The 57,671-nt window shown below is 53.3% G+C and carries 44 protein-coding genes and 2 pseudogenes (1 of these 46 running past the window's edge); 45 read left to right on the plus strand and 1 reads right to left on the minus strand.

All coding sequences use genetic code 11. The annotated features are described in order from the left end of the window. Positions 1–269 precede the first annotated feature (269 nt). Positions 270–965, plus strand: coding sequence for a hypothetical protein (locus tag H567_RS0113900; protein WP_028321867.1), 696 nt, complete (start codon positions 270–272; stop codon positions 963–965). 2 nt (positions 966–967) lie between these two features. On the opposite strand, the gene H567_RS0113905 is transcribed toward H567_RS0113900, so the two are convergent. Further along, positions 968–1,180 carry a hypothetical protein gene (locus H567_RS0113905; protein WP_028321868.1) on the minus strand — a complete coding sequence of 71 codons (213 nt, stop codon included), beginning with the start codon at positions 1,178–1,180 and terminating at the stop codon, positions 968–970. Positions 1,181–1,983: 803 nt separating this feature from the next. On the opposite strand from H567_RS0113905, the gene H567_RS24975 reads away from it, so the two are divergent. The 44 genes and pseudogenes from H567_RS24975 to H567_RS27325 form a co-directional block, all read left to right on the plus strand. Continuing rightward, complete coding sequence (locus H567_RS24975; RefSeq protein WP_035254523.1) at positions 1,984–2,235, plus strand: flagellar FlbD family protein; 252 nt, start codon at positions 1,984–1,986, stop codon at positions 2,233–2,235. A 311-nt stretch (positions 2,236–2,546) separates the two neighbouring features. Continuing rightward, positions 2,547–3,311 carry a WecB/TagA/CpsF family glycosyltransferase gene (locus H567_RS0113915; RefSeq protein WP_028321869.1) on the plus strand — a complete coding sequence of 255 codons (765 nt, stop codon included), beginning with the start codon at positions 2,547–2,549 and terminating at the stop codon, positions 3,309–3,311. A 27-nt stretch (positions 3,312–3,338) separates the two neighbouring features. Further along, a complete protein-coding gene (locus tag H567_RS24980; RefSeq protein ID WP_084517318.1) occupies positions 3,339–5,018 on the plus strand; it encodes a glycosyltransferase family 4 protein in 1,680 nt (559 codons plus the stop codon). Between the two features lie 33 nt (positions 5,019–5,051). After that, positions 5,052–7,631 carry a glycoside hydrolase family protein gene (locus tag H567_RS24985; RefSeq protein ID WP_035254524.1) on the plus strand — a complete coding sequence of 860 codons (2,580 nt, stop codon included), beginning with the start codon at positions 5,052–5,054 and terminating at the stop codon, positions 7,629–7,631. Between the two features lie 5 nt (positions 7,632–7,636). Continuing rightward, positions 7,637–9,844: an O-antigen ligase family protein gene (locus H567_RS0113940; RefSeq protein ID WP_028321872.1), complete on the plus strand. Its 2,208-nt coding sequence runs from the start codon at positions 7,637–7,639 to the stop codon at positions 9,842–9,844. Between the two features lie 230 nt (positions 9,845–10,074). Next, on the plus strand, positions 10,075–10,719 hold the full coding sequence (locus tag H567_RS0113945) for a hypothetical protein (RefSeq protein WP_028321873.1): 645 nt from the start codon (positions 10,075–10,077) through the stop codon (positions 10,717–10,719). Between the two features lie 116 nt (positions 10,720–10,835). Further along, positions 10,836–11,153 carry a dockerin type I domain-containing protein gene (locus H567_RS0113950; RefSeq protein WP_028321874.1) on the plus strand — a complete coding sequence of 106 codons (318 nt, stop codon included), beginning with the start codon at positions 10,836–10,838 and terminating at the stop codon, positions 11,151–11,153. 79 nt (positions 11,154–11,232) lie between these two features. Then, positions 11,233–11,529 carry a dockerin type I domain-containing protein gene (locus H567_RS0113955; RefSeq protein ID WP_035254525.1) on the plus strand — a complete coding sequence of 99 codons (297 nt, stop codon included), beginning with the start codon at positions 11,233–11,235 and terminating at the stop codon, positions 11,527–11,529. A 350-nt stretch (positions 11,530–11,879) separates the two neighbouring features. Next, positions 11,880–13,196 carry an outer membrane beta-barrel protein gene (locus H567_RS0113960; RefSeq protein WP_161626626.1) on the plus strand — a complete coding sequence of 439 codons (1,317 nt, stop codon included), beginning with the start codon at positions 11,880–11,882 and terminating at the stop codon, positions 13,194–13,196. 161 nt (positions 13,197–13,357) lie between these two features. Then, on the plus strand, positions 13,358–14,476 hold the full coding sequence (locus H567_RS0113965; protein WP_028321877.1) for a polysaccharide biosynthesis/export family protein: 1,119 nt from the start codon (positions 13,358–13,360) through the stop codon (positions 14,474–14,476). A gap of 35 nt (positions 14,477–14,511) precedes the next feature. Next, on the plus strand, positions 14,512–16,791 hold the full coding sequence (locus H567_RS0113970; RefSeq protein WP_028321878.1) for a GumC family protein: 2,280 nt from the start codon (positions 14,512–14,514) through the stop codon (positions 16,789–16,791). 76 nt (positions 16,792–16,867) lie between these two features. After that, the gene (locus H567_RS24990; RefSeq protein ID WP_035254526.1) at positions 16,868–17,647 is read left to right on the plus strand and encodes a tyrosine-protein phosphatase; all 780 of its coding nucleotides are present in this window, start codon (positions 16,868–16,870) and stop codon (positions 17,645–17,647) included. A 5-nt stretch (positions 17,648–17,652) separates the two neighbouring features. Then, positions 17,653–18,750 (plus strand): DegT/DnrJ/EryC1/StrS family aminotransferase, encoded by a 1,098-nt coding sequence (locus H567_RS0113980; RefSeq protein WP_028321879.1) that lies wholly within the window; start codon positions 17,653–17,655, stop codon positions 18,748–18,750. Between the two features lie 104 nt (positions 18,751–18,854). Then, a pseudogene (locus H567_RS29875) lies at positions 18,855–19,784 on the plus strand (N-acetyltransferase); the annotation flags it as partial. Between the two features lie 39 nt (positions 19,785–19,823). Further along, positions 19,824–20,039, plus strand: a pseudogene (locus tag H567_RS30305) (acyltransferase); the annotation flags it as partial. 31 nt (positions 20,040–20,070) lie between these two features. Further along, complete coding sequence (locus H567_RS0113995) at positions 20,071–20,514, plus strand: sugar 3,4-ketoisomerase (protein ID WP_035254527.1); 444 nt, start codon at positions 20,071–20,073, stop codon at positions 20,512–20,514. Positions 20,515–20,550: 36 nt separating this feature from the next. After that, positions 20,551–20,970, plus strand: coding sequence for a sugar 3,4-ketoisomerase (locus H567_RS0114000; RefSeq protein WP_028321881.1), 420 nt, complete (start codon positions 20,551–20,553; stop codon positions 20,968–20,970). Positions 20,971–22,072: 1,102 nt separating this feature from the next. Next, positions 22,073–23,188 (plus strand): hypothetical protein, encoded by a 1,116-nt coding sequence (locus H567_RS0114005; RefSeq protein ID WP_153306198.1) that lies wholly within the window; start codon positions 22,073–22,075, stop codon positions 23,186–23,188. A 267-nt stretch (positions 23,189–23,455) separates the two neighbouring features. Next, complete coding sequence (locus H567_RS25000) at positions 23,456–24,988, plus strand: O-antigen translocase (protein ID WP_051184877.1); 1,533 nt, start codon at positions 23,456–23,458, stop codon at positions 24,986–24,988. 85 nt (positions 24,989–25,073) lie between these two features. Continuing rightward, complete coding sequence (locus H567_RS0114015; RefSeq protein WP_161626627.1) at positions 25,074–26,114, plus strand: glycosyltransferase family 2 protein; 1,041 nt, start codon at positions 25,074–25,076, stop codon at positions 26,112–26,114. A 431-nt stretch (positions 26,115–26,545) separates the two neighbouring features. Further along, positions 26,546–27,370 (plus strand): FkbM family methyltransferase, encoded by an 825-nt coding sequence (locus H567_RS27940; protein ID WP_084517322.1) that lies wholly within the window; start codon positions 26,546–26,548, stop codon positions 27,368–27,370. A gap of 22 nt (positions 27,371–27,392) precedes the next feature. Next, positions 27,393–28,496 (plus strand): glycosyltransferase family 4 protein, encoded by a 1,104-nt coding sequence (locus tag H567_RS0114025; RefSeq protein ID WP_035254528.1) that lies wholly within the window; start codon positions 27,393–27,395, stop codon positions 28,494–28,496. A 172-nt stretch (positions 28,497–28,668) separates the two neighbouring features. Continuing rightward, the gene (locus tag H567_RS0114030) at positions 28,669–29,415 is read left to right on the plus strand and encodes a glycosyltransferase family 2 protein (protein ID WP_028321886.1); all 747 of its coding nucleotides are present in this window, start codon (positions 28,669–28,671) and stop codon (positions 29,413–29,415) included. Next, complete coding sequence (locus H567_RS0114035) at positions 29,399–29,974, plus strand: HAD family hydrolase (protein WP_035254529.1); 576 nt, start codon at positions 29,399–29,401, stop codon at positions 29,972–29,974. Before H567_RS0114030 ends, H567_RS0114035 begins: the two co-directional genes overlap by 17 nt. Beyond that, positions 29,964–30,833 carry a phosphotransferase gene (locus tag H567_RS0114040; RefSeq protein ID WP_028321888.1) on the plus strand — a complete coding sequence of 290 codons (870 nt, stop codon included), beginning with the start codon at positions 29,964–29,966 and terminating at the stop codon, positions 30,831–30,833. Before H567_RS0114035 ends, H567_RS0114040 begins: the two co-directional genes overlap by 11 nt. After that, on the plus strand, positions 30,823–31,791 hold the full coding sequence (locus H567_RS25005; RefSeq protein WP_051184880.1) for a glycosyltransferase family protein: 969 nt from the start codon (positions 30,823–30,825) through the stop codon (positions 31,789–31,791). The genes H567_RS0114040 and H567_RS25005 overlap by 11 nt, the downstream gene beginning before the upstream one ends. Positions 31,792–31,815: 24 nt before the next feature. Next, entirely contained in the window at positions 31,816–32,919 is a 1,104-nt protein-coding gene (locus H567_RS25010; RefSeq protein WP_084517326.1) for a glycosyltransferase family 4 protein, read from the plus strand. Between the two features lie 763 nt (positions 32,920–33,682). Continuing rightward, entirely contained in the window at positions 33,683–34,726 is a 1,044-nt protein-coding gene (locus H567_RS27300) for a glycosyltransferase family 2 protein (RefSeq protein WP_153306199.1), read from the plus strand. Position 34,727: 1 nt separating this feature from the next. Next, positions 34,728–35,897 carry a glycosyltransferase gene (locus H567_RS27305; protein ID WP_028321889.1) on the plus strand — a complete coding sequence of 390 codons (1,170 nt, stop codon included), beginning with the start codon at positions 34,728–34,730 and terminating at the stop codon, positions 35,895–35,897. Positions 35,898–35,900: 3 nt separating this feature from the next. Next, entirely contained in the window at positions 35,901–37,217 is a 1,317-nt protein-coding gene (locus H567_RS28610) for a phenylacetate--CoA ligase family protein (protein WP_153306200.1), read from the plus strand. Positions 37,218–37,284: 67 nt separating this feature from the next. Next, positions 37,285–38,550, plus strand: a complete 1,266-nt coding sequence (locus H567_RS0114065; protein ID WP_035254530.1) for an O-antigen ligase family protein — start codon at positions 37,285–37,287, stop codon at positions 38,548–38,550. 26 nt (positions 38,551–38,576) lie between these two features. Next, positions 38,577–40,169 (plus strand): hypothetical protein, encoded by a 1,593-nt coding sequence (locus H567_RS0114070; protein ID WP_153306201.1) that lies wholly within the window; start codon positions 38,577–38,579, stop codon positions 40,167–40,169. A gap of 325 nt (positions 40,170–40,494) precedes the next feature. Next, positions 40,495–41,454 (plus strand): GDP-L-fucose synthase family protein, encoded by a 960-nt coding sequence (locus H567_RS25025; RefSeq protein WP_035254531.1) that lies wholly within the window; start codon positions 40,495–40,497, stop codon positions 41,452–41,454. Between the two features lie 31 nt (positions 41,455–41,485). After that, positions 41,486–42,244: a glycosyltransferase family 2 protein gene (locus tag H567_RS25030; RefSeq protein ID WP_051184886.1), complete on the plus strand. Its 759-nt coding sequence runs from the start codon at positions 41,486–41,488 to the stop codon at positions 42,242–42,244. Between the two features lie 8 nt (positions 42,245–42,252). Further along, on the plus strand, positions 42,253–43,431 hold the full coding sequence (locus H567_RS0114085) for a glycosyltransferase family 4 protein (protein WP_084517328.1): 1,179 nt from the start codon (positions 42,253–42,255) through the stop codon (positions 43,429–43,431). Beyond that, positions 43,424–44,398 carry an acyltransferase family protein gene (locus H567_RS0114090; protein WP_279614994.1) on the plus strand — a complete coding sequence of 325 codons (975 nt, stop codon included), beginning with the start codon at positions 43,424–43,426 and terminating at the stop codon, positions 44,396–44,398. Before H567_RS0114085 ends, H567_RS0114090 begins: the two co-directional genes overlap by 8 nt. 558 nt (positions 44,399–44,956) lie before the next feature. Then, on the plus strand, positions 44,957–45,718 hold the full coding sequence (locus tag H567_RS27310; protein ID WP_084517332.1) for an MBOAT family O-acyltransferase: 762 nt from the start codon (positions 44,957–44,959) through the stop codon (positions 45,716–45,718). Between the two features lie 78 nt (positions 45,719–45,796). Next, the gene (locus H567_RS27315) at positions 45,797–46,156 is read left to right on the plus strand and encodes an MBOAT family O-acyltransferase (RefSeq protein WP_051184889.1); all 360 of its coding nucleotides are present in this window, start codon (positions 45,797–45,799) and stop codon (positions 46,154–46,156) included. A 244-nt stretch (positions 46,157–46,400) separates the two neighbouring features. Next, a complete protein-coding gene (locus H567_RS0114100) occupies positions 46,401–47,315 on the plus strand; it encodes a hypothetical protein (RefSeq protein WP_028321894.1) in 915 nt (304 codons plus the stop codon). A gap of 455 nt (positions 47,316–47,770) precedes the next feature. Further along, positions 47,771–48,877, plus strand: coding sequence for an SGNH/GDSL hydrolase family protein (locus tag H567_RS0114105; RefSeq protein WP_153306203.1), 1,107 nt, complete (start codon positions 47,771–47,773; stop codon positions 48,875–48,877). After that, positions 48,867–50,279 carry an MBOAT family O-acyltransferase gene (locus tag H567_RS0114110; protein WP_028321896.1) on the plus strand — a complete coding sequence of 471 codons (1,413 nt, stop codon included), beginning with the start codon at positions 48,867–48,869 and terminating at the stop codon, positions 50,277–50,279. Before H567_RS0114105 ends, H567_RS0114110 begins: the two co-directional genes overlap by 11 nt. A 374-nt stretch (positions 50,280–50,653) precedes the next feature. After that, entirely contained in the window at positions 50,654–51,451 is a 798-nt protein-coding gene (locus tag H567_RS0114115; RefSeq protein WP_028321897.1) for a PAS domain-containing protein, read from the plus strand. 67 nt (positions 51,452–51,518) lie between these two features. Then, positions 51,519–55,028, plus strand: a complete 3,510-nt coding sequence (locus tag H567_RS27320; RefSeq protein WP_051184891.1) for a PAS domain S-box protein — start codon at positions 51,519–51,521, stop codon at positions 55,026–55,028. 23 nt (positions 55,029–55,051) lie between these two features. Next, positions 55,052–57,671, plus strand: partial view of a PAS domain S-box protein gene (locus H567_RS27325; RefSeq protein WP_051184892.1) — the 5' portion only. The gene runs 233 nt beyond the window's last position; 2,620 of the gene's 2,853 nt are visible here — the first part of the coding sequence; its start codon is at positions 55,052–55,054; its stop codon lies beyond the right edge, outside the window.

The following is a 57,671-nucleotide window of genomic DNA, read 5'->3' on the forward strand; positions in this document are numbered from 1 at the left end:
CACGCTGCCACTGGCGCTTCCGGGCACGCTGGCATTCCTTCCGGGCGCAGTAGCGTTGGGTCTTGATGCGCGGATTGCGCTCGAAAACAGATCCGCAATGGAGGCATCGAATAGTCTCGTTCATGGTCGTCCTCCCCGTGGATGACAACCATAACACTTGTGAGCCTAATCTTTCGAGATTACACAAAAAGACGAAATAAAGAAGAGAAAGAAGCAGATCCAGGAAGAAAAGACAGGTTTTACATACAGGAAAGAAGGAAGAACCTGCAATGCCGGTTTTTCAGCCGCTCATTTTGGCCAGTTTTCTACCGGCTATGTCTGTCCATTTTTTGACCGGCGTTAATAGTGGACTGGATCTGCATAACCGGCTCGATCTCGTCTTCGATCAGATGATCGGACAGCTCGCCTCTGATCCCCTGAGGTTGGAGAATATCTTCAAGCCTCCGAAAAATGAGCCCTCAGTGAAGGATTCCAGCGATACGGTGCCCCTTTGCTCCGACGAGGATGGGGAATCCTTGCCATGGGTGAGCATCTTGGAATACCGACCTGAGCGCAATGAATCAGCGCAGAAAGGGGATCGCTCCAAGGACCGCCCAATCCATCTGAAAGACACAAAACCCACCCGGAACGACCGGACCCTGATTATGCCGCTCAGCAATCCCTTTGACGCCGGCCATGCCGTCTATGGGGATTTTGAACTGGTCTTTCCGGATTTCAAGGGCATGACTCTCGAAGAGGCTCTGGTGATGATCGCCGAGGCCGCAAAACCCATGACGAACGAGGATATAAGATTTTACAACGTGGAATTGGCCGTCTACGACATCGATGGGACCGCCCTGCCAAAAAACCCTTTCAACTTGAGCCGCACGGTGCTCGAGCAGTATCCGCCCGCCGGCGCGGTTCAGCCCGTCTTCGTCTTGTGGAAGTCCATCGGGTGCAACGGCGCAAGCCTCTGGATCAAGTAGCATCATTTGCTTGCCACACCACCGCGTTGTCTCGATTTACGGACGTTTGACTGCAGAACTCCGAGAGGCACCCCGTCAGCCACCCCCTCCAGTTCCTCGAAGCATGCGATCCCGAAGGCCTTGTGCCGGCCAGGCACAAGCCGCATCCGGATGCGCGTGACCACCCCGGTCAGCTTTAACACGCGGCCCCGCTCTATCAAAATGATAGACTTCAAGTAACCACTCCTTATAACGAATCATTTGTCTTTGATTCCGCCTCCCTTGCCCGACACCCTCCTCCATTTAACCACGACACATCCTCCCGCGGCTCTGACCGCCGGGAACGCCGTTTCCCCTCTCCAGCACAACGGAAATAGCTCCAAGCGATTGAAAGCACACGGATAAATACTGCGGAAAGGACGCCACCCCCAATCCAGCCCCCTCCCTTCGCCGCACCCGAACCTTCCCTGGTCTATCAAATTGATAGACCACCTTGTTCAATACGATCAAGATGATAGTTTAAGCCATGAACATTTTTGTTTCAACATTTGAATCGTTATGTATATCAATGGCTTAAATAATTGGCACGCCTTTCGCAATTATCACTGCGGCCGTGCGCCGGGGCAGGTTCTTCACCGGCGCCCACCTCGACTCCATAAAAAGCGACACCATTTGGATGGATGCCCCGGATTGACCCTGAAGCCCTTTGTTTTGGGGTGATTCGGCGGTTTTCGATCTTCGAGGCGCTCCATCCCCGGCCTCCCCGGATGACCGGCAACGGCTGTTCCAGGGCTAGACAGGCTGCAACAGATAGGGCCGGCCGGTGTCTATCATTTTGATAGGAGTCGTGGAGAGCCCGAAGGCCGATCGAGGCGTCTGCACCCAGGCGGGATCGTACTCAGATGACGGATATGCGGCGAGCGGGAGGCGCCGGTGCCCACTGCACCCGGCTGTTGATTGTCGCAAGGGCATATCCGGGAGTCCTGTGCCCATGACCATAGCCCCCGGGTCATGGATGGCAGGAGAAAGAAAGGCCGAAATGATCGAGGTTGTGCTGCTCGACAATTCGAAGATGTGGCTGAACCCCTTGCACATATTCTCCATCAGGTCGAAGCCCGATACGGTCATCACCTTCACGACGAAGCAGACCCTGACCGTCCGGGATTCCGTGCAGGAGTTGTGCAGGAAGATCGACGACTATTTCCGGTTCATCAATCCCGGATGCAGCTCTTTCGATATCGAATCAACCGATGGAACCGGCGGGCCGGGATTGGTTCGGCAGGAGAGGTGAAAACCTCCAAAATCTGCCAGTAAATCAGTAGCTAAAGGAATGGTCGGGCCATGAACCGAAGGGGCGGAGCTGTGCCGAGCAACCCCGAAAAGGGTCACTAGGATCCTAAGGCTTGGCCTTCTTAGAGAAGCACTTTTCCCCGCTGTTCAGGATATGGTCGAGCGTTCTGCAAATGGCCAGGCGCCATTCCTTCATTTTGCCCGAGCAGGTTGTGCCCGGGGAGTCTTGTCATACAGCAACAGGCAAGGAATCCGGTTCGAGACCAGACAACTCAGCAAAAATTTTTAGCGTTTGCAGGCGGTGAGCAGGTCATGAAGGACTACACGGAACCTATCCTTGGCTTGGGCGTTACACAAGCCACCCTCGATGCCTGCATCGATAGGATCCTTAGTGGGTTGGGGTCCAGGGCCGAACGTCAGGTCGTGGCGTGCCTGAATCCGCACTCCATCGTTCTGGCGAGGCGGGACCCGGTGTTCTCGATGGCTCTCAGGGATGCGGACATCGTCGTGCCCGACGGAACCGGGATCGTCTTCGCATCGCGTATCCTTGGCGGTGCGATTCGCGAGCGCATCACGGGGAGCGACATCTTCCGCGAAGTAAACCTGCATATGAACCGGAGGGGCGGATACCGGTGCTTTTTCCTGGGATCGACCTATAAAAACCTCGAACGGATCCGCGATAAGTTTTCAAGGCAATATCCCAACGTCGAGATTGCTGGGATGTATTCGCCGCCTTTTAAACCCGATTTCGACGAGAACGACACGCGAGATATGGTTGCTGCGATAAACGCTGCCCGCCCCGATGTTTTGTGGGTAGGGATGAGCGCTCCGAAGCAGGAAAAGTGGATATACCTGAATCGGCGTAGGCTCGATGCGGCGTTGATCGCTGCGGTCGGGGCAGTGTTCGATTTTTACGTTGGGACTGTGAAACGCGCTCCGCGCTGGTTTTTGGAGCATGGTCTCGAATGGCTGCCGAGGCTCATCCAAGAGCCCCGGCGGCTGTGGCGCCGGAATCTTGTTTCCACCCCCCTTTTTCTGAGCCTGGTTTTGCACGAGAAGCGGAGTCGATTCAGATAATCCGCTTTTCACCCTCGATTACCTCTCATGACTACCATTACCGTCATCTTTCTTATCGCCCTTACCTTGGCCTTGGTCAATACACCACTGGTTGCCAAGGTTGGTTTGCGTTTGGGGATCGTCGATCCGCCTGGCGAGCGTAAGATCCATCGACGGCCGGTGCCGCGTATCGGGGGCGCGGCCATCTTTTTGTCGTTTTGGGGTTCATTCCTCCCGGTGCTCTCTCCGTGGGTCCGGGAGAAGACGAATGTGCTGCAGTTGATCGCGTCCGAACCGGCACTGTTTGCGATCGCGCTCGGCAGTGCGATCGCCTTCGGGCTGGGCCTCTGGGATGACAAGCGCGGACTTGGACCGTGGAAAAAGTTCGGGGTCCAGATTCTGGCGGGGGCGATTGCCTATTTCGGGGGTGTACAGATCCAAGGCGTCAGCGTCCCCGGGGTGGGGACTTTTCATTTAGGCTGGGTCGCTCTGCCGGTGACGGTCTTTTGGATACTGCTCGTGATGAACGCTATCAATTTGATCGACGGGCTTGACGGGTTGGCGGCGGGGGTGAGCTTCTTCGCCTGCATGGTACTGGTGGCGTTGAGCGTGATCGGACATCATCTGCTTGTGGCCGCTCTGATGGCGGCGCTGGCGGGTGCCATTCTGGGCTTTTTGCGTTACAACTTCAACCCGGCCAAAATTTTTATGGGCGACGGGGGCAGCTACTTTCTCGGGTATATGATCGCCACCTCCAGCATCATCGGTTCGATCAAAGGCCAGGCCGCCGTGACGCTGCTGATCCCGGTCATCGCTATGGGGGTTCCGCTGCTCGATACCATGTGGGCGACGGTCCGCCGTTTCCTGATGGGAAAGGCCATTTTTCAGGCCGACCGGGAGCACTTCCACCACCGGTTGCTGCGGCTCGGGTACTCGCACCGGAAGGCGGTTCTGCTCCTGTACGGGGCCTCGATCATGTTCGGGATCCTTGCCCTTGCGCTCGTCAACCTCCAGGACGAGCGGGCTGCATTGATCTTGGGCGCGATTGCCGTGGTGGTGATTCTGGGCATCCGGCGGCTTGGATATATGAACTACCTCAAAGGAAAGCGGCTGATGGCGTGGATTCGCGAACTCGGCGATGCAGCCGGACTTTCGCATGAGCGGAGGAGCTTCCTCTATGAACAGATCCAGATCAGCGAGGCAAGCGATCTCGAAGAACTGTGGCGCAGGACGGCCCATGCCCTGGGGATGCTCGAAATCGATCTTGCGGCCCTGTATCTGAACGGCAACAAGAACGGCAATAAGAAAGGAGGTGGAAAGAAGGAGGGCCGGCCGTTTGAAATGAGGGCCCCACAAGGTGCCGGATGCCTCATGTTCGGCCCTGGGAACATGGATCGCCGCTTGACCGCTGCGTTGCACGCCAGTGTCTGTAGCCGGATCGATCCGCCGGATTTCGTCTGGAGCCGGACTCCCCTCTCCGATATCCGGCAGCGCTACCAGCTGCGCCTCGAATTGGCGCTTATCGGCGAGGAGAGTGAAAATCTCGGCACGCTGGTGCTGCTGAAAAACGGCGGTTCCGGCGCGACCTCGCACTATACACTCAAGCGGGTCGAACATCTGCGCCGGAATGTGATCGGAACGCTCGAAAACATTTTGGGCAAGGAAGGCGTGAGGATGAACGGCAATGTTCCTCTCCTTGGGTATAAGGCCCGCTCAGAGCATGTGTGAAGCTGACTTTTCCAAGGCCGGCGGGACATTGACATGAGGCTTCGCATCGCTGCAGGCGTGTTCTTGGTGCTTCTTTTTCCCTTCTTTGCGGGAGCGGAGGTGTTCAAAGGTATGTATGGCGTCTCACCGCGGGCGGGGGAGGATTTGAACAGCTATGCATTGCAGCTGAAGGCTACTGGATTGAAGGCGGTTTTCGTCCCGCCGGACAAGGCCGTCGTTGCGGCCTTCAAGAAACGTGGATTCGAGGTGTATGTCAGCGTCAATGCATTTGGAGGCAGCGAGGCCTGGGAACGATACCCTGATTCAATGCCGGTCCAGGCAGACGGGCGGCTTATCGGGGCCTCGGAACAGGGAAAGGCCCCGGGAGGGGTTTGTCCAAGCCATCGAGGGTGGCGTCAGGATCGGCTGAAAGCGATCCAAGAAATCGTGGAGGGGTTCAGAGGAGAGGATGCGATCGATGGCATTTGGCTAGATTTTCTCCGATATCCGGGGGTTTGGGAGGCGGAAGACCCTCGAATACCGGATACCTGCTATTGTCCGAGGTGCCTCCGTCTCTTTCGGCAGCAGACGGGGATCGCCCTCCCGGCGGATCTCGACGCGGTTGCGGCCGCCGATTGGATCGACGAGCACTGTCCCTATGAATGGATGAAGTGGAAAAAGCGGCAGATCACCTCCTTTGCAGAGGAGGTCCGCGGCATCCTGGAAAGGGCCGATGCGCAAGACACCGTGAAATTAGGCGTCTTTCTGATTCCCTGGACCAAGGGGGAATATGGGAACGCCGTCTCGTACATTCTGGCCCAGGACGCCGGGGAACTCTCGGCCATCGCCGATATCGTCTCCCCCATGCTCTATCATCGGATCTCCGGCCGGCCCGTGTCCTGGGTGGGAGAGGCGACGGACTATTTCCGGGAGGCCGCAGGTTGCTCCGTGTGGCCCATTGTCCAGGCGGGGGGCTGCGATCCCCGAGAGTTCAGTTCGGTCCTCGATACGGCGACTCGGGAGGGCGGCGCGGAAGCGGTCCTCGTCTTCGCGCTTCAGGACATGACGTCCGGGCTGTGGGAGGCTCTCGGCTCTTTTCAGGGGGCCGCCAACCTGATCACGAACCCCGGGTTCGGGATGGCTTCGGATGGGAGCGGACCCGTCGAGTGGCGGCGCGGCGCGCCGGCCGGAGAAACCCGTTCGAAGAGCAGCCTTGCGGTATCGCCTGCGGACCGGATCGACGTCACAGGCTGGGAGCCCCTTGCGCGCCATCGCTCCCTGTGTTTGGGCATTTCTGCCGGCACCGACCGGGGGGGTGTGTGGTCGAGCCCCCTTCCGAGCTGTACCCCCGGGGAGACGTTTCTGTTCGAGTCGCTTCTCTACCGCCATAGCATGGAGAACGGCGTGTACCCCCGGTTCACGTTTTGGGGCGAGGAGCATCTCGTAAACGTCCATATGCAGGTAAGGCGTTTTCAACCCGTCAGGCTGCACGTCACCTGCCCGGAAGAGCCGGCATCGGATCTCTTCGAGTTCGTGAACCACCATCCCGGGCATACCTTCTGGATGAGCGAACCGCGCCTGGTTCGGATGGCGGATCTCAGAGATGAAAATGCGCCGAAGCCGGCCGCCTCCTTTTTTGAGGAGGGTTTCTACCCGATCGGCGTCTACGGCGCCGAACCCGATGCGCTGGAGACCGTGAAGGCAGCCGGCTTCAACACGGTCATCACGGACGGCAGCAAAGAGACGATTGAAAAATGCCACGAACTGGGCTTGAAGTATGTGGTATCGGTTCCCAAGGATCCGGACCGCCTGACGCCGTTCCTGGACGAGTTGGCGAAGACCGTGCGCAGCGATGATTTGGCCTTTTATGTGAATGACGAACCTGGCATCCACGCGTTTCCTCGCGGCCGGGCACAGGACATCCAGCGTTTGATCAAAGCGAGGTTCCCGGATGCGGCTACCTGCATGGCGGTGGTCAGGCCCCAGGTTTGCCGCGATTATCTGGATGCCGCCGACTTCTTTCTCCTCGACCAGTATCCCGTTCCCCACATGCCCATGACCTGGCTTTCGGATTCCATGGACCGGGCGGCACGGGATGTCGGGCGGAGCCGTATGGCGGCGGTCGTCCAGGCCTTTGGCGGCAGGAAGTGGTCCGGTTGGGGATGGCCGCGTATGCCCCAATGGCATGAGATGGACTGCCTGGCCTTTCTTTCCGTGGTTCACGGGGCCAGGGGGGTCTTCTTTTTCTCGTTCTCCGAGGCCGGTGCGACGCAGGAGGGCGTAGAATCCCTGAAAAAGGTGACCGACAGGCTGCACCTTCTCCAGCCGTGGCTCAGCGTGGAGAACCTTCCCGATGCACCCGAGGTGAGCATGGTGTCCTCGTACCGCGTAGACCCCGGGGGGCGGCCCGCCATCCGGTGCTGCCTGCGCAGGACGGGGCAGGAGTGCCTGGTGATCGCCGTCAACACGATCGGCACCTTTGTCGAGGGGATGATCGCCGTCGAAGGCCCTCGGCCGACGCTCTACAGGGAGGTTTTTTCGGGCGAGGATCATGCCGCGCAGGAGGGAAGGCTCCGTGCGCGGCTCGGGCCCTACGAGGTCAAAGCCTTTTCCTTCGAATCCGGCACGAGTTGAAGAGCATGGAGAGATCCGCCTTCGCTCTCTACATGGCCGTACTGGTGATCGGCCCGCTCCTCTTCGGGGCGATCCACACCTACGCCTACACCTTCATGAGCCTCGGGGTGCTCGCAGCGACGCTCCTCCTGATCGTGAAAAACGTCGGCCGAACCGCCGGGAGCGGAAGGTGGACCTTCCAATGCCCCCGAACGGGCCTCTACGTCTTCTTTTTCATGATGACCGCTTTCCTGGTCTTTCAGACCATCCCGTTGCCCGACTCGATGACGTCGATCTTGTCGCCGGAAGCGCACCAAATTGCGGAGGCTGCCATTCCGGCGCCTCTTGTCGTCGACGGAGCGGCCGGCTCAGGTTTCCGCTCGGCGCTGGCCCCGTATATTTACCCTGTCCGCATGTCCATCATGCGTTTCCTGGTCTACGGCCTCTTCTTCTTCGGATTCGCTCAGGTACTCAACTCACGAAGGCGGATCGAACTTGCCGTTGTGCTGCTCCTCCTGACGGGCTCCTTCACCGCGCTCTATGGCATTCTTCAGACGTACTCCGCCGACCCCCATATCTGGTGGGTGAGAAGCGGCCCGAGCCGCCAGGCTGTGAACGGGACCTACATTAACCGAAACCATTTCGCCGGCTTCATGGAAATGGGCGTGCTCATGGCGGCCGCGTTTTCGGGGGCGATCGCCTTGGGCGTGAAAAAGCGGCTGCCCGTCCCCGGCATCGGCCTCAGAGGGCGTATCGGGGCATTCCTCTCCGGAGAGCAGGAGCGGAGCAAACGGGTCCTGGTCCTCCTGGCCGGGATCGTTATGGGGCTCGGACTCATCTTTTCCGGATCGCGCGCAGGCATGGCATCAGCCGCAGCCGGACTCCTTTGCCTGGGGCTCTTCTTCGTCTTCAAGAGGAAGAACCGTCGGAAAGGGGCGCTTGTACTCTTTCTGTTTACCGCTACGGCCGGCTATGCCCTTTACATGGGTGTGGATTATCCCTTGAGCCGATTCGAGAACCTGGAACCTTCCTTCGAGGCGCGATACAGGTACGCCAGGACCACCTTCGAGCTGTTTCGGGATTACCCGATTTTCGGTGTCGGCGTCGGCAATTTCCAGTACGCCTACCCGGTTTATCAGGCCCCGCAGGATCAGGGCATCCTGGTGGAGCATGCGCACAACGACTGGGTTCAGTTCCTGGCTGAGGCAGGCCTGGTGGGCTTCGGCATCATGCTCCTGGGGGCCGGCTGGATCGCCTTTGTGCTCATGCGGGCCTATCGGAGGCGGCAAGAGCCCTTTGCGGTCTCGCTCGGCGCAGTCCCTTTCGCTGTGATGGCGGCCATCGGGCTCCACTCGATCTACGATTTCAACCTGCACATGCCCGCCAACTTTCTGATCTTCACCGCCGTGCTCGCGATCGGGTTCAGCGCCCTGCACCTCGAGAGGGAGCCAATGGGGGCGCTCGGAGGCCTTCCATTCCGGGTGCTCCCGCTCCGCGGCAGCGGGGCGCTGGCGCTGTTGCTGGGCCTCGGGCTGGTGCTTTGGACGGGCCTTTGGAGCGTCAGACACTTTGTAGCGGAGGCGCACTGCAACACCGTCCCGAACTCGACGCTGAACCGCGACATGGATCCCCCGGCGGGGGATATTCAAACCGCCATGGCCTGGGACCCCTGGAATGCGGGTTATCCTTACAGGCTGGCGCTCAAATTCATGCTCCCGAACCCGGAGGCCGCCGAGGCGGCTGCGCCGGGGGCGCAGGTCTTGGGCGCGAGCGGCATCGCACCCCTTTTCTTGCAAGGGACGGCAGAGGCGATTATCCCCCCGCTCGAGCGCTCCCTCGCCCTGAACCCGTTTGAGGGCGAGCGCCACCTCCTCCTGGGCTGGGCCTATGCGAGCCTTTGGGACCGGCCGAATTACCGCGAGAGGTGGCTCCCGGCCGCCGATCTCGCTATGCAGCGAGCGGCCCTCTTCACCCAGGATAGCGAGGCCGGGGTGCATGCGGAGATGGGGAATTTCTGGGTGCTTCGTTCGAAGACGCTTCACCCGGCGGACCCCGAACATGCGGCCGCCCGGGCATCGGCTGCGGCCCATTACTCGAGGGCGCTGGACATGTCTTCCGAAAAAGCCCGGAACTCCATGCGGGAGAAAATCAGCGCCTATGTCTGGCTCTTCTACCCCGATGAGCAGTTGGTCGGACAGCTTGTGAAAACTCCGGAGCCGGAAGTCATTCAGTGAGTTGGAGGATTTTGAGGGCAGGCTTTTTTCCTTGCTTCCTTCGTTCAAAGCGTATACAGATAAAGTGCCCATAAAACGGACCAATCTGCAGTGCCGGCCATTGCTGCAGTATTGCGCTTGCGGCTGGTTTTCGAGGGGAATTCAGTCTCAGACAACGGTTTTCTCATTTATTGGCGGCGGCTATTAGATCTACTTTCAACGTCTTTCGGGATGAACGGGAGGGAGAGGGTATGAAACTGGTCAAGTCTTTTCTGGCGATGATTCTGATGGTTCTGGTCTTTCCAGGACTGTCCTTTGGCGCTATGGTGTTCGAACTGGACCACCCCGGCACCGCTTACGTTGGGGACACGTTCGATTTGACGGTGAAGATCGTCGGCACGGATTCGAATACCGATCCGCTGACGATTTGTGGATACGAGACCCTTCTGGGCTTCGACCCGGAGGCCCTGGAGTTGACGGCCTACCAGGGCGAGCCATTTTTCCCCAGCGGCCTTCTGGGCCCTCAAGTTTATACGCCCACTAGCGTTCCGCCGTCTTCGCCGGGCACCTTCGGGTCCATGGATATCACGCTGGATGACGCCCCGGGTTTTCCTTATGGGGGCGCTACGGCGACCTTCACCTTCAAGTGCCTCAAGGCGGGCGTGGCTACGTTTTCCTTGACGGGCACCAACCTCGTCACGGATTGTTTGTTGTTCGACAACACGGATATCACAAGCGTGACCAATCCCTCGATCACCGTGAACGAGAAGCCTGTGCTGCCGGCTGCTCAGTCCGTTCCCACCATCGGCGGATACGGTATGCTGTTGTTGATTTTCGGCATGGGCCTCGGCGCGCTGTGGGCGGTCAGGCGGAAGACATCCGCTCTGAAGCGTTGATTAGCAAGGCATTTCCCCCCGCTGGTTCTGCTCGTTCCACCAGGGCGGGGGCGTTTGAGCGCATGAAAAGGACAACCCAGGTTTAGAACCTAACACGTTTCGAGAGGAGTCAGACGATGATCAGGATATCCGGCGTTGCATCGCTTCTTATGATTATGCTTGCGATGGTTTTTGCGGTTTCGCTTCCTGCCCACGCAGGGGAGCCTGTTGAGAAGGCGGCTTCCATTCAAACGTTCGAGGATTGTGCGTCTTACAACACCGATTTGAATGGCGACGGTGCCATCGATGTGGCGGATCTGCTTGCCGTCAAGAAGTGCATCCAGGAAGGCTGCAGCGATTCTGCCTACGACGTGGACGGGGACGGGGCGGTGAACGAGGCCGATGCGGATATCGTCCTCAAGTGCATAGAGCTTCGCCGGACGCAGAGGCAATGATGCACCGAACAGCCTTAAATTCTGGTAAGGGACGAGGATTATGAAGAAGCTACGCGCAGCAGGTAAGAGGATGGTTCAGATGGTGTTTTCCATCGCACTAGTGTGGGGTGCGCTTGCCGCGCCGTCATTTGCCTTGGTGGCCCCCGGACCGAGCGATATCACGAACTGCGATGATTGTCAGAACCTCGTGAATGTCGATGTGGACAGCGATGGGCGCGTTACGACGGCAGATCTTCTCATCGTTTACAGCAACATTCAGAAGAAGATCTACACGGCTGCGAGCGACGTAAACAGTGACGGCCTCGTCAACATGGACGATTTCACCATCGTCAAACGCTGTCTCGGGTGCACGGTGAGCGCGAGCCCGTTCAATTGAGAGGCCTTCCCGGGGCGAGTGAGTTGAGCGCCTCGGAGTCTTTGGTGGTAGCACGAGATCGACCTGAGAAGGCCCTCGGCATCCACCTTGCGGCCGGCGCCCCGGGCCCCGGGGTTTCACGGCCTCTGCGGACCGTGCAAAGGTGCCTTCACGATCTCTCCTGACGAAGTTCCTCTCCTGCCATTCCCCCTTCACCTGTTTTGAGACCGAGTGATATGTTGTATTATCGGAAAAGCCCCTGCACGTGCGTGTCCGCACGGATGCCCGGGATCCTGTGCCTCTTTGCTCCAGGCAGTGGAGGAGCGGCTCACGGAGCGAAGAGGCGCGGCCGCACTCGGTCAGGGTGTGACGTGTCGGGGCGGCGGGCCGTCGCTTCGGCGGTGTTGTGCCCCCTGCTCATGGTACTCCTGATAGGCACTGTGTGGCTGGGCCGGGCCCAGGGCGCCGTGTGGAGTCAGGCGGCAAGGACTGCTGAAGGGTATATGCAGGGCGACACCGGCAATCTCAGACTGGGGAAGTGGCGCGTCCTGCCCAGCCTGGCGCTGGAGGGTGTTTATGACAGCAACATTTTCCTCAGCAACGGGGAGAGCGTGCAACCGCTCGACCCTTCGAGGCGCACCCGCGACCCCAAGGTGTCGGACTATATCTTCCACGTTGCGCCGGCGCTCGAACTCGCCTATGACATGGGGGTGCGCGGGGGAATCAAATTCGGTTACCAAGCGGATTTTGCGTTTTATCGCAGGCGGAGCGACCAGGACTGGCAGCGGCAAAGCGGCTCCTTCGGCTTCGACTATCGCGCGCCGGGAGGGTTGCTGCTGTTGATCGACGAACAGTTCACCGACGCCGATGACCCGTATGGAAACGACGTCCAGTACGGGCTGGGCGAGACGCGTAGCCGATGGACGAACGATCTGAAGGGAAGCGTCGGTTGGCGGTTCCCGAAGGATCTCAAGCTGCTTGCCCATTTCGGGCACAGCAAGAGCGAGTACGAAGTGGAGCGCGATCTCGACGCCGGCCAGAATTGGACGCTGATAGAGGCGGGGTTGGGCGTCGAGAAGAAGGTGATGTCAAGGACGTGGACCTTCCTGGAATTCCGCAACGGCTGGCAAGAGTATGATGATCACGGCCTCTCCGTCACCCCGGAGACCGATGCCGGCAACCAGCGGGCGAGGATCGATACGGGGCTGAAGTGGGAGGGCATCGGCCGTTTGTCGGGGGCCGTCAGCTTCGGCTATCAGTGGCTGCAATACGATAATGACCGGGATGCCCAGGGAATCCCCTACAGCGACACCGGCACGTGGGTCGGAGAGACCAGCGTCGGCTGGAAGGCGACGGCCAGGACCCTACTCGGTTTTAATTTTTCGCGAAACGAATCCCCCAGCTCCGGTGCTGGCGCGGACACCATGGAGACCACCTCGGCCGGGGTCACCCTTTCGCAGGAACTCCCTTATAAATTTCGCGGCATGGCCGGGTTTTCCTATGGTCTTTCCGACTACCAGTCGGGCCGCAAGGACCATGACTATTACGCGAACGTGGGCCTTACCTATCAGATCCGCGCCTGGCTCGATGCGGGCATCGGGTACCGCTATCTCCGAAAGGACTCCAGCGATGGGGCGGAATCGTTCACCGGGAACCAGTTCAGCGTTATGTTAGGCGCGCGGTATTGAGCGGCGGAAGGCGAACAGGGAAGGGAAGCGTCCCGCTTTAGGGTTGCAAAGCGCCGGCCGAAGCCGTAGGATCGAAGCAAAAATGAGAGACCCGCGGGGCGGTCGCTGTTTTTGGCCGCCCTTGTACATAGATTGAAAGGCGAACGGAAGACCGAGACGATATGATGTTGCCGCCGAAGATTTTGCCAGGCGCCGCCGAAGGGCGTCGCCGTCACCGATTGGTTTGGGCCCTGTCGAAGATGCGTGCTGGGGCGGTGCTGCTGTTGCTCCTCGCTTTTTGCGCCCCGGGGTGTGCGGTCAACGATGAGGTAGTCCGCGTCACCCATGTGCAAAGCGGGGAGCTGAGCGGCCTCGGGCCGGAGAACGCAGCCAGGGTCGCCGAGATCAAGAAGGCCCGCGGCGGCCGGGAAATCAGTCCGCAGATCGGCGAGGTTCTCGGTGATGCCCCCCAGTTGAGCGTTGCGGAATATCGTTCACGCTTTCCCGAAGCCGAATGTGCGGAGTCCGATTACCAGGTCGGCGGGACCGATGTGCTCTCGGTGGTGGTCTATGACGAGCCCGACCTCTCCAAAGACGCGGTGCCCGTGAGCAGGGAAGGTTACATCTCTTTTCCTCTTGTCGGGCGTGTCAAGGTTGCGGGTCTCACCCCGGTTGAAATCGAGCGGCTCATGGCCCATGAACTGGCAGCCAAGCAGTATCTTCTGGACGCGCATGTTTCGGTCATGGTCCGGGAGTACAACAGCAGGCACTTCATGGTCCTCGGGACGGTGAACGCCCCTGGCACCTACACCCTTCAGGCGGGGGAGCGCGTCCTGAACGCCCTTTCCAAGGTGGGCGGGTTCGACCGGCAGCGGGCTGGGAGCCATGCCCTCCTTATCCGGACGCTCGAATCGGGGACGGAAACGGAGAACCGAGTCATCGTCAAGATCGACCTCGACAGCCTTCTGAAGAGGGGCGACCAGGCGTCCAACCTGTATCTGCGCGACGGGGACATGCTGTTCGTTCCACCCGTATCGCGCTATTACATTATCGGGCAGGTGCAAACCCCCGGCTCCTATGATATGCCGAACGACGAAGTCAGCCTCGTGGAGGCCATCGGGGCCGCCGGCGGGTTCACGCCGATTGCGGCCAGGAACAAGACGCGCATCATCCGGGTGGAGGAGGGCGTGGAAAAGATCATCGTGATCAACGTGGATGCCATCACCCGCGAAGGTAGAAAGGTGAGCGACATCGCGCTCAAACCGGACGACATCGTCGTGGTCCCGGAGAGCTTTTTCTGATTCGGGGATCAGCGGCTTTTCAAACGGCAAAAACAATGAACGAACCCCTGATAGATTCCCCGGAAAGGGAAAAACCGGTCGACCTGCGGCGCTACCTGCAGGTGGTCCTCAAACGGCGCTGGGTCATCCTGGCGGTCTTCGCGGTCATCCTGATCGCCGTCGCTTTGAAGACCTACACCGCAACACCGGTTTACCGGGCTACCACCCGGCTCATCATCGAAAAGAGCCTCTCGGCGAGTTCCGTGATGCCGCAAAACGGTATGTTCTACGAGATCTGGGACCCGCAGTTCTACAACACGCAGCACAAGATCATCCAGAGCCGCGCGGTGGCGGCCTCGGTCATCGACCGGTTGAATCTGGAACATTCGGAGGAGTTTTTCCCCAAGCCTAAGGATGACCCCGTTTCAAGGGTGAAGCGATTCATCGCGGACCAAGTTCAAGGCGTCAAGGCGGCGGCGGCCGCTCTTTTTCGGACGGGCGACAGACAGGCCGTTCTGCAGCCTGACCAAGCCGATTCCAAAGGGCCGGATTCGGGGCTGATCTCTGCGGTCATGGATCGGATCACCGTCACGCCCGTCCGGGATACCCGTCTGGTGGACGTGAGCTTCGACGCGAAGGACCCGGTGCTCGCGGCGATGATCGCCAATGCGGTGGCCCAGGCCTATATCGAAGGTAATTTGGAGACACGGCTTGCCAGTGTCAAGGATGCGGTGGAGTGGCTCAGCGACCGGATCGAAGATGAGCGCAGAAAGGTCAACGAGGCGGAGTACGCGCTGCTCCAGTATAAGGAGCGGAACAAGATCATTACGGACTTCTCCAGCGACACCGAACAGGTAACTGCGCAGAAGCTTGCGCAGTTGAACGCCCAGGTGGTCGATGCTGAATCCGCGCGGGTCGAGGCCGAAACCCTTCTCAATCAGGCCCTTGCGCTCAGGGGGTCTCCCGAACTGATCGGCTCGATCCCGGATGTCTTGAGCAATTCGCTGATCTCGGAGATCAAGAGCATGGAGGTGGACATCTACAAGCAGATGTCCGAACTCTCCAAGAAGTACGGCAAAAACCACCCCAGGATGGTCGCCCTCGATTCGGAGTTGAAGGAGCTGAATGCGAGGAAGGCCAAGGAGGTGGAGCGTGTCGTCAACTCGCTCAGGAACCGCTACATGGTCGCCCAGGCGAAGGAAGAGTCCCTCAAGAGGGCGTTTGAGGAGCAGAAGGAGCAGGCCCTCCAACTGAACGAAAAGGCCATCCGTTACAGCCTGTTGAACCGCGAGGTCGAAAGCGCCCGGGAGATGTATGACCTCCTGGTCAAGCGGTTCAAAGAGGCCACCGTCGCCGAGGACATGAAGGCGGACAACGTCCGGGTGATCGACAGGGCCGAGGTGCCCGCGAGCCCGGTCAGCCCGGACAAGCGCCGAAACCTCCTGCTCGCCCTCGCCGTCGGGCTCGCCCTCGGGGTCGGAGCCGCGTTTCTCCTCGAATACCTCGACAATACCATCAAGCTTCCCGAGGAACTCAAGGACCATCTGGACGTCGCGTACCTGGGGCCGGTGCCCGCCTTTCAGCCGGAGGGGGATGGCGTCTCTGCCGGCGGAGATCTCGCTTGTGTCCATTCGCCCAGGTCCGGTGCCAGTGAGGCCTATCGGGGCATCCGCACGAACCTGCTCTTTTCCTCGGCCGGATCCGCCCCGCAGGTCATCCTTATCACGAGCGCCACGCCCCAGGACGGCAAGACGGTCACCACCGCCAATCTGGGGGTGACCATGGCGCAGGCGGGGAGCAGGACGGTCATCATCGACTGCGACCTCCGAAAGCCCAAACTGCACAAGGTCTTCGGCGTCAAATCCGATTGCGGCCTGACGAATCTCCTGGTGGGCGCGAAAGGCAGCGAACAGGCGATCCTCGCCACCGAAGTCCCGGGGCTGGACCTCATCCCATCCGGTCCGATCCCCCCCAACCCCTCCGAGATGCTCGGCTCCTCGCAGATGGCCGATCTCCTTACCACCCTCAGAAGCCGCTATGAGCGCATCCTGCTCGACAGCCCGCCTGTCACCGCGGTGACCGACGCCACGGTCCTGGCCAGTGCAGTCGACGGGGTCGTCCTCGTAATCAGGGCCGGCTCCACGGTGCGGGCCGCCGCGGCCGGCGCCGTGGACCAGATCCGGGCGGTTGGCGGGCATATCCTCGGGGGCCTGCTGAATGCGGTCGATGCCGACGGGGGCAAGTATTACTATCAGCACTACTATTATCACTATTACGGGGATGATGGTGAGAAGAAGAAAAAGAGCCGCAGGAAGCGCAGAACAGCCGGTGCCTGATGTGCTCCACTGAACCCGACGGAATCACTCGCTCCCGCCTTGCGGGGTCCGAGCGCCGCTTTCATTCGACCGTCCGATGATCGATATCCATTGCCATTTCCTGCCCGGCATCGACGACGGGCCGAGTTCGCTCTCCGAAGCCCTGGCGATGGCCAGGCAGGCGGTGGGCGACGGCATACACGCCATCGTCGCCACCCCGCATACCCTCAACGGGGTTTATACGAACGATCGGGCAAGCGTCCTATCGGCCGTGGCTGAAATGCAATCCTTTCTCTCCGGACAGAAGATCGATCTCAAGCTCTACGCCGGCGGGGATACCCATCTGACGGATCATATGGCCGAGCGTGTCCGTGCGGGTGAGATCTGCACAATCGCCGACCGGTCGAGACACCTCCTCCTGGAGATGCCGAGGCACGTGCTCCCGCGGGCTGTCCAGACCGAGGTCTACGCCCTGAGGTTGAACGGCCTCACCCCCATCATCACCCATCCCGAAAGAAACGACACGATCCAGCGCGACCCCGGTCTCCTTCTGGACCTGATCCGCATGGGCGCTCTCTCCCAAATCACCGCTATGAGCCTGACCGGGGGATTCGGGAGACTTGTCCGCAGCGTGGCGAAGAAACTGGTCGCCCAGCGCCTCGTGCACCTGATTGCCACCGACGCCCATTCGCCGGACCACCGGCCTGTGTCATTATCCGCAGCCGTCCACGTCGCTGCGGAAATCCTGGGCAGCACAGACGAGGCCGAGAGAATGGTGACAGCCGTGCCCAGTGCCATACTGGCCGGCGAATCCCCGGAAATCCCCGAACCCGCCCTTCGACCCGGAGGACGGGTTGAACGTGCAGCGAGAGTGTGAATGCAATGCCCGTCCCTTTTCTCGACCTCCAGGCCGCCTACCTGGAACTGAAGGACGACCTGGATGCCGCCTCCCGGCGCGTCATGAACTCCGGCTGGTACATCTTGGGTCCCGAACTCGAGGCATTCGAAGCGGAATTCGCGGCATACTGCGGCGTGAAGCATTGCATCGGCAGCGGCAACGGCATGGAAGCCCTGGCCCTGATCCTGAAGGCCTTGGAGATCGGCCGGGAAGACGAGGTCATCGTTCCCGGTTTCACGTTCATCGCCACCTGGCTGGCTGTTTCTTCGGTCGGAGCCCGCCCCGTCCCGGTGGATCCTGATCCGGAGACTTACAACATCGATCCGGCCCGGATCGAAGCGGCGCTGACCGATCGCACCAGGGCGATCATACCGGTTCACCTCTATGGCCAACCCGCGGACATGGACCCGCTCCTCGAGATGGCAGGGCGTTACGGCTTGAAGGTCATCGAGGATGCGGCTCAGGCCCATGGCGCTCGCTACAAAGGCCGGCGCACGGGAGGCCTGGGGCATGCTGCAGCCTTCAGCTTTTACCCGGCCAAGAATCTCGGGGCCTTCGGAGACGGCGGCGCTGTCACCACCCATGATGATGCACTGGCCCGGAAGCTGAAAACCTTGAGGAATTACGGCTCCCGGATCAAATATCACCACGAGGTCCAGGGGAGCAATTCCCGTCTGGACGAACTCCAGGCGGCGCTTCTGCGCGTCAAGCTCAGGGTCCTGGATGAGTGGAACGACAGGCGCCGTAGGCTCGCGGAGGTCTATTTGAAGCAATTGGCGGGGTGTCCAGGCCTCACGCTTCCCCATGTGCCTTCCTGGGCCGAACCCGTCTGGCACCTTTTTGTGGTCCGCCATAACGACCGACAAGCGCTCCAGCACCATCTCACGGAAATTGGCATCGGCACGCTGATCCATTACCCTGTCCCCCCGCACTTGTCCGACGCGTACCGAAAGGGCGGCTATTTCCGCATGGACCTCCCCTGGAGCAATCAATTGGCTGACAGCGTATTGAGTCTGCCCATAGGACCGCAATTGACGTTGGATCAACAAGACGCTGTCATTCGATCGGTTCGAGCTTTTTGACTGTCTTTAAACGTCTGTACGGGTATGCAGAGGCATTTCATCGACCCTATCGATAGGGTGACTGTATCTCCTAACCCCAAGCATAGAATCTGAGGGGGCTCCAGATGAAAAGGCCATACCCCAAAGCCGTGATCGAAACCGACCAAATCGGCCGCAACGTGTCGATCGCCGAATTCGCCGTGATCCGCAGGGGCGTTCAGTTGGGCGACAATGTCGTGATCCATCCGCATGTCGTCATCGAAGAAGACGTGACCATCGGCGACGGCGTGGAAATCTTCCCCGGTGCGGTTATCGGCAAAGTGCCCAAGGGCGCGGGGGCACTGGCCCGGCAGCTGGAATTCGAAAAGAAGCTGGTCATCGGCCCCAACTGCTCGATCGGCCCCCATGCGGTGATTTTTTACGATGTGGAAATCGGCTCCAACACGCTCCTCGGCGATGGGGCATCCATCCGGGAGCAGTGCCGGATCGGCTCCCATTGCGTTATCAGTCGTTATGTCACCATCAACTACAACACCCGCATCGGCGATTACACCAAGGTCATGGACCTGACGCACGTCACGGGGAACTGCACGATCGGGAACCATGTGTTTGTAAGCCTCACCGTAGGTATGACCAATGACAACATGGCCGGCGCCGGCGGGTATGACGAATCACGGGTCCAGGGCCCGACCATTTGCGACAACGCGGTCATCGGCGCCGGGGCGACGCTGCTCCCGGGTGTCGTCATCGGAGAAAAGGCTGTAGTCGGCGCCGGCGCAGTGGTCTCGCGCGATGTCGCTCCAGGCGTCCTTGTCATGGGAGTGCCTGCCCGCGTCGTTCGGCAGGTCGAACAAGGGGGGGGGGTGCAGGTGCATGATGCCGCCCTGCTCGAGTCGGATCAGGTCGGCGAGGGCACCCGGATCTGGGCTTACGCCCACATCCTGCCGGGGGCCCGCATCGGACGGGACTGCAATATCTGCGATCAGACTTTCATCGAGAACGATGTGGTCATCGGCAACCGCGTGACCATCAAGTCCGGCGTGTATATCTGGGACGGCGCGCGCATCGAGGATGACGTGTTCATCGGCCCCGGTGTGGCTTTCACCAACGATCGATACCCCAAAAGCAAGCACTACCCCGAGCAATACCTGCCCATCATCATACGCAAAGGTGCCAGTATCGGAGCCAATGCGACGCTCCTACCCGGCATCACCATCGGTGAAAACGCCATGATTGGCGCCGGGAGCGTGGTGACAGAGGATGTTCCGGCCTATTCTCTGATAGCTGGAAATCCAGGCCGCCTTATCAGATATCTTCCAAACGACGACTTGAACAGCAAGAATGCTTGACCTCCAGAACACGTCCCGCTCGGTTTACGATGCCGCCATCATCCAATTCCCCAAAATCCTGGATGACCGGGGGAACCTCACCTTTATAGAAGCCCGCCGGCACATTCCCTTCGACATCAAAAGGGTTTACTGGATCTATGATGTGCCAGGCGGGGAATCCCGTGGCAGCCACGCCTATCGAAAACTTCAGGAGGTCATCGTTGCCTTGTCCGGAAGCTTTGATGTCTTTCTGGACGATGGCCTTGCCCAGAAGACCGTCAGCCTCAACCGAGCCTACTATGGTTTGTATGTGCCCAATATGATCTGGCGCCGAATGCAGCATTTTTCAACCAATGCAGTAGCACTCGTTTTGGCCTCTCTTCCTTACGATGCAAACGATTACGTGAAAGATTACGCTGATTTCAAAAAAATGAATCAAACGCAACAATGCTGCTAACCATTTGCATATGAATGTTTTCCAAGGCACCTGCAGATGACATCGATCAACGCCTGCAAGGTAATCAATCTTCCCAAGATCAGCGAACGTAAAGGCGCTATCACGCCCATTTACGCCGGCGAGCATGTGCCGTTTGAAATTCAGAGGGTTTATTATCTTTATGATGTGCCGGGCGGTGAAAGCCGGGGCGGGCATGCCCACAAAGAATTGCAGCAGCTCATTGTATCGGTGATGGGTGCGTTTGATGTGATTCTGGATGACGGGACCGAACGCCGCCGCGTGCATCTGGACCGAGCATATTATGGCCTGTACATCCCGCAAATGATCTGGAGGGAACTTGAAAATTTTTCCTCCGGCGGCATTTGCCTGGTCTTGGCGTCAGCTCCCTATGATGAGCATGATTACATTCGGGATTACGTGGAATTTGAGCAATTGACCAAATTCACTCAGGTATAGGGGGGATCTGAAGTGTGTGTATTGAAATTATTGAAAGCTGAATAGCCTTAGAATTGGCGACAGCCACACATGGAAGAAAATTCATCATTTCTCACTCAACAGAAAAAACAGACAAAAATAGAGAATTTCTTTTCCAGTTCGAGAATGACAGATAAAAGCCCCTATTATTTTGACCTTAGACTAGAAGCATTCGGATATAGTGGTAAAATTTAAAAAATTATAGCAGCTTTTTCTGATCAGAAAAGTAACAACCATGTATGTGTTCAGATTAGTCACAGAAAAGCAGAGGCCTTATCTAATACGTCTCTGCATTTTGATTTTTTAAATTGACAATTAAATAGTATTTTTCCAACGTCGCTTACCATAATTATAAAGTTGTTATTCATATATTATCATAATGCAAATAATTTGTTTTATTCACTTAAATTAAACTTTTAAATTAAAAATTTATAAATATTTCATGAAGCATTATAAATGTAGTATATAATGCTTCATGGCTGAAAATAAAAACTATTAAATTCAATTTCATTGTTTGAATCAACAAAACTTAAATAGAACTACTACTATTGTTGTTACGGTGGCATGGATTCTTGGAGTCGCAATTATTGCTCATCTGCTGTATTCTGAGTTAGGTTTTAATCCGACAGATGACGGCTTCACGCTCGCATATGCACGCCGACTTCTAGACGGGCAAATTCCACACCGTGATTTTATCATTATCCGCCCCGCACTGTCGCCTGCACTGCATATACCAGAAATTCTCCTAGGTGGCCAATTCACGTACTGGCTATCTAGGTTCGTTTTCTTCCTGCAATGTGCTTGTATCGCGTGGTTCATGACGCTGTTTGTTAATCGCGCTTTATGTCCCCTTATTAGGCTGCGGTCAGTCGATCGATGCGTCTTTGCCATTATAGCATTTGCCTTTTGTTGCCACTCGTTCCCTGCAATGGCTTGGCATACAATCGATGGCTTATTTTTCTGCGCTCTCGCGTTCTACCTATACTCTCTCTCGTCTGTTCGTGCTCGTCCCATTGCCTATTTGCTACTAGGATTGGCTTATTTGTGCAAGCAGAGCTTCATATTTGTAGCACCTGGAGCACTCTTGCTTTTCGGAGACTGGAGAAATTATAGAAATATTATTGCCGCTGTGCTTCCAGGTATTTTGTATATTGCCATGCTTGGTCTTTTCGGTGGTATCTCTGACGGGATGCAGCAATTACTTTCGCAGACTGGGATTTTGGACGCTGGCGTTCGTGCCTATTTCCACAGGAGAATGTTGCTGGGAGTACTTATAGGTATTACCGTTACCAGTTTAATGTACAGTAAATCACAGTACGGTTATCCTCGTACCGATAATCCTGTCAGACTTTTCGTTGGTTGCACACTTGTTGCGGCCATGTTCATTCTAGCTACTGTAAGCTTGTTTACCGGGGGGATTTTTTTATTCTCCTATGTACTTTTCGGAATTGTCATTGGTGTGTTGATTTATTTTGTTTTGGAGTGTGGTCACAAACGTTCACGCGAAATAAAAACAGGAATGGTAGTAGGATTGCTGGCCTGGTGTGTTTCGCTGTCGATTGGATACAATACTCCTGTTCTCGGTAGTGGTATTCTACTTGTTTTCCTTTTTGCACTGCTGCACGAACGTCTTGTCTCATTTTCACTAACACATTTTGAAGAGAAATTAAAATCACGTTGGTTATCCGCCGTAGGCGTTTTGTCAGCAATTATCGTAATCTCTGCATTTCACCATGTCCGTACGCATCAAATCTACTTGGACCGTCCAGCCTCGGAATTGACGGCCCAACTCGGGGATATCCTGCCTGGCGGACGTTTGATTCGCACTAATTCCAACACACTGGCATTTCTATCTGACCTTGATTTGGCAATTGATAAAGTTGTAGACCGTGGATTTGAGTATGCTATTATACCTGATGTTGCTGCTCATTGGGCTGTGTCTAAGCAAAAAAACCCTTTACCTATAGATTGGGCCCAAGAAATTGAATTGAATAAGCCAGAGCTTTTCCGTCGAGTAAGTCAAGCAATAGAAGCTCGTAGACATGAGAAAATGGTTATTGTGCAAAAGCTAGATCCTACTGCGCTGCAACGCGGATTTTTTCCGCTCATGGAAGACAAATCCTTCCACGCAATTGTGGCTTATGTAAAAGCCAACCTCCAAGTGGTAGAAGATACAAAATTTTTCGAGATATATCGATGATAATTTAATTACCGCGGGGTGATCGTAAGTGGCAATGTGTTCGGAACAGGAATCGGCGATTGGTGTATGGAAGGCATAGCTCCGGTGCGCGTTGGTCAATGGTACCTTCGAACACCTCTTCGACAATCATAAGACAAGGGAAAAGGCTAAACGTCTTTCTAGAAACGCGTAATGCAGCCTGCCAGGGGGAACCCGGCAAAAATCGTAGCGCGGGATATAGTCTTGCATAGGGATATGCCACACTTTCAATAAAGTGCACATCCATCTTTGATCAATCAAGCACTCGCCGTGACGACTTACCGCGAAATTCTGAAATCTACCTCCATGATCGGCGGTTCCTCGCTGATAAACATGGGTATTGGAATGGTCAGGACCAAATTTGTGGCGGTGCTGCTGGGCCCGTCAGGAATGGGTCTGATCGGTGTCTACACGGCTATCAGCGGTATGGTCGGCACCATTTCCAGTATGGGCATCGGAACCAGCGGGGTGCGAGAGATTGCCGAAGCCCATGGCTCAGGCGAGCAAGATCGGATTGCCCGTACCGTCAAGACCCTGCGCCGCACTGTCTGGGTGACCGGGCTTCTAGGTATGCTGATCATGATGTTGGGGTCCACGCTCCTTTCGAATGCCTCCTTCAGCACGACCGAGCATTCCCTCTCCATCGCGCTGATCGGAATCACGATTCTTTTTGGCAACATCGCCACAGGCCAATCCTGTGTGTTGCAGGGAACCCGCCGGATCAAGGATCTGGCCAAAGTCAGCGTCATCGGCGCCTTGAACGGCACGGCCATCAGCATCCCCTGCTATTATTTCTGGGGAAAAGCGGGCATTGTGCCAAGCCTTATCCTCACCGCTGCGGCTGCCTTGGGTACGTCCTGGTGGTATGCCCGCCGGGTTTCTCTGAAACCAATCGACCTATCGTGGCGAGAGAGTCGGGAAGATGCCGGCCGTCTTCTCCGGCTGGGAATTCCACTCATGCTGGCCGGCCTGATGACCGCCGTCTCCGGATATATCATTCGGATTCTGCTTATCCGCCAGGTAGGTTTGGAAGGGGTGGGAATTTACCTGGCGGCGTTCACCTTTTCCGGGATTCTGGTCAGTTTTGTTTTGCAGGCAATGGGAACAGACTATTACCCGCGCCTGACCGGACTGGCACACGACGACAAGCTCGTGAATGAATCCGTCAATGCCCAGACCGAAATCGCCCTGCTGCTGGCCGTTCCGGGTCTGGCTGCCACCATCGTCTTCGCGCCCCTGGTCATCACGATTTTTTACTCGGGCAAATTCGACGAGGCGGTGGATATTCTACGCTGGTCTGTTTACGGTATCTTCGGCCGGATCGTCTCATGGCCCCTGGGTTTTATTATGCTGGCCAAAGGTATGGGAAAAACATTTTTTTGCTCCGAGACCTTTGCCAATCTGCTCCACATCGCAGCCATCTGGGGCTGCACCAAGCTGTGGGGCTTGCCTGGCACCGGGATCGCCTTTTTGGCCCTGTACGCCATTTATACCCCGGTCGTTTACACCATCGGCTATGCAGCCTCCGGCGTGACGTGGAACCGGGTGAATCAGCTCCACATCGCCGCTTTTGGAGGAACTTTGGTTGCCGTCGGATTGATCACCGCATTGCTGGCCAACCCGTGGTATCAATACGCAGTGAATACCTTCTTGCTGGCATTACTAAGTGTATATTGTCTTCGGAGTCTCTCAAGGAAATCAGCCGTTGGAACCCGCTTTTTGGTTTGGACACCAGAAATAAAGGCCACTGAGGTAAGGCCGGCAAGCCGTACGGTCCAATGAGGGCCTTGCCCGGTTGTTATGCATTAAAATCCGCAGAAAGTGGATAGTTAGATTCGGCGCTCATCATCAAATAGAAAATCGATTTGTGACAAACAAAATGGAACGCCCTCTTATCACTTTTGCGCTTTTTGCATATAACCAGGAACGTTTTATACGTGAAGCCGTTGAAGGAGCTCTCTCGCAGACATATTTTCCGCTTGAAGTCATCCTCTCAGACGATTGCTCAGAAGATGCTACCTTTGAAATCATTAAAGAGATGATGAAAACCTATAAAGGGAAGCATAAGGTCATTTTAAATAGGAATTCCAAGAACCTTGGAATAGCTGGGCACATAAATAATGTCGTACGCATTGCCCAAGGTGAGTGGATAGTATTTGCGTCAGGCGACGATATCTCTTTTCCAGAAAGAACATCAATCCATTATGAAACGGTAAAGAATGAGCACAATATTTTTTACTCAGGAGGTGGCACAATCATTATTGATGAAAATGGCATTCAATATAAAACGTGTGGATTGGATTTTTTTGGCATAATGAGATTAACAGGCTGTATGGCTGCTTATCATAAATCTTGTTTTCAGATGTTTGGCGAATTAGATTCTAATATTTGTTTTGAAGATCATGTCTTACCTTATAGAGCTCTTTTACTGGGAAAACTAAAATTAATAAATACGCCACTCGTAAAATATAGATGCCAAACTAAAGATTACTTTGAATCATATAGAAAGTATTCCTATTTTTTAAAAAGTTTACCTTATTCCTTTCAACAACGTAAGAAAGATATAACGTTGATGATCGGAAAATATTCCAAGGAAACAGTCGAGCATTTATTCAATTCGGCGGATCAATATATCTACAATTTGAAACCATATCATGAATCCGATCTCGTTCTTAATTTATATGAAGCTTCATTTTTGCGAAGAATCAAGCTTATCAGAAGCAACTCGTTTTTGTCCACGGTCAGAAAAGCTAAATTATTTTTGCTTTCATTTAAAACTATTCGCATTGCTTATGGAAAATACTTAAGATATTTTAAAGAAAAACAATCCATCCCTTTTGACGGTCAAACACTCACCGTCGATTTAGAAAGTGTCATAACAGGAAATGTTAAAATCGAGACGTTTTAACGCCATTGGTATTGGTCTTTTGCAATTTGACACATTAAATTTTTAATCCAAACATTGAGAGCATTTTTTCTTGGAGAGAGGTCGTAAGTAAGGCGATTTTCTCAAGACATGCGGCATTTTCCAGGTTGGGTTTAACCAAGTTTTTTGGGGTTGTCGCCCTAGATCTTTGATCAAAATTCTGAATCAAAGACAGGGCTTTCTGTGGGCCGAAAGAGATCCTTTTACAGGTTCTACTATGGACTTGAGTTGGGTGTCTGCGGAGTTTGGGGCATCTGCATCAGAAAGAATTTGCCGCTGAGTTTGCGGGGTATATGATTTAACTTGACATAGTAAGTCGGCATGTACAGGGAAATATACGTTCGAACCCTGTGCTTTAAACGATGATGGAAAAGACGTACGGACGTACTTAGTAGCTAATAAAGCGAGAGGTAATGAATTTGCCAGAAAAGGACATCCTATTTCGTATAGGTAGAAGAGTTGCTGAGAAAATGTTTCATAGAATTTCGCCAAAATTCATTAGGCTAAACAGAACATTAGAATTGCACAACTGTCGATTCTCAAAACCAAATGTTATAGTAATCGGAGCCGCCGGTGGAATTGGGCCGCTATATTATCCTTGGGTTATGCGTAATTCCATAGTTGCTGCCGGTTTTGAACCTGAAAAGAAGGCTTTTGAAAGACTTACTCAGAGAAACAAAAAAATAACATGGTATCCATATGCACTTGGTGATAAGAATATAAACTCAATTTTCTATCTTACCAAAAATCTTAGATGCTCATCTTGTCTTGAGCCTAATATGGATTTACTATCTGAGTATCCAGTTGGGAAATGGTTTTCGATACAGTCAACACAGAAGATAAAATTACGCAGGTTCGACACTCTTTACGAAAGCGGAAAAATCTTCTTTCCTCCGGATTTTCTGCATTTTGATGTGCAAGGATTTGAGTATCAAGTTTTAGAAGGTTTTGGGCGATATTTAGATGCAACAAGATGTGTGGAAATTGAAACACAATTGAAACCAATTTATAAGCGGCAGAGATTATTTTTTGAATTGAAAGAATATCTCGAGCAAAGAGGTTTTTATTTAAGAGCTATCGAGCCTCAAGGGTATTTTGAAGGCGAAATATTGGAACTCAATGCTTTTTTTGTTAAGAAGAATGAGAATCTTGACGATCGAGGCAGGTCTTTAGTTAATCTCTGGGAAACGATTTGCATGTTGGGCCAGCGTCCGGTTGTCCCGACACAATTAGAGTAGGTGAATATTTGAAGTTTTTTTCATGAAGCTTTTACTTGCATCCCGCGGGGATTTCGACAACCCCAAGATTTGGTCTGGTACCCAATATAATTTAAAAAGGGCTTTTCAGGCCGAGGGAGGTGTCCAGACCCTCAACTGGCAACTGAATCGTCAATTGCTGCGGGCATACCATGCGGGCTTTCTCAGGTTTTTCTTTGGATGGGGCACATCCCGTGACCCGCTACTCCAACGCTTTGCTGAAAAAAAAATAAAGCGTCTTCTGATTCGAAACGACAAACCGCCTGATTTTCTGCTGTTCATTTCAGACTACTACATTCCTGACAGGCTTAGGGGCTATACGAAATATGCCGCCTATTTCGATTCGTTCCTGAAGGAACAATTCAAATATATGGATGATGCCCGTTGGGGAAAAGATTGGTTTTTTCGCGGCTATGAGAAATCGAATCAGGCGCAGCTTGAAAGAATGACCCTGATCTTCACCCAGAATGAATGGACACGCCAATGCATTATCAGTGAATATGGAATTCCCGGCGCTCGGATTCACAATGTGGGGTTCGGCATCAACGTTACGCCGTTTGATGGCGAAAAAGATTATGATAAGGAGCTTCTTTTGATCGTGCAGCGCAAGGGAACGGAAAAATACAAGGGTCTGCTGCTTCTGCTTGACGCGTTCAAAATCTTGAAAAGGCGACAAACGAAGGTCCGCCTGGCGGTGGTTGGCACCCAACTGCCAGACAAGCTCGACGGCGTTGAATATTTCTATAATTTCCCACGCTCCAAAACCGTGGAGCTATTCAGAGCCTCCACTTTGTATGTCATGCCAGCCCTTCATGAACCGAATGGCATTACCTACCTGGAAGCCCTGGCCAACAAGACGCCCATTGTCGGGCTAAACCGGTTTGCGGTGCCGGAGTTTTCTGGCAATGGGAAATGGGGGTTCATGGCAGACGATGGCGCTCCGGAGGAACTCGCCGATGTCATCTACAAGGCGCTGAGCGATAAAAACCGTCTGCAGGAGATGGGCTTGAAAGGACAGCAATTTGTCTTGAGCCGGTACCGCTGGGACCTGGTTGTCAATCAGATGTTGAAAGAGATGCAAAAAGTGGCATGTCATTCGGAAGCTTGAGCAGCGAGTGGTGAAGCAATGAATGAATGGTTTCCACTGAATTGAAGACATAAAGAATAGACCAAATGGCCTTTAATTATTTTTGGCATTTCGTGTTTCGAATTTCGGATTCAGCTGGTTTTTTGCGGACATTTCGATATTCGAATTTCGAAGCTCTCTTTTTAAGGATTCCATGAGACCCCTCCACATTATCATGCCCATGGCCGGCGAAGGCTCCCGGTTTGTTCAACAGGGATTCACAACGCCCAAGCCGATGATTGCGTGCAAAGGCAGAAGTCTTTTTGAACGGGCGTTGCTTAGCCTCGAAGGAATCCCCTGCGGGAAAAGGCACTGTTTTATTGTCCGCCAGGAGCATATCGACCTATATGCCATCGATGCTAGAATCAAAAGCGCTTTGCCGGAGGCATCAATTTTCGCCGTTTCGAAAACCACCCGTGGCGCGGTCGAGACATGTCTTGTGGCACGCCCTGCAATCCATCCGGATGAGGGCCTCGTGGTCATGGACTGCGATCTGGAATTTTACAGCCGGGAGTATGCTGACCACATCACCGGCATTTTGGAGCAGCCTGCGTCCCAAGTCAGCGGAGGGGCACTGGTTTCTTTCGATTCAGACAATCCACGTTACAGTTATGCTCTGGCTGACGAACATGGCCGTGTGATCCGCACCGCTGAAAAACAGGTGATATCGCGCCATGCCCTGGCCGGGGCCTATTTCTTCAGTAAGGCAGCATCCTTTATCAGCGCGGCAGAACGGCTGCTGCAGGATGGCCTGGGCGGGTGCGCGGAATTTTACGTTTCCCTACTGTATAACTATCTCATTCATGACGGTGAATATGTCTTTCTGGCTAAAACGGAGAAGTATTATTCCTACGGCACACCCGAGGAACTGAGCCTGCAGAATAATGGCAGTAGAGATTAAGCTGATCATTTCCGATTTCGACGGCACCTTGATGGACACCCGCGAAGCCAATTTTTTGGCATACCGCGATGCGCTGAGGGCTGTTGGGCAGGATCTTTACCCGGAAAAATACGACGAATGTTTCGGGGTCCGGTTCGAGGAATTTATGCTGCGGCTGGGCATTGTAAACCCGGATCTCAGAAAAACCATTCAGGCTGGTAAGGCAAAAGCCTATCCTGCCTATTTCCCCAGGATCAAAATCAATCGGGTTCTGGCCGATTTCATCGCGGGATTCAGACGCAGCGGCGGGCACACGGCTGTCGCTTCCACAGCCAGGCGCCAGAACTTGGTCAACCTGCTGGAATTCGCGAATCTCAGTGATTTATTTGAAATCATCGTCAGCGGCGAGGAAGTCGCGAGACCAAAGCCCGATCCCGAATGTTACCGGATCGCCATGGCTCGTTTGAGCGTTCGACCTGAAGAATGCCTGATCTTCGAGGACACGGATATCGGTGTGCAGGCTGCGGCCGCCTCCGGCGCGAGCTACATGGTCATCAATGGGTGTTTCTATGGAAATTGAAATTGCCGGCCATTCCGGGTGCTCGATCGAGGTTGTCAACGAGAACAACCGCCTGTTCGTTTACAAAAGCACCCGTGATCCCTCCTATGCCGGCCGGCTGAGACAGCAGGCGCTCAAACAGCGCGGTTTTGAGGCACAAGCACCCGCCAGCATCAAGACGCCCCGTATCCTTGCCATCGAAGCTGGAGAAAACGCCTGCCGGATCAAAATGGAATATGTTTATTCCCTTAATTTTATTACCTTCTTGGAAAACGCCGGATATGAACAGATCAATCATTTCCTCGGGAACATCATTGCTTTTGTGGAATCGGAAATCGCGCTGTGTGAATTGAAAACGATTGAAGAGCGCATTTTTACGGAAAAATACTGGTCAGTGAGACGTAACATCCAAACCAGTGCGCACACCGGGGCCGATGGTGAAATCAAGGCGCTCCTGCCCGAGTTGGATAGAATTTTCGGGGGAAAATTGGCTGTAAGCATCCCCGTAGGCGTGTGCCACGGCGACCTCACGCTCTCCAACATTCTTTTCAATGGAGGCCGGTGTTATCTGATCGATTTCCTGGATTCGTTCATTGAAACACCCTTGATGGATATTGTTAAATTGAGGCAGGATACTGCGTTTAATTGGTCAGGGCTGATGTATCAGGGGACTTATGACCACATACGGCATCAGATTGCATTACGCCTTATGGATAAGAGGATCCATGACTTTTTTTCAAAATATCAATGGTATCATGAGGCCTATCCTGTCTTCCAATTGATGAATTTTCTCCGGATTCTCCAATACGCCCATGACCCTGTGGTCATTCGCTTTCTAAAAACGTCCATTGCCGATCTGTTAAAAAGATATGCCGTTTAACCTGATCGTTCCCATCGCGGCTGACAAACCCGAGTGGGTGGATACCGCTCCCTACATGTTCGACCTTCATCCACTGGGTAACCTGATGGTGTTTGAAAGCATCCGCGGTCTCATGCTGGAGGAGTTCGATCGGATATACATTACCATTCTCAGAAAACATGACGAACGATTTCACTTGAAACCACTCCTGGAAAGGCAGTTCGAGGTGGCAGGGATGTTCGAAAAGCTGCGTGTTGTTGTATTGGAGAATCCAACGCGCAATCAGCCCGAAACCATAGCTAAAACCATTGAACATGAAAAAATCAAAGGTCCTATATTGATCAAAGATTCAGACAATTATTTTGAATGCTCTCTGGAACCTACCAACAACATCGCCATTTTCCCACTTGATGCGCTTGAAAAGGTTAATCCATCTGATAAGAGTTATGTTGCCATTGATGATGGATTTTATATCACTAATATCATCGAAAAAAAAATTATTAGTCGTTATTTCTGTGCTGGTGGTTATTCCTTTGAAAGCGCTGCGATTTATATGAAATTCTATCGGAGATTCGCGCACTGCGATATTCTGTACCTGTCCCATATAATCTATGGGATGTTGATGGATCAGTTATCCTTTCGCCCGTGCCAAGTCAGCAATTATCTTGACTGGGGCACTCAGCAAGAGTGGCGCGAGTACTGCGCTAGTTATAAGACCATATTTTTGGCATTTGAAATGCTGCAAACAAACAAAAAAGAAGATTTTGTCCGAAAAATAAGGCGTCTTTACGAATCTGGAACGGCCAGACTGATAATAATAGCCGGAAACAACCGCTTGATGCAAAGCGATTATCAGGTTTGTTTAGCAGAAGCAGGAATTAAATATCATGAAATCATTACAGGCGTTTTCCCATATAATATGCATATAATTTCTGAAGAAAATCAATTAAACGAGTTAAAGCAAAAAATCATTGATTAAATTAATATGTAATAAAGGTTGTATATGAAAATACTGCTTGCAAGTAGAGGTGATATCACAAATCCATTAAACTGGTCTGGCACTCCCTACAACCTAAAAAATCATTTTGCCAATATACCAGGACTCCATATCGATTGCCTCAACTGGCAAACATACCGCATGATTTTACGAATTTACCACGTAATATTTAGTAAACTCATATTCATATACGGTTCTGCGAAAGACCCCTTTTTGAAGCCGTTTTGTGCAAGGACAATAAAAAGCAGAATCTTGCAACTCAAATGTAAACCAGATTTCGTAATGTTTATTTCCGATTATATAATACCTAGTTCTATAGCATATAAAACCAAATTTGCCGCCTATGTTGATTCATTTCATGAAGTTGAAATGCAGCATTATGCTGGTAACCGCCGAGGTATAGGTATTTGGAAGCGGCATTATGGCTTAAACAATATGGAATCCCTTCAACGCATGGCTTTAATTTTCACGCAGAACGAGTGGACACGGCAGTGTATGATGAGCGCCTATGGAATAGATGAAAATAAAATCCATAATGTTGGTTTTGGTGTCAACGTAAATCCGTTTCTTGAAGAGAAAAACTATCAAAACAACTTGTTATTGATTGTTCTACGTAAAGGAACAGAAAAATACAAAGGGCTTCTACTGCTATTAAAAGCTTTTCGTTTGCTAAAGAAATTGCGCCCAGATTTGCACCTTGCAGTCGTGGGAACAGAATTGGATGATAGAATTGATGGTGTGACTTACTACTTCAATCAACCGCGTTCTGTTACATTAGATCTGTTTCGTAAGGCAACGCTTTATGTCATGCCTGCTCTGCATGAGCCAAATGGCATTACGTATTTGGAAGCTCTTGCTAACAAGACGCCCATAGTTGGCCTCAAACGTTTTGCTCTTCCTGAATTCACTAATAATGGCGAATGGGGATTCATGGTTGAGCATGAGGATGCCAACCAATTAGCTAACGTGTTAAATTACGCTCTTGATAACAAAGAGCTGCTGCGGATAATGGGGCTGAAAGGGCAAGATTTTGTTTTGAAAAGATATAGTTGGCATAAAGTCGTTTGTGATATGGCTGCAATCATGCGGAATTATCTTTTACAAAAATAGCTTTGTATGCCCTGTAGTTTAATTTTGGAGAAAGACTTTTTGCGTTTAAAAAACAGAATGATTTCTATGACGAAAAAGTATCAAAGACGCCAGCACACATTTGCAATGTGTGTTATAAAATGACGAAACTTGGCATCTCTCTGCAAAATGGGCTTTGTCGGTTGGGTCTTCTTGGGTTTGGCCTGGGTGGGATAATTGTTTTCAAAAAAGAGCCGGAAGAGTCCTTAATCCAAGGTCTGCGAGAAGAAGGATATGAAATTCTATATTTGCCAAAGAATCCATATTTTTGATATTGCTGATGGATATGTTTTGTGATTGTTATCTTGGATAGGCGATATTGGTATCGTCACTTTGAGTATTTCTTGTGTAGCCCATCATATCAAAACTCCTAGGCTGGGCTAAATCTCGATACAAGATATCCCAGCGGGCAGCCGAGAAGAAATTGAAGGCGGATCGAAGGCAAAATCCAAGGCTGTTTGCGCACTCCGAACTGTTGGGCAAGCTGGAAGGGTGCTTAGGCGCCATATGACGCGATAGTGTCACATTCAGTGCTGTGTCGAACTGATTGGTAAGTCCTGAAAAGGGAACACGATCTACAGAAACTAGCGATGGAATTTCTGGTGAATGTGGTCTTGAGTGTGCAACCGAGCTGTCTTTCAATGCCGCGCATATTTCTTTGTGCGAACATCAGATCCCTATAAGTTGCTCGAGAAAGGACTAACTGTGCTTATTATAGAAGTTGGTTGTGTGCGCAGTGCCGAATATGAATGAAAATCTGTCCAAAGAGTTGTGTTGCAAACTAAGCGGCGTCTCTGTCATCATCCCCGCCTATAACGTCGAAAGCTGCCTATCCCGAGCCGTTCTTAGCGCCCTGAATCAGGATCCGCCGCCTTTGGAGGTTATCGTTAGCAATGACGGATCAACGGACAAAACGGCTGAAGTAGCCCAGAGCTTTGGAGATCGTATCCGATACCTGGAACAAGCAAACCTCGGCCCTGCGGCTGCCCGCAATTCTGGTTTAGCTGTCGCAAAGGGTGAATATGTTGCTTTCCTCGATGCGGACGATTACTGGCTCCCTGGATTTATTAGAGCCACGACTGAATTTATGGAGGTCAACCCTGAAGCTGTAGCAGTGAGCACGGGGTGGCAGATTCAGCCCTTAAAAGGTGCAGCAATAAGTTTTCCTCCACTTGGAAGACAACCTGATATTCCCTGCAAGCCCTGCATGCTGGAAAATTTTTTTGATTTCTGGGCCCGCTATGATCACATCCGTACCGGGACGGCTCTGATAAGAAGTTCCAAACTGGGGACCGACGGTATTCAACGAACCGATCTTCGCATCTGTGAGGATCTTGAGTTCTGGGCTTTTCTGGCTACGAAAGGTCCGTGGGGTTTCATTCCTGAAGCTTGTTGGTTCGGCGATTCGGCCAGGGAAGCTGCTCGTGGGGGCTGGATAAAAAAATATTTTGCCCGCCGGAAATTTTGTCCCACGGTGCAAATGTGGCAAGTACGGGTCTTGCCGAATATAAAAGAGGATGTCTTGCCGTCCTTTAAAAGAATACGGGGAAAGGTTGCCGCAAGTTATGTCCACAATATGGTTCTTGCGGGACGCCATCAAGAAGCAAGAGAAACCTTTGAAGCTTATGCCAAGGAAATGCCTATGACATGGATAACCCGCTTGATGTTCGCAGGGTATCGGCTAGGGTCGTTCGGTTGGGCCAGCTCGTGTGGTTTTTTGAGGTTAAGGGAGTATCAAAAGGCGCTAGTGTTGGCCGTCGGACAAAAACTGTCAACCGTAAAAAGGTAAAATGCGAATTACCTATGTTTGCCGGTCCTTCCTCGACTACCGGGTGCCTGTGTTTGAGACACTTGATGAGTTGGTTGAGGGGAGGTTGAGCGTGGTTTTTTCGGATAAAATCCCTGAGCGGGTTATACAGCGGGCGCGTAACATATTGGGCGAGCGGGCTGTGGGCCTTGCAGGGGAGCGTGCCTTGGGCTTTCACGGCAACATAACCAGCGAGTTTTCCAACACCCGACTGCGCATACCCTGGCAACCGGGCATCCTGAGAGAGATTAGAAAATCCAAGCCTCATGTGTTAATCGGCGACGGCTTCTCCCAATGGACCCTGGCTGCACTGGTTTATCGGATAGTAGAAGGTATTCCCCTGGTGGTGTGCTATGAACGTACGACGCATACAGAACGTAATGCCCAGTGGTACCGTAGGATATTTCGAAAAGCGGTTATAGCCTTTGTTGATGCCATGTGTGTCAACGGCAGTCTCTCAAGGGGCTATGCGCGATCATTGGGCATGTCTGAGGACAGAATTACCATTGGTCACATGGTGGCGGATGTCAAAGAACTCCATAATAAGCATAAGAATCTTCAGCTGGACCAGGTATCGGCGCTTCGTCAAAGCCTGGGCATCCCATTGGATGCAGTGGTCTTCCTGTCGGTTTCCAAACTCATCAAACTCAAAGGAATAGCGGAGTTTTTGGAAGGATGGAAACGATTTGCCTGGGCAGATAACGCGAAGCCTCACCTGCTGGTTGTGGGCGATGGACCTGAACGTGGGAATCTGGAGGCGATCTGCCGCGAGGCAAACTTGCGTAATGTCACTTTTGCTGGGGCGATTGATTATAGCCATATTCATCAGTACTATGGGCTTGCGGATGTTTTCGTGATTTCAACGCTGGAGGACAACTGGAGTTTGGTTGTGCCGGAGGCGATGGCCTGCGGACTGCCCATCATGTGTTCTAGATACAACGGCTGCTGGCCGGAACTGGTCACGCCTGAAAACGGGTGGGTCTTTGATCCGTTGGATTCAATGGATACGGTTTCCTGCCTTGAAAAATGTCTGGCAGGGCGAGACCGGCTCCCGGAAATGGGCAGAAAGTCGTTTGAGATCGTGCAAAACCATACACCGGACCATGCGGCCAAGGCGATCCTAAATGCCTGCAGGATCGCACTTAAAAGGTAAATAATGAGATCACTATTACAATTGATTTTTCCCCGATATTGGCCGCTTGAAGAAGAGTTCAAAAAGCGCGAATCATTTATGAGTTTATCCAAGACCGATCGAGATTATATAAGGTTACGAAAACTTAACGAGCGGTGGCTAAAAGCTCAGAATAACTCAAAGTATTATCAACGTATAAAAAAGAAGCATAATTTACCTGAAACATTCTCTTCTATAGAAGAATATATTTCATTGATGCCAATAACGACCAAAAATGCGGTTTCAAGACATCCAAAACATTTTTTGTTGAATGGGCACGCACGAGGGAAATGGATGTCGACCGGGGGATCCACTGGCATTCCAACCAGGGTATATTGGAAACTCAAAGGACATCTGGAAAGCTTGAGGGATCAGTATTGGGCGCGCATGTGGTGGGGAGTTGATCCTTTCGATAAGCAGGCGATGATTTGGGGGCATTCCCATACATTTGGCCATGGAATGATAGGAACTTATCATAGGCTTATGGTCCCAATTACCGATAAAGCGCGACGGAGGATGAGACTAAGCGCATACCAAATAGACGAATCATCGTTGCGAAGATACTATGATAAGATTGACGCGTTTCAACCAGCATCTTTATATGCGTATTCATCTGCAGCATTCCTGCTTGCGATGGCCAACTCAGATCGCCCCCCCTTGGGAAAGACCCTTAAAGCGGCGTTTTTAGCAGCTGAGCCCATATTGCCACAACATAGAAAAATAATTGACCAAATTTTAAGATGTCCGGCAGTGGGCGAATATGGAAGTATTGAATGTGGAATGATTGCGTATGAACATCCTTCGGGAGGTTATCATATTTTCGAGAATTCCGTTTTAGTAGACACTTCCAAGAATCCCTCAGGTGGATATGACTTGATCGTTACGCAACTAAGGGATAGCCATTTTCCTCTATTTCGATATCAAATTGGAGATATGACGGCTAAAGAAATAGAGCGCGGGAATAATGGTCGCGAAATTCTTGGAGAAATAAAAGGTCGGACCCACGATTTTTTGCGAACACCTTCTGGAAGATTCTGCCACGGAGAAATGATTACACACTGCATAGAACAACTAAGCGATATATTGATTTTTAATGTTCATCAGAGGCGCGATTTCCGAATAATCATAACAATCACAACAAATGACAGCAAACCATTATCATTGAAAAAGGAAAATTGGTTAAAAACGTCTATCCGTACCGCATTGTGTGAATCAATTTCTATCGATTTAGACTACAAACCAGAATTGAGCCGATCTATAGCGGGCAAGCATAGGTGGATAACGACCGAGTTCGAGCAATGACTTAAAATTTATTGTGCTGCATTTTTTCAAAAATTAAATTTTTCTCCTAGAGAAGTATTCTGATATCATGTATGCAACTATGAGTGATGCATATAAGAAACCGCTGACCCATTCTAACGCCACTGAGCGAGTTGATAAATCCGCTGCCTATTGGAATCAATTGAAAGGGGCGTTACCTATATGGTTGTGCATTTGGGGGCTTGCCTTTCGGAGGATGGTGCTGCGCCGAGGAAGGTCCGCGGAAAATTTCGCGACCGTCGATTCATTTGCGCTTGTAGATATAATTTTAGTTGGGATAATGACGATCCTGGTGCTGAAAAAGCTTGCAAAGGGAAATCCCTCTATCAAGAGATTTTTCCCTGTCAGCGGTGAATTCCTACTCGCGATGTATTGTTTAGGCATTGTAAGTATGATTTGGTCGCCAATGCCAAGTTACAGCGGGTATAGAGCGTATGAAGTATTAATAAGCATCTTTGCAATCTATGTATCGCTATCTTGTTTCAGCCAAAAAAATCTTGAAAAGGGCGCCTTGACTCTTGCCGTTGGTGCGCTGTTTATATTTTATGGTGGCAGGTGGTTGGAAACGGGCGTTTCATCAATCGCCGGACTTCATATTGATGCTGCAAGTGCCGCCATGATTTTCGCTTATTGCTTCGGTGAGTTGCTTACTTCTCCCGATGAGGAACGAAAAAGGGTGCTTAGGAGGCTGGCCGTATTATCACTTGGCATTTTGGTAATATCGACCAGTTCAAGCAGCAACATCGGGGCGGCTTTTGGGGTTCTGACTGCCATCTTCAGCAAAAGAAATCGATTTCTGGCCTTTTCGCTTCTGTTATTTCTTGTTTTAGTTAGTTTCATGATGATCTCGGGCGCAGATGATTTGCAAAGCGCCATGTTCCAGATTTTCTTTCCTGGCAAGAATTATGAAGGGGTCATGAGCGGGAGTGGGCGAGTCAGCGTTTTTAAATATTACTGGCCTCTTGTCTTTGATCATCCTTGGTTTGGTTGTGGTTTTGGTATAGCGACCCGCACGCTCGGTTTTTACGCGAATACCGCGCACAACATATTCTTGGATATCCTTCTCGCTATTGGCTTCGTTGGTCTTTCACTGTTTTTTTTGTTCTTTTATAATTTTATCACTGAAAACATTAAGGCCACCAAAATCAGAATGAAAAGCGCGCTTGGCTGCAGGGCAATGTTTGCAGCAGGATTGGTAAATTGCCTCGGATCTCCTTTTATTGGTAATTTTTGGGCAGTCCCAATTATTGTTTTTTCGAGTTTTTTGGCGCTTCAGCATTTTTCCTATTATCAGCAAACCACCAAGAAAATTTGATACGTCAGTTCTGATGAATGGATGGCGTGCATAATAAAAATACTAAGTCTTTCAAAGTTTTTCTGGCGATGAACCGACTGACCGTTTTAAGTTCGTTTCCCCAGAATTGTATTCTTTCATTGGGCAAAATTGCTTATAAATATAAGTTTATTATCCTGTTCATAATTGTATTGGCACTTGTAATAGGCCAAATTTATAACCAACGTTGGCAAGGCGACTTTTGGCAACATTCTGCTGTTGTAGCGGCATTGTCTGACAATTTCGTTGATCCAGGGCATCCGAGACTAAATATCAATACTCCTTATGAAATGTATTCTCCCTATTTGCTCGTCCTGGCTTTTTTGGCTCGGCTATTAGCGATACATCCAATCATAGTTTTATCATCTTTTGCGGTTCTAAATCTTGCGTTTTGGTTTTATGCTATGCGATTTTTTGTTACCAGGATCAGCACTGCAAAAGATACGCCCTTTTATGCCATCTTATTTTCGTTGGTTATGTGGGGTCCATATCCGTGGATGTGGAGTGGATTTCTGCATTTAAAGGCCATTGGAAATGTTATACCCTATCCTTCAGCATTTTCCATCGCTTGTACGCTCATTGTCTGGGGATGGGCGATCACCCTCGAAGGGAAGAATAAGTGGGTAAAGATTTTTTCTATGGCAGTTATTTCGGGAATAGTGCTCTTATCCAACCCTCAAACAGGGATGGGCCTTGTGGCGGGCCTGGGAGCGATTGCTCTCAGTCGGTTGGCCAAGGGATGCCTGATGCCAGCGTTGCTGATATGCGGGGCAGTGGTTGGCGGTTTTGGATTGGCACAGCTATGGCCTTATTATCCCTTTTTTGATGTTGTTGCCCCAGGAAAGTCTGTAAGTTATCATCTTGGCAATTATTGGATGTACCACAATGTTTTATTAGGAATGGGGCCGGCGCTTTTGGGATTGCCTTTAATTATCTCTAGATTGCGTTATAATCGATATGATCCAATGGGCTACATGGCTGTGATGTTTTCAATTATATATGTTTATGGATATATTACTAAAAATTATGGATATGGTAGAATTATTGTTCAGATAATGTTCATTCTTCATTTTGTCCTTGGGGAATGGTTTGCCCGGGCAATTCAAATGACTACGTCGGGAAAGTTGATGCGGTTTAGAACTGCCATGATTTTCAAATTCACTAGGGCGGTCATAATCGCCATGAGCCTGTATTTTCTTGCGTTAGGAATTTATAGGTTTCATCCTGGAAGGGATAGCACCTATGAATCCCTTACGTTTCTTAAAGATTATGTGTCATCTCAAGATGTTGTCATTACAGGGTTGGACAATGCGGATATGGTCCCCTCCTTTGGAGGGAAGGTCATAGCGACTTCGACTAACGAATCATTCGTAAGTGATATTAAAGCCCGCTGTGATGAAATCCGAGAGTTTTTTGATGTCAAAACAGAATTGCATGCGCGGGAGCTATTAATCAAAAGGCACAAAGCCAGATTTATTTTGCTAAGTAAAACGAATCCTGATTTGACTGAGAATTTAAAAAATGAGTTAAGGTTATTTGGAATAACTGTATATAGAAGTAATGATCACGAACTTATATCGATCGCATCAGAAATTTTCTAAAGCCTTGATGAAGCGATTTTAAAGCATAAAAATTCCTTTAGAATTTGGTGCGGTACCGACGTATATGGTTAACTGACGCAAAACCACCCATTTAAGTTACTACAATTTGTATATTTGTGCCTGTAGTGTCTGTTTCAGTGCTTGTATTGTAATTTCCGCGCGCTAAATCGTCTTTTTCTGCCGATCATATCGAATATCCATCGCTTCTCACGAGAACTTTCCTGACACGTAGCACCTTTATCACATACAGTCGCCGGCGAACCGACGAACCGTTGACGTCGGTGGAATCGCTTAATTTGGGATAAAATTATAAAGGAGTGGAATTATGAAAAAAATTATGGTCACGGGCGGTCACGGAACCGTTGGTTATGCAATACAACAAATAGTTTCCCGCGAACCGGTGGAAGGGTACCGCTTTATATTCGTGGATATTGGTGATGCTAACCTTTGTAGCAAGACAGCCACCCTATCGCTTTTTGAGAAAGTTCGTCCTGACGGCGTAATCCATCTTGCTGCAGATGTTGGCGGTTTGTATAAAAACATGGATCACGGGGTTGAAATGCTCGAAAAAAACCTGCTGATGAATATGCATATAATGCAGTGCTGCAAAGAATTTAATGTAGAAAAACTGGTATCCTGCCTTTCCACCTGTATTTTTCCGGAACTGAGTCTGAGTGATCATATTAGATTGCCTATCGATGAAACCATGATTCATATGGGACCGCCCCATCCTTCTAATGAGGGCTATGCGTATGCGAAACGAATGCTAGATGTGCAATCTAGATATTATCGTAAACAATATAAGCAAAATTATATTACACTCGCACCGACAAATATCTTTGGACCCAATGATAACTTCTCGACTGAAAATAGCCACGTCATTCCTGCACTTATTCGGAAATGTCATGCAGCCATGAATAATGGTGGTGATTTCGTTGTCTGGGGTTCAGGCCGTCCTTTGCGGCAATTCATCTTCTCTCTTGATGTTGCAAGACTCTTTATCTGGGCATACCTCCATTATGACGAAGCAGAGCCGTTAATCCTATCACCTGATGAGAGTCAGGAGGTGAGCATCGCTACGATTGGACAGTATGTGGCGGACGCATTTGGTTACTTTAAGCCATTGATGTTCGATACCAAATATTCAGACGGTCAGTTTCAGCGAACGGTGTCTAATCGCAAGCTGATGGAACGTTATCCGGATTTTAAATTTACACCGCTTCCCGCCGCAGTTAAGAAGGCCGTAGATTGGTATCGGGGGAATTTTGCCAAGGCAAGGCTATGAAAATTGAACCTTTAGAAGAAACTATCCTCATATGATAGAACTGACAATACTAATCCCTACCAAAGAAGAAAAGGGAAACATCGAACCGGCCGTTTGCCGAATGCCCAACTTTGGTGTTGAAACTGAGTTGCTATTTGTGGATGGCCACTCAGTGGATGGCACCATGGCCGAGTTAGAAAGAGTAGCATCTGCGTATCCTAATCGCTGTATTCATTACTTTACGCAGGAGGGTAAAGGTAAGCGCGCCGCTGTCTGGCAAGGCTTTAAACGCGCAATGGGTAAAGTTGTTATCATTCTTGACGGTGACATTACTGTCCCTCCAGAAGAGTTGCTCGGAGCTTATGAAATTCTTTCGAAATCAGAAAACATTTTTGTCAATGCAACACGTTTTCGCTACCCTATGGAAAAGCGAGCTATGCAATTTTTGAACTATTTGGCAAACCGGTTATTTGCGTTGCTGGTGAGCTTTATTGTAGGGACATGGCTGTCAGATACGCTTTGCGGGACGAAGGGGATGAGAAAGGATGATTTCATCAAATTGTGCGAAGAGGGATTTCTGAACAACATTGATCCATTCGGTGACCATGAGCTAATTTTTGGAGCTTGGAATCTCGGCATGAAGATTGTTAACTATCCTGTTCATTATAGTGCTAGAAGCTATGGATCACCAAAGATCGCCAACATGAAAATATCTGGGGGATCGGCATTTCTTCGAATTGATCTTGCGGCATTGAAGCATAAATTCCTAAAACGGAGTAAAATTCGGTTTTCACAAAATGAATTGCGTTAAGGCTTCGGATGCGGTTGCTTTTATTACATAATCAATACGGCGCTATCAGCGGGGAAGAACATGCACTCAGGGCCATTGCGGGCATGCTGGAGGAAAATGCTCATCAAGTTTCGTGGTTTCTGCGCTCTTCTGCGGGGATCGAGGGTATTCGGGGAAAAGTCCGGGCTTTTTATTCCGGGATTCACAGCCATGGGGCCGCACAGGCGTTGCGTTTATTTTTGAGCGAGCACCCTGTCGATGCCGCCTTGGTCCAAAACCTCTATCCGTTTCTTTCGCCTTCTATTTTAAAGGTGTTGCGCGAATTTGCCATTCCGATTATCATGCGTTGCCCTAATTATAGACTGTTCTGTCCGAATGGGCTTCATCTGTGCCACGGAGAGGTTTGCGAGCGCTGTTTGGGGGGGAAAGAATACTGGTGCGTGATTCGGAACTGCGAAGACGATCTGTTTAAAAGTCTGGGATATGCGCTGCGCAATGCAGCGGCGCGAATCAGCAGACGGATTGTGGATCACGTGGACATGTTTGTGGTGTTGTCGGAGTTTCAGCGGCAGCGATTTATTCAAGGCGGCATCGCCCCGGAACGACTGGCAGTCGTGCCCAACGTCGCCCCTCTGTCAGCGAAGCCATCCTCCAGCGATCCGGGCGTTCTGGTTTCCTTTGTGGGCCGTATCAGCGCGGAAAAGGGGATCGAGGATTTTGTTGCAGCGGCGGAACGGCTCCCGGAAGTCCCATTTGCCTTGGCTGGCAACTATGACCAGATGCCGGGCCTGCCGGACAAATCACCGAAAAATGTCTGCTGGATGGGGTTCCTCACGGGGAGTGCGCTGGATGAATTTTACCGGCGGTCCCGAATCCTCGTCTTCCCCGGGCGCTGTTTCGAGGGGTTCCCCAATGTGATCGCAAGCGCCATGGCAGCCGGCAAGCCGGTCATTGCATCCCGGTTGGGTGCGGTGCGTGAAATCGTGGATCACGAAAAAACCGGGCTGCTGGTCGAACCACGCAATGTTTCTGAATTGGCCGGCTCCATTCAGCGGCTTTATGCTGATCCGTCTGAATGCCTCAGAATGGGCGAGGCCGGGCGGATCAAAGCGGGGACTTGTTACAGCCAGGAAGCGGTTTATCGGAAACTCCTGGAAGTTTTTACCAGAGTTATACCCCCTGCCCCTATCCTTCCCCATCGTGCCTGAACCGCCCAAACCGAGATTGCACAGGTTCGATACGGCTGCCGGGATCACGATGGTCTTGGTTGTCTTCGGACACAACTATTTCGAAGATTTCAGACAAGATGCCATTTATGGCCCACTTCGGGATTTTCTCTACCAGTTTCATATGCCGGTTTTTATGTTTTTGTCCGGGTTTTTGGTTTTTTATGCCTATAGACCCATCGAGTCCGTTAAGGCTTACAGACAATATCTTTTCAAAAGGGGGCGGAAGTTCATTCCCATTTATTTTCTGTTGTCGGTTTTCTATATCCTTACGGATTTGTATTTGAAGAAATATGGGATCGAGGATGTTCCCGCTCAGATATACAAGATGTTGTTTTCACCTATCCGGGGCAGCGCCGGTTTCCTCTGGTACCTGTATGTGTTGCTCATCTTTTATGCCGTCATACCCCTACTGAAAATACTTCCCCGAAAGTTGCTGTACTTGATAGCCTTGGCTGCTTTTATGCTGACGTTTGTTCCATTGCCATACATCTTTTCCTTGAATCTGGTCGGCAAATACTTTTTCTTTTTCATCACCGGGGGCTTGATGGCCGACCATATGGGGTTTTTCGAAACGGTTTTACCCAGATGGGGCTTGCCTTTTCTATGCCTGTTCACGCTTCTCTGGGTGAATGTGTTTACCCATACAGTGACGGTTATGTATCAGGCGACCAGCGTCGCAGGCATTGTCAGCATTCTGTATGTATCCTCTAGCCGGTGGGTTGGAAAAATCAAGCTGCTTCAAAGCATCGGCAGGCATTCCTTCTATATCTATCTCCTAAACTCCTTGGTCATTGGCATTTTTTATTTGGTCTATCATCGAGTTGGGCTCGATTCTTGTATCCCTCCCCGGATATATATCGTCATTCTGACGATCTTAGGAACGATGCTCCCTTTATGGTTTAGCATCATCGAAGGACGTCTTAGTGGCCGGAAGTCGGATGGCTAGCGGCCAGAGGCCCGATATCCGATGTCCGAATTCGGAGAGTAGAGGGATGAACCACTGAATGGAGGAAACCGAACCTGGTTCGACTATGCCCTTGACTGGCACTATCTCTTTTTTGAAGATTGCAGTCGGGTAACCGACGGAAACCCGGCCATCAGGTGTATAATCAACAGAAGACTCAACAGGGCGGATCCCTTCGTAAGCAAGAAACGGTAACCCACTCGGCGTCAGGCCCCCACAGGCCGACGCTTCTGGCCTCGGTTTTCTTACATCCTGCCGTATGCTTTTCACCTCCCTCGAATTCTACTTTTTCCTTACAGGCCTGCTAATCGTCTGGCGCGTTGCCCCCGCCCGGTTCGGCCCTGGGGTCCTCCTGGCCGGCAGTTGCCTGTTCTGCGCCTGGTGGCAGCCGTGGTTTGTGCTGGTGCTCGTGTATGTCACCCTCGTCAGTTTTCTGGCTGGAATTCGGATGGCATCCGCCACGGATATCGAAGCTCCGAGTTCTGTCCTGCGGGCTTCGTGCACTCAGAAGCCCGAGGCGTACTTCTGTAAAAAAAGCAGGTGTTGATTGGTGCGGTGGTGCTCAACCTCCTGCCGCTGGCCTTTTTCAAGTACTACAATTTCTTCAACGACTCGCTGCGTTCCGTCTGGGCCGGGCCCTGGGCCGTACATCATCTCGATCTGCTGCTGCCGGTGGGGATCTCCTTTTACACGTTTCAGGCTGTATCCTACTGCGCGGATGTCTACAAGGGGAGGATTGCGGTTGAATCCGGCCTGGTGAGGTATGCCCTCTATCTGGCGTTTTTCCCCAAGCTGATCTCAGGTCCCATCGAACGGGGGGTGGCGCTGCTGCCCCAGATCAAAAGGCCGTTTTTGTTTCAGAGCGGTCTTTTTGTGTCAGGGGTCCAGCTTTTTTTCTGGGGGATGTTCAAAAAGCTTGTGGTCGCAGACCGGATGGGCATGTATGTGGATATGGTCTTCGGCGATCCGGAAGGGATGTACGGGAAAACGGCGATCATCGGCGCATGGATGTTTTCCCTCCAGATCTACTGCGATTTTTCCGCTTACATGGACATGGCCATCGGCTGTGGAAGGATGTTCGGCATCGAACTGAGCCGCAACTTCAATTTCCCCTATATGGCGAAATCCGTCCGGGAGTTCTGGCGCTGCTGGCACATCACCCTAACATCGTGGTTCCGGGATTATGTGTACATCCCCCTTGGCGGCAACCGGGCGGCTGCGGGTCGATGGGCACTGAACATCATGCTGGTGTTCCTGCTGAGCGGTCTGTGGCACGGAGCGGCGTGGACCTTCGTCTTTTAGGGCGGGCTGCACGGCGTTTTTTACCTGATTGGCAAGTACACAGTGACGGTGCGAGACCGAGGGCGGCGTAGGATTGGAATGAAGGGCCGGTTCGAGGCGGAGATGCAGGTGTTCGTCACCTTCAACCTTGTGTCCCTGGCCTGGGTGTTTTTCAGGGCGGAGAGCAGTGGAGAGGCCTTTGTGCTGATCCGGAACATGTTCATCGATGTCGAACTGCCGGTGCGTATGCTCTCGAGCCAGTTTTCCACCTTCCTCGCCTTTGCGGCTGCGGGTGTCTTTGCCGGTCTGGAATGGCTTAGCTATGCGGGGGCGCGGAAGCGGGTGAACCTGGTCCAGGCGATCCCCCCGTTCCTGCGCTACCCCGGATATGCGCTGGGGCTCCTGGCGATCACCCTCCTGGGGGTGAGCAGCCGGCAGTTCATCTACTTTCAATTCTGAAAGGGGATGGTGCAGAAAGGAGAGACCTGGAAGGGTTGTGGTTTCTTGAGGGCGGCGGCTTGCAGGCCGCAGCCTGTCCGGTTGGAATCCGAGGGGAGGGGCCGTAGGATCCTTTTTTTGCCCCATCGAAGAGAGAAGTGCTGACTACCCGGGTTGATGAGGAGGGAAGATCAAAGCGCACCTGATCAAGGCCCTGATCATCGGCACCCTCTTCTTTGCGGGGGACATCGGTATCTCCCATGTATTGAAACAGGGCAGGGACCGGTACTACGGGCTGGACAAGGCGGCGCAGATCCTGTGTGTGGGGCATTCGCACATGGTTCTGGGGGTAGATGCGGAGCGGCTGGAGCGGGAGTTGGGCGTACCCGTGGCCAAGTATGCCACGGCCGGGGCGAATGCGTTGGACCGGCTGTGGATGGTGCGGCAGTTCGTGGAGAGGCAGCCTTCGGTGAAGACGGTGATCTACGATGTGGACCCGCGGCTGTTCGACACGGAAGGGCTCAGCTCCGCGTCTTACACGCTCTTTTTGCCCTATATCGACGACCCGGTCATGTGCCGCTATCTCCGGCGGGAGGTGACCTGTGAGGAATTTTACTCGGCCAAAGCGATCCGGACGACCCGCTTCCGGGACCAGACCATCAACGTGGCGCTGAGGGGCTTGCTCGGCAGGGTCGAAAACAAGAAGACCAGCCGGATGCGGGTAGAAGATCTTCAGGGGTTCCTAGAAAGAGAGGCGGCGCGGGGGATCCGCAACAACCCCGATGCGCGGGGCTGCTTTCTCGAAACCATCGATTTTTTGACGAAAAGAGGAATCACGGTGGTCCTGGTGTACATCCCGGTGGCGGATCTCCTGAACGCCATCGATCCGGAGGGCCAGGAGGGGGTCCTGCAGGTGTTCAGGGACGTGGCCGGAAAAAACGACAAGGTGGTCTTTCTGGACTACAATCGGGATTATCAGCACCGGCATGAATGGTTCTACGACCTGCGCCATCTGAACGGAGAAGGGAATGAGATTTTGACCGGCAGGCTGATTGTGGATCTGAAAAGGCTTTTTTGGGAGGGCGGTGAGATACGCTCGTCTGCAGACTCCACGGACATGGATGTGTCTTCAATGGAGACGATCCTACGGCATAGATCTGGTCGGCCGGTCGAGGGGTGATGTGCACTGGGTGCGGAGAGTTAACCGTCAGGGTAAAACACCTTTTTGATTGCGGCGAGCGAGGCATCCTGTGCGTTTCAGTCTTGCGTTGTAACGAGGTGCCATATCAGGGGCAGGGGGCGTTTTCCATCAACAAAACAGCCTCTCGAGCGCAGCAGAGCAAGGGCACGGGGGAGTAAGCTTCGACTGGACAAGGCATCGTCTTCTTCCAGCCCAGCAACATCGTGGGGACCTTTATCCTGATAGAGCAGGCCAGGGGGCACAGCGACCGGGTTGGGGTTTTTCGATAACCTCCGCAATGCTGGGTTCTACGGGAGTCATGCCAGGAAATGGACTTATTGGGAGAGCACTCCCCTCACTCCGGGCATCCCTTACTTCTCGAGCCGGTTTGTCCTATCGAAGCCTGATCCGGTTCGTGAAGGATTAGGATCATTGGTAAACATCGGATTTTTATATTGACAAAAATCTCGGCCTATTTATTAAAACAACTTACTCTTGTGCTTTTAAGTGCAGTTGTTGCCTTGCTTCTTGTATGTCTAACCGCCCCTTTCTTCATTTCCAATTTAAAAGTTTACGATTGGAACGATGAACTAAATATATTCGTTTTTTCCGGAGGTTATATTCATCGCGAACGTGACGAAGGATGGGCTGATACCCATTTTGGTGAAATGGGTATCAGCGGCATCCGTAACCTGTCGATGGATGCTGGAAGCAGTGCTGTCGTCAGTATTTGGGGAGATTCACATGTAGAGGCCTTACAAGTACCTGATTCATGCAAATTGTCTCAACAGGCTACGAATATTTGGAATGAAAACCATAAAGGAAGGATTCGTTTCTTCGGAATGGCGCAAAGCTACTGGTCTGTTGCTGATTATGTTTACCTGATTCCACGATTAGAAAAAATTATAACGCCTGTCGCACATATCATTGTCCTTGGCGAACATGGCCTTAAGGATATCACTCCTGATGGAACGAGCTTTCTCGAACCGAACTTCGCCTTTATTCCCCACCAAAAAATTGATAAGCGAAAAAACGAGTTGCTGAGAAAGGTTGACACTGCTGGGTGCAGCTACCCATTTTTGGCTTTATGGCAGCCAATCCGGGCTTTGCGCGAACGTCTTTCCACCCATGGGCTGCGGTTTATTCCAGGCCCGATTGTGCAGAAAGTTGAGCTTTTGGCAAGCAAGGATTGGTCTGTTCCCACCAGGTCCCTTATCAATGCATGGTATTTTGCACTTTCTAAGCTCAGACAGACATCACGGCAACCATTAATAATCGTCTATTTACCTGAAATCCCAAGACTGAGTGACGGAGAGATTATATGTGTTGATGATCAAGAGGGTTTAATCGCTAAGTTCCGCTCAATATGTGATGAACATGAAATTCTATTTGTGGATTTGACTTATAAATTCATTGATGGCGTTAAGTTAAATCGTCGGTTTGCACGTGGATTTCACAACGGGCAATTGTCTGTTGGACATCTGAACGAATTTGGGCACCTATTAACAGCCGAGGCGATCTGTGGTGCACTTGAGAAGATTGTGCCTTTAAATGATTTTTAATTCGTTAGAATTTATAATTTTTACCTTTATTATTCTTTTTCTGTTATTTGTTATCAGGCATAATCGATCCAGAAAAAGTGTTCTGTTACTTGCAAGCGCATATTTTTATGCTTATTGGGACTGGCGATTCTTAACGCTAATCCTAGCACAAGGTTTGAGCGGATACGTCACCGGGCGGATGCTCGGCACAAATAAGCACCAGCTTTCGAAAAAGGCCATTCTGGCTGTTTGCCTTGTTCTTAATCTTGGATTGCTAGGCTGTTTCAAGTATGTGAACTTCTTCATTGAAGTATTCAGCGTCGCATTAATGGAAATTGGTCTGGATGTTGGTACGCTGAATCTCATTTTACCTTTGGGTATTTCTTTCTACACTTTTAGTGTGATGAGCTACGTTATCGATGTTTATCGTGGCCATTTGAAAGCTTGCAGAGATATCGGTGATTTTTTACTGTTTGTTCTATATTTCCCAAAACTGGTTGCTGGTCCAATTGTTCGTGCCGGCGATTTCTTGCCGCAGTTAAATGCCGTTCCGGTACAGTCGAAAGAAAGAGTATTTCAGGGGGTCCGACAATTTGTCATAGGTCTTGCGAAAAAGATGTTTGTCGCAGACCGCTTGGCAGCTTTTGCTGATACAGTTTTTATAAATGCGGATTTGCTGAATGCTCCAACGGTATGGCTCGGGGTCGTTGCATTTACCGTCCAGATCTATTGCGATTTTTCAGGTTATTCGGACATGGCCATAGGTTTGTCGCGTGTCATCGGTTATGATCTGAACGAGAACTTCAGGATTCCATATCTCTCATCGAGTATCACGGAATTTTGGCGTCGCTGGCATATCTCGCTTTCTTTATGGTTCAGAGATTACGTTTATATTCCTCTCGGTGGCAATCGACATGGAAGTCTTCACACCTATGTGAATCTGATGGCAACCATGCTGCTTTGTGGATTATGGCATGGTGCTGCATGGACTTTTGTGGCGTGGGGGGGAATGCATGGTGTGGCCCTGGTAGTGGAACGAATGATCCGTGGGGAACAAAAATCCATGGCTTCTACTCTACAAAATAAAAATGAAGTCGGCTTTAGGTTCCTTCAATGGACTAGCACATTGTTTTTTATAATAATCGCGTGGGTTTTTTTCAAGGCCAGTTCTTTTAGCCAGGCGGGTACAGTCATTCGCGCCCTATTCAGATTAGACAACGGATTTGGCTGGTATCCGCCCTTGGCTATCTTTCTGATATCAACGGTTGCCATTTTACATGGGGTCTACCTGACCAGATTCCAATCGGTGATGATTCTTGAAAAAAATAACTTTTTCTCTATGACTACCCTGTTTCTAATCTTTTACCTCTGCTTGGTCTTTGTTCCAACCGAGTTTGAACCATTCATTTATTCCCAGTTCTAATCGAGCGGTACTCCTGGTTCCCGTGAATGATCAGGGCCAGGCGCTCTTCGGGGAGATCCGGGCCGGGGTAAGCCTCGATGGGGGCCAGGGAGCAGCCGGTGACAATAAGGTATAGAAGGGGAATGAGGACTGTGAGTCTGCGTTTCATATCGGCCCGAGCGGGGTGTTAGTGTGCGGAAACGGCTCCTTCGAAGCAGGATGCCCGTATCCTACCATGGCGATGCGGTTGCGGCAAGGGCGGTCTTTACCTGGAAAGAGGTGAAGACCGCCCTTGCCATAAGCGGGGGTGGGCGTTGAAGAGGGCGGGCCTGGTTCTTGCCGGGGGTTGTCATTAGCGGCGCGGCCGAGCTGGCGCTTAAGGAGGTGATGTCGGGGTGACGGTGCATGCGCTCTTCCCGAATGCCTTGATTGTGGACAACGATTACTTCTTCGTGAGGTTCCTGGTCGATCAACTGCATGAGCGCGGCTACACGGCCGACAGGGCCTATGACGGCAAGGAGGGCATTGCGCGGTTGCAGGACGGGTTTTTCAGCCTGGTCTTCTGCGACATCATCATGCCCAAGATCGACGGCCGGGCGGTCATCGCGTATATCCGCAGGCACTGTCCCGTGCAGCCGAAGGCGGTTGTGGCGGTATCGGGGCTGTTTGTCGAGCTGACCGACCAGCTCGACGGCATCGAAGCCGATTACTTCATGGCGAAGGGGCCGCTCGAGCAGATGTCCGAACAGGTGCAGAGGTTGCTCGGCTACATCGAAACCGGCGGCCGGCCCCCGCCGAGGTTTTTCTTCGAGCCGGAGGAGCGGGATGAGGCTGCAGGGTTCAATCAGCCGGCGGTCGAGTTGATGGAGGTCCTGAAGGGCGAGCGGAGCATCCTCGAGAGTCTGGCGATGGGAGTGGTCGTGGTGGACAAGGATGCCAGGGTGCTGAGCGCCAATCCGCCCGCGCTCGAGCTTTTCGGTCTGCCGGCTGCGGAGATCGTGAACCGGCACATTGCCAGCCTTTTTGCGGAGGAATCGCGGGGGGCGCTCATCGGTGCGATGCGCTCGGCCCTGCTCGATCGGAGCCATCGGAAGGTGGAGTTGAGCGGGTCTTCGGGCGGGGGCAGCCGGCCCTGGGCCGTGTCGGCCTGGGAGGCGCAGGGAGAGGTCATGGGCTGGGTCCTGTGCGGGTGAGGGGTTGGAAAAACGGGCTCAAAGAGGTTTGGCCGCAGATCGAGGTCTTGAAGGGACGGTTCTTGCGATGAAAAATATCCGGAAGGTACTGGCGATCACCGCGGGGGTGATCTGGGTGTTCGGGATCATCGGGTCGGCCGTATGGAGTCAGTGGCAGATGCGGCGCTCGCTGATGGTGTTGGCCGAATCGGAGGCCGCCGCCTCGATTGAGAAGGACGTCGTTTACCGCCGGTGGGTGTCCATGCATGGCGGGGTCTACGTGCCGCCGACGGAGACGACCCCGCCGAACCCGTATCTGAGCCATTTGCCGGAGCGGGATATCACCACGACGGATGGAAAGACCTTCACCCTGGTCAGTCCGGCCTACATGACCCGCCAGGTGCATGAACTGGGGCGCGAGCGGTACGGCCTGCGGGGGCATATCACGAGCCTGAATCCGCTCCGGCCGGAGAACGGGCCGGACCCTTGGGAGGCGGAGGCGTTGAAGGCCTTCGAAAGGGGTGTGAAGAAGGTCGAGTCGGTCGAGGTCCTGGACGGGGAGCCGCATCTCAGGGTCATGCGGCCTTTCGTGGTCGAGCAGGAGTGCCTCAAATGCCATGGGTCGGAGGGCTATCGGGAGGGGGATATCGGCGGGGGTATCAGTGTGTCGACCCCGCTTTCGGCGCATATCGCGGCGTTCGGCGACCATCGGATGCTGGTGGTTCTGGCGCACGCGGCGATCGGGATTTTGGGCCTCGCCGGTTTGTGGGGAGGCGCCGGGATCTTGAAAAAGTCAGAGAGGCGGCTGAGGCAGAGCGAGGAGCGGATCCGCGGCATCGTCGAACATAGCACCTCCGTCTTCTATGCCTGCGATGCGAAGGGGGTTCCGACCTATCTGAGCCCCCAGATCGAAACGGTGCTCGGGTACATGCCGGAAGAGGCCATGGCCCGTTGGGGGGACTTGATGACGGACAACCCCCTGAACCAGATTGCCGAGGAGCGGGCCGCGGCCGCTTTCGAGACGGGCGAGGCCCAGCCGCCCTATGAGATCGAGGCCGTGCACAAGGACGGCCATCCGGTCTGGGTGGAGTGCAGGCAGAGCCCTGTTGTCAAGGACGGGCAGGTCGTGGGAATGGCTGGTTCCTGGAGGGATATCAGCGCGCGTAAGGCAGGCTTGGCGGCGCTCAGAAATCGCGAAGAGCGTCTGAGGCTGGCCGTGGAAGCCGCTGAATCGGCCACCTGGGATTTCGATGTGCCGAGCGACACGATGATCTATGATCGGCGCTGGTTCCGCATGCTCGGCTATGCGGCGGGCGAGATCAAACCCGATCTCCGCAGTTGGGAAGCGCTCGTCCACCGGGAGGACAAGTCGTATGTAATCGGGCGATTTCATGCTCACTTGGTGGGTATGACGCAGATTTACGAGACGGAGCATCGGCTCCGCCACAAGTCGGGCGATTGGATCTGGGTGCTGGACAGGGGGCGCGTGACGGAACGCGACTCGGAGGGGCGGCCTTTGCGGGTCTGCGGCACGCTGATGGATATCACCGCCCGCAAACACGCCGAGCGTATGACGCAGATCCAGCTCGATCTGATCGAATTCGCGGCCGACCACAGTCTGGATGAGGTGTTGAAGCGTGCCTTGGACGAGATCAGCACGTTCGTGCGGAGCCCGACGGCCTTTTTCGCCCTCGTGGCGGCCGACCAGAAATCCATCTCGCTTCAAGAATGGTCGCCTTCGACCACGGAGATTTGCCGGGTGGAGGCGAAGCAACTGCACTGCACCCTCGATCGGGCCGGCGTCTGGGCGGATTGCGTTTTGGCGAAAAACCCCGTGATCCACAACGACTATCAGGCCCTGCCCCGCAAAAAGGGGCTGCCGGAGGGCCATCCCGAACTGGTCCGGGAGTTACTGGTGCCGGTGCTGCGGAAAGAAAGCGTCGTCGCGATCCTCGGTGTGGGCAACAAGCCCGTGCCTTACACGGAAGAAGACGCCGAACGGGTGGCGGCTTTGGCCGATGTGACGTGGGAGACCATCGAGCGCAAGCGGGTCGACGAGAGGCTGCGGGAGAGCGAAGAACTGCAGAAGGCTATGATCGAGTGCTCGCCCTTGGCGCTGTATGCCGTCGACCTGGAGGGTGGTGTCCTCTCATGGAACGCTTCGGCGGAAAGGTTGTTCGGCTGGAGCGCCGATGAGGTCGTCGGGAAGCCGCTGCCCACCGTTCCGGAGGAGAAGGCGCGCGAGTTCGAGGCGATCCGGAGGCGGGTCGCCGAGGGGGAGGTGATCTCGGGCCTCGAGGTCGTCCGGCGGAAGAAGGACGGGGTGCGGTTCGATGGGAGGCTGTCCGTTGCACCGATTCGTGATATCGATGGAGTGCTCGTCGGGTTCATGGCCAGCATGGAGGATGTGACCGTATGGAAGGAGGCGGAGAAGGAGAGGAAGGAGCTTTCGGAACAGCTTTCGCAGGCCCAGAAGCTCGAGTCCGTGGGGCGTCTGGCGGGGGGTGTCGCCCACGATTTCAACAACATGTTGAGCGTGATCCTGGGGCACGCTGAAATCCTGCTGGGAAAGCTCGAGCCGGGCGACCGCATGGCGGCGGGTCTGCGGGAGATTCAGGGGGCTGCCGAGCGGTCTGCGCTCTTGACGCGGCAGTTGCTCGCCTTTGCGAGGAAACAGGTCGTGGAGCCCAGGGTCCTCAGTTTGAACGAAACGGTGGAACCCCTCCTGAAGATGCTGCGCCGGTTGATCGGGGAGGACATCGCCCTGCTCTGGCACCCGGGGAGGAATCTCTGGCCGATCCTGATCGACCCGTCGCAGGTCGATCAGATACTGGCGAACCTGTGCGTAAACGCCCGGGATGCCATCGAGGATGTCGGGGAGATCGTCATCGAAACGCGGAATGTCCATCTGGTGGCCGCGCAATACGACGATCACCCGGAGGCTGTCTCCGGCGAGTATGTCCTGTTGTCTGTGAGCGATGACGGCTGCGGCGTGGACAAGGAGGCCCTGCCGTATCTGTTCGAGCCGTTTTTCACGACGAAAGAGGTCGGCAAGGGGACCGGGCTCGGCCTGCCCACCGTGTACGGCATCGTGCGGCAGAACGGGGGCTGGATCGATGTGCAGAGCGAATCCGGGAAGGGCGCCATCTTCAAGATCTATCTTCCGCGCCACTGCGGGGAGGAGATGCAGCCGCAGGAAGCGGTGTTGGACGCCTCGCTCCCGCGCGGCAGCGAGACCATTCTTCTGGTCGAGGACGAGCCTGCGGCGCTCCGAATGACGGCCAGGATGCTTGCGGGGTTGGGCTATCGCGTGCTGAGCGCTTCTTCGCCCGAAGAAGCCATCATGCTCGCGCACAAGCATGCAGACGAAATAGACCTGCTCCTCACGGATGTGGTGATGCCGGGGATGAACGGGAAGAATCTGGCAGATAAAATCCTGTCGACGCACCCCGGTCTCGTCTGCCTCTTCATGTCTGGATACACCGCCGATGTCATCGCTCACCACGGGATGATCCACGAGGGGATCGCATTCATCCAGAAGCCGTTCACCATGAAGGATCTTGCGGTCAAGATCCGCCTATTGTTCGATCAGGACTGAACGAACGACCTTGCGAGGTTGACATGACGACGCTTGTTGTTGTGACGGCAGTTGTGGTTCTGCTGCTGGCGGTCCATCTCTGGTACCTCCGCCGGGTGCGTGCGGCGGGGGAGGAGCTGCGCCGATCGGAGGAGAAGTACCGCGTGCTGGTGGAGCATGCGAACGACGGGATTTTTGTCGCCCAGGATGGCCGGTTCGAGTTCGGGAATGCAAAGGCCTTGGAGTTGGTCGGCTACGACGCAAAGACGCTGCGGGGGTCTAGCTTCGCCGATTTCATCCACCCCGAGGATCGGGCGATGGTGGTTGAGCGGCATTTTCAGCGGTTGAAGAACGAAAAGCCGCCGGAAAGCTACCCCTTCCGGATTCTCCGCCAGGACGGCTCGGTCAGGTGGGTCCACCTGAAGACGGTGCGGATCGACTGGGAAGGCAGGCCCGCGACGCTCAATCTGCTCGAGGATTTCACGGAGAAGAAGGCGGCGCAGGACGCGCTCGCGGAGCGCGAGGAGATGTACCGGAGTCTGGTCGAGCGCGCGAACGACGGCATCATGATCATCCAGGACGAGCGGATCGAGCTGTGCAACAGCATGTTCGCCGGCTGGGTGGGGTGTTCGAAGGCGGAAATCGAGGGCCGGCCGTTTACGGAGTTCGTGAAGGAAGAGGATGCCTCCCTGGTGCTCGATCGGCATCGGAGCCGGATGGCCGGAAGGCCGGTCGAGGGGCTCCTCGAACTGGAACTTCCCCGCAGGGGCGGGGGGGCCACGGACGTGGAGATCAACGCCGGCCTGATCCAATACCGGGGGGCGCCGGCCAATCTGGCCATCCTGCGCGACATTACCAAGCGCAAACAGACCATCGCCGAGCTCAGGAACAAGCGCGCCGAGGTCGATCAGATCTTCAAGGCCCTGCCCGACGCCATGATCTACACGGACACCGGCCGGAGGATCCTCCAGGTCAACCCGTCCTTCACGCGGATCTTCGGCTGGGAGGCCTGGGAGGTGCTGGGCAGGTCGACGCGCTTCCTCCACCCGGACGAGGACTCCTTCCTCGAGCACGGCAAGCTGCACTACAACCGGGAGGTCACCTATGTCGTCGATTTCTACGAACTCGTGACCCGGCGGAAGGACGGGGGCACGTTCCTTGCCGAGGTGGTGGCTGCGCCGGTGCGCGACGCGGAAGGGAAGATCGCCGGGCTCCTCTCCCTGGTGCGGGACATCTCCGGGCGGAGGGAGGCGGAGGAGCGGATCGAGCACCTGAACCGGGTGCTCCACGCCCTGCGGGAGGTGACGCGGTGGATTGGAAGAGAGACGGATCCGCAGCGGCTGACGGAGGCCGTCTGCCATATCCTGGTGACCTGGCGGAGCTACAGGGCGGCGCTGATCGCGCTCCAGCCCCAGGGGGAGGGTATGCCCTTCAGCGTAGCGACGGCGGGGGAGGAGGCGGCCCTGGAGCGGTGGGTCGCGAAGGCCCTGAACGGCGAGATACGGGATTGGATTGGGGAAGGCTCCGGGGAGGACTCCTCGGGCGGGCGGGAGGATTGTCTGTGCAGCCGGATCCAGCATGGGTCGACCCTTTACGGGTATGTGCTCGTGGTCCGCGGGAGGGGCCATGCGGTCGACGAGGAGGAGCGGACGCTTTTCTGTGACATGGCCGCCGATCTGGCCCATGCCCTCGACGCGATCGCCCAGGGCAGGGCTGCGGTCGAGGCGAGGAAGGAGGCCGCGCACCTCGAGAAGCAGTTCTACATGGCGCAGAAGCTCGAGGCGGTGGGGCGGCTGGCGGGCGGGATCGCCCACGACTTCAGCAATGTGGTGACGGTTATCGAGCTTTATGTCGATCTCCTGGAGAGCGGGCTGCCGGAGACCGAGCCGCTGCGCGCTACAACGGCATCTGTCCGGGAGGCCTGCGGCAGGGCCTCGCGGCTGACGCGGCAGCTGCTCACCTTCAGCCGCGGCCAGGTCCTGCAGGTGGAGCATATGAACCTGAACGACCTGATCGAGCAGATGATGAACATGCTGCGCCCCATGGTCAGGGAAGACATCTCGATCCGGTTCGTGCCCGCAGAGGGGCTCGAGCGCATCAAGGCCAACCCGGGGCAGATCGAGCAGGTCGTCATGAACCTGGTGGTCAATGCGCGGGATGCGATGCCGGACGGGGGCGAGATCGTGATCGAGACCCGCAGCGTGGAACTCGACGAGGAGTATGCCGCGCGGCACGTGGGGGTGCGGCCGGGCGCGTATGTCATGCTGGCGGTGAGCGATACGGGATCGGGGATCCCGAAGGAGGTCATGGGGCGGATCTTCGAACCGTTTTTCACGACCAAGAAGCCCGGCTTCGGCACCGGCCTGGGGCTGTCGACCGTCTACGGGATCGTGAAGCAGAGCGGCGGGAACATCTGGGCCTACAGCGAGCCGGGGCAGGGGACCACCTTCAAGGTGTACCTGCCGCAGACGGCCGAGGGGGAAGCGGTGCGGCGCACGGAGAACCAGCCGCTCGAGTTTTACGGGTCCGAGACCATTCTCCTCGTGGAAAACGAGGAGTGGCTCCTCGAACTGGTCGAATACATGCTGAAAGTGGCAGGCTACAAGGTCCTCGCGGCCGGGAGCGGAGAAGAGGCGCTTCGGGTGGCCGAGGAGTTCGGTGGAC

It is taken from the genome of Desulfatiglans anilini DSM 4660 (genome assembly GCF_000422285.1).
GTDB lineage: Bacteria > Desulfobacterota > DSM-4660 > Desulfatiglandales > Desulfatiglandaceae > Desulfatiglans > Desulfatiglans anilini.

What these genes read in the sequence shown, in the direction of transcription:
- H567_RS0113900 (WP_028321867.1), top strand. Translation starts at nt 270, where the DNA reads ATGCCGGTTTTTCAGCCGCTCATTTTGGCCAGTTTTCTACCGGCTATG.
- H567_RS24975 (WP_035254523.1), top strand. Translation starts at nt 1,984, where the DNA reads ATGATCGAGGTTGTGCTGCTCGACAATTCGAAGATGTGGCTGAACCCC.
- H567_RS0113915 (WP_028321869.1), top strand. Translation starts at nt 2,547, where the DNA reads ATGAAGGACTACACGGAACCTATCCTTGGCTTGGGCGTTACACAAGCC.
- H567_RS24980 (WP_084517318.1), top strand. Translation starts at nt 3,339, where the DNA reads ATGACTACCATTACCGTCATCTTTCTTATCGCCCTTACCTTGGCCTTG.
- H567_RS24985 (WP_035254524.1), top strand. Translation starts at nt 5,052, where the DNA reads ATGAGGCTTCGCATCGCTGCAGGCGTGTTCTTGGTGCTTCTTTTTCCC.
- H567_RS0113940 (WP_028321872.1), top strand. Translation starts at nt 7,637, where the DNA reads ATGGAGAGATCCGCCTTCGCTCTCTACATGGCCGTACTGGTGATCGGC.
- H567_RS0113945 (WP_028321873.1), top strand. Translation starts at nt 10,075, where the DNA reads ATGAAACTGGTCAAGTCTTTTCTGGCGATGATTCTGATGGTTCTGGTC.
- H567_RS0113950 (WP_028321874.1), top strand. Translation starts at nt 10,836, where the DNA reads ATGATCAGGATATCCGGCGTTGCATCGCTTCTTATGATTATGCTTGCG.
- H567_RS0113955 (WP_035254525.1), top strand. Translation starts at nt 11,233, where the DNA reads ATGGTGTTTTCCATCGCACTAGTGTGGGGTGCGCTTGCCGCGCCGTCA.
- H567_RS0113965 (WP_028321877.1), top strand. Translation starts at nt 13,358, where the DNA reads ATGATGTTGCCGCCGAAGATTTTGCCAGGCGCCGCCGAAGGGCGTCGC.
- H567_RS0113970 (WP_028321878.1), top strand. Translation starts at nt 14,512, where the DNA reads ATGAACGAACCCCTGATAGATTCCCCGGAAAGGGAAAAACCGGTCGAC.
- H567_RS24990 (WP_035254526.1), top strand. Translation starts at nt 16,868, where the DNA reads ATGATCGATATCCATTGCCATTTCCTGCCCGGCATCGACGACGGGCCG.
- H567_RS0113980 (WP_028321879.1), top strand. Translation starts at nt 17,653, where the DNA reads ATGCCCGTCCCTTTTCTCGACCTCCAGGCCGCCTACCTGGAACTGAAG.
- H567_RS0113995 (WP_035254527.1), top strand. Translation starts at nt 20,071, where the DNA reads ATGCTTGACCTCCAGAACACGTCCCGCTCGGTTTACGATGCCGCCATC.
- H567_RS0114000 (WP_028321881.1), top strand. Translation starts at nt 20,551, where the DNA reads ATGACATCGATCAACGCCTGCAAGGTAATCAATCTTCCCAAGATCAGC.
- H567_RS27940 (WP_084517322.1), top strand. Translation starts at nt 26,546, where the DNA reads ATGAATTTGCCAGAAAAGGACATCCTATTTCGTATAGGTAGAAGAGTT.
- H567_RS0114025 (WP_035254528.1), top strand. Translation starts at nt 27,393, where the DNA reads ATGAAGCTTTTACTTGCATCCCGCGGGGATTTCGACAACCCCAAGATT.
- H567_RS0114030 (WP_028321886.1), top strand. Translation starts at nt 28,669, where the DNA reads ATGAGACCCCTCCACATTATCATGCCCATGGCCGGCGAAGGCTCCCGG.
- H567_RS0114035 (WP_035254529.1), top strand. Translation starts at nt 29,399, where the DNA reads ATGGCAGTAGAGATTAAGCTGATCATTTCCGATTTCGACGGCACCTTG.
- H567_RS0114040 (WP_028321888.1), top strand. Translation starts at nt 29,964, where the DNA reads ATGGAAATTGAAATTGCCGGCCATTCCGGGTGCTCGATCGAGGTTGTC.
- H567_RS25005 (WP_051184880.1), top strand. Translation starts at nt 30,823, where the DNA reads ATGCCGTTTAACCTGATCGTTCCCATCGCGGCTGACAAACCCGAGTGG.
- H567_RS25010 (WP_084517326.1), top strand. Translation starts at nt 31,816, where the DNA reads ATGAAAATACTGCTTGCAAGTAGAGGTGATATCACAAATCCATTAAAC.
- H567_RS27300 (WP_153306199.1), top strand. Translation starts at nt 33,683, where the DNA reads ATGAATGAAAATCTGTCCAAAGAGTTGTGTTGCAAACTAAGCGGCGTC.
- H567_RS27305 (WP_028321889.1), top strand. Translation starts at nt 34,728, where the DNA reads ATGCGAATTACCTATGTTTGCCGGTCCTTCCTCGACTACCGGGTGCCT.
- H567_RS28610 (WP_153306200.1), top strand. Translation starts at nt 35,901, where the DNA reads ATGAGATCACTATTACAATTGATTTTTCCCCGATATTGGCCGCTTGAA.
- H567_RS0114065 (WP_035254530.1), top strand. Translation starts at nt 37,285, where the DNA reads ATGTATGCAACTATGAGTGATGCATATAAGAAACCGCTGACCCATTCT.
- H567_RS25025 (WP_035254531.1), top strand. Translation starts at nt 40,495, where the DNA reads ATGAAAAAAATTATGGTCACGGGCGGTCACGGAACCGTTGGTTATGCA.
- H567_RS25030 (WP_051184886.1), top strand. Translation starts at nt 41,486, where the DNA reads ATGATAGAACTGACAATACTAATCCCTACCAAAGAAGAAAAGGGAAAC.
- H567_RS0114085 (WP_084517328.1), top strand. Translation starts at nt 42,253, where the DNA reads ATGCGGTTGCTTTTATTACATAATCAATACGGCGCTATCAGCGGGGAA.
- H567_RS27315 (WP_051184889.1), top strand. Translation starts at nt 45,797, where the DNA reads ATGAAGGGCCGGTTCGAGGCGGAGATGCAGGTGTTCGTCACCTTCAAC.
- H567_RS0114110 (WP_028321896.1), top strand. Translation starts at nt 48,867, where the DNA reads ATGATTTTTAATTCGTTAGAATTTATAATTTTTACCTTTATTATTCTT.
- H567_RS27320 (WP_051184891.1), top strand. Translation starts at nt 51,519, where the DNA reads ATGAAAAATATCCGGAAGGTACTGGCGATCACCGCGGGGGTGATCTGG.